The organism is Cupriavidus sp. U2, from assembly GCF_009663685.2.
Lineage (GTDB): Bacteria > Pseudomonadota > Gammaproteobacteria > Burkholderiales > Burkholderiaceae > Cupriavidus > Cupriavidus necator_C.
Map to the genome: position 1 here is coordinate 346,030 of NZ_RCOG02000006.1, position 56,397 is coordinate 402,426.

Annotated in this window: 51 protein-coding genes and 2 pseudogenes (2 of these 53 cut by a window edge); 30 read left to right on the plus strand and 23 right to left on the minus strand. The window is 67.1% G+C overall.

Features of this window, described 5'->3' with window-relative positions:
• From D9X30_RS07360 to D9X30_RS07370, 3 genes and pseudogenes are all read left to right on the plus strand, one after another.
• Nucleotides 1–462, plus strand: the final stretch of a protein-coding gene (locus D9X30_RS07360; protein ID WP_153947157.1) for an amidase. The gene continues 1,014 nt to the left of window position 1, outside the view; 462 of the gene's 1,476 nt are visible here — the last part of the coding sequence; its start codon lies off the left edge, out of view; its stop codon occupies nt 460–462.
• Between the two features lie 2 nt (nt 463–464).
• Nucleotides 465–655: pseudogene (locus tag D9X30_RS07365) on the plus strand (acetate--CoA ligase family protein); the annotation flags it as partial.
• 18 nt (nt 656–673) lie between these two features.
• Entirely contained in the window at nt 674–1,594 is a 921-nt protein-coding gene (locus tag D9X30_RS07370; protein ID WP_153947077.1) for an alpha/beta fold hydrolase, read from the plus strand.
• A gap of 97 nt (nt 1,595–1,691) precedes the next feature.
• Here D9X30_RS07370 and D9X30_RS07375 read toward each other — a convergent pair.
• The 3 genes and pseudogenes from D9X30_RS07375 to D9X30_RS07385 all read right to left on the minus strand — a co-directional run.
• Nucleotides 1,692–2,504, minus strand: a pseudogene (locus D9X30_RS07375) (YoaK family protein); the annotation flags it as partial.
• 117 nt (nt 2,505–2,621) lie between these two features.
• Nucleotides 2,622–3,575, minus strand: a complete 954-nt coding sequence (locus D9X30_RS07380; protein WP_153947079.1) for a tripartite tricarboxylate transporter substrate binding protein — start codon at nt 3,573–3,575, stop codon at nt 2,622–2,624.
• 100 nt (nt 3,576–3,675) lie between these two features.
• Nucleotides 3,676–4,809 (minus strand): TauD/TfdA family dioxygenase, encoded by a 1,134-nt coding sequence (locus tag D9X30_RS07385; RefSeq protein ID WP_153947080.1) that lies wholly within the window; start codon nt 4,807–4,809, stop codon nt 3,676–3,678.
• Between the two features lie 139 nt (nt 4,810–4,948).
• Here D9X30_RS07385 and D9X30_RS07390 point away from each other — a divergent pair, with 139 nt between their 5' ends.
• Nucleotides 4,949–5,842, plus strand: coding sequence for a LysR family transcriptional regulator (locus D9X30_RS07390; RefSeq protein WP_153947081.1), 894 nt, complete (start codon nt 4,949–4,951; stop codon nt 5,840–5,842).
• Nucleotides 5,843–6,005: 163 nt separating this feature from the next.
• Here D9X30_RS07390 and mdcH read toward each other — a convergent pair whose 3' ends face one another.
• From mdcH to mdcA, 7 genes are read right to left on the minus strand one after another with little or no spacing between them, the layout of a single operon-like run.
• Entirely contained in the window at nt 6,006–6,929 is a 924-nt protein-coding gene (mdcH, locus tag D9X30_RS07395) for a malonate decarboxylase subunit epsilon (RefSeq protein WP_153947082.1), read from the minus strand.
• On the minus strand, nt 6,914–7,570 hold the full coding sequence (locus D9X30_RS07400) for a malonate decarboxylase holo-ACP synthase (protein WP_153947083.1): 657 nt from the start codon (nt 7,568–7,570) through the stop codon (nt 6,914–6,916). The genes mdcH and D9X30_RS07400 overlap by 16 nt, the downstream gene beginning before the upstream one ends.
• Before the next feature lies 1 nt (nt 7,571).
• Nucleotides 7,572–8,414 carry a biotin-independent malonate decarboxylase subunit gamma gene (gene mdcE, locus D9X30_RS07405; protein WP_153947084.1) on the minus strand — a complete coding sequence of 281 codons (843 nt, stop codon included), beginning with the start codon at nt 8,412–8,414 and terminating at the stop codon, nt 7,572–7,574.
• Entirely contained in the window at nt 8,411–9,265 is an 855-nt protein-coding gene (locus tag D9X30_RS07410; protein WP_153947085.1) for a biotin-independent malonate decarboxylase subunit beta, read from the minus strand. Before D9X30_RS07410 ends, mdcE begins: the two co-directional genes overlap by 4 nt.
• Nucleotides 9,262–9,570, minus strand: a complete 309-nt coding sequence (locus tag D9X30_RS07415) for a malonate decarboxylase subunit delta (RefSeq protein ID WP_153947086.1) — start codon at nt 9,568–9,570, stop codon at nt 9,262–9,264. Before D9X30_RS07415 ends, D9X30_RS07410 begins: the two co-directional genes overlap by 4 nt.
• Nucleotides 9,570–10,484, minus strand: coding sequence for a triphosphoribosyl-dephospho-CoA synthase (locus D9X30_RS07420; protein ID WP_153947087.1), 915 nt, complete (start codon nt 10,482–10,484; stop codon nt 9,570–9,572). Before D9X30_RS07420 ends, D9X30_RS07415 begins: the two co-directional genes overlap by 1 nt.
• Nucleotides 10,484–12,142, minus strand: a complete 1,659-nt coding sequence (gene mdcA / locus D9X30_RS07425) for a malonate decarboxylase subunit alpha (RefSeq protein ID WP_153947088.1) — start codon at nt 12,140–12,142, stop codon at nt 10,484–10,486. The genes D9X30_RS07420 and mdcA overlap by 1 nt, the downstream gene beginning before the upstream one ends.
• A 249-nt stretch (nt 12,143–12,391) precedes the next feature.
• On the opposite strand from mdcA, the gene madL reads away from it, so the two are divergent.
• Nucleotides 12,392–12,787: a malonate transporter subunit MadL gene (gene madL, locus D9X30_RS07430; protein ID WP_153947089.1), complete on the plus strand. Its 396-nt coding sequence runs from the start codon at nt 12,392–12,394 to the stop codon at nt 12,785–12,787.
• Nucleotides 12,788–12,801: 14 nt separating this feature from the next.
• Nucleotides 12,802–13,584 (plus strand): malonate transporter subunit MadM, encoded by a 783-nt coding sequence (gene madM, locus D9X30_RS07435; protein WP_194946488.1) that lies wholly within the window; start codon nt 12,802–12,804, stop codon nt 13,582–13,584.
• 11 nt (nt 13,585–13,595) lie between these two features.
• Here madM and D9X30_RS07440 read toward each other — a convergent pair whose 3' ends face one another.
• The gene (locus D9X30_RS07440) at nt 13,596–14,522 is read right to left on the minus strand and encodes a LysR family transcriptional regulator (protein ID WP_153947090.1); all 927 of its coding nucleotides are present in this window, start codon (nt 14,520–14,522) and stop codon (nt 13,596–13,598) included.
• A 236-nt stretch (nt 14,523–14,758) separates the two neighbouring features.
• Between D9X30_RS07440 and D9X30_RS07445 the strand changes: the two genes are divergently transcribed.
• From D9X30_RS07445 to D9X30_RS07470, 6 genes are all read left to right on the plus strand, one after another.
• Entirely contained in the window at nt 14,759–15,691 is a 933-nt protein-coding gene (locus tag D9X30_RS07445) for a hypothetical protein (RefSeq protein ID WP_194946489.1), read from the plus strand.
• Nucleotides 15,692–15,773: 82 nt separating this feature from the next.
• Nucleotides 15,774–16,073, plus strand: a complete 300-nt coding sequence (locus tag D9X30_RS07450) for an EF-hand domain-containing protein (protein ID WP_153947092.1) — start codon at nt 15,774–15,776, stop codon at nt 16,071–16,073.
• A 63-nt stretch (nt 16,074–16,136) separates the two neighbouring features.
• Nucleotides 16,137–16,850, plus strand: a complete 714-nt coding sequence (locus D9X30_RS07455; RefSeq protein WP_153947093.1) for a response regulator — start codon at nt 16,137–16,139, stop codon at nt 16,848–16,850.
• Complete coding sequence (locus D9X30_RS07460) at nt 16,850–18,157, plus strand: ATP-binding protein (protein WP_153947159.1); 1,308 nt, start codon at nt 16,850–16,852, stop codon at nt 18,155–18,157. The genes D9X30_RS07455 and D9X30_RS07460 overlap by 1 nt, the downstream gene beginning before the upstream one ends.
• 110 nt (nt 18,158–18,267) lie before the next feature.
• Nucleotides 18,268–19,029: a DUF4410 domain-containing protein gene (locus D9X30_RS07465; protein WP_153947094.1), complete on the plus strand. Its 762-nt coding sequence runs from the start codon at nt 18,268–18,270 to the stop codon at nt 19,027–19,029.
• 105 nt (nt 19,030–19,134) lie between these two features.
• Nucleotides 19,135–19,575 carry a MarR family winged helix-turn-helix transcriptional regulator gene (locus D9X30_RS07470; protein WP_249640907.1) on the plus strand — a complete coding sequence of 147 codons (441 nt, stop codon included), beginning with the start codon at nt 19,135–19,137 and terminating at the stop codon, nt 19,573–19,575.
• A 15-nt stretch (nt 19,576–19,590) separates the two neighbouring features.
• Here D9X30_RS07470 and D9X30_RS07475 read toward each other — a convergent pair whose 3' ends face one another.
• Together D9X30_RS07475 and D9X30_RS07480 are read right to left on the minus strand one after the other, a co-directional pair.
• A complete protein-coding gene (locus D9X30_RS07475; RefSeq protein ID WP_153947095.1) occupies nt 19,591–20,853 on the minus strand; it encodes a YbfB/YjiJ family MFS transporter in 1,263 nt (420 codons plus the stop codon).
• Between the two features lie 93 nt (nt 20,854–20,946).
• A complete protein-coding gene (locus D9X30_RS07480; protein ID WP_153947096.1) occupies nt 20,947–21,555 on the minus strand; it encodes a TetR/AcrR family transcriptional regulator in 609 nt (202 codons plus the stop codon).
• Nucleotides 21,556–21,793: 238 nt separating this feature from the next.
• On the opposite strand from D9X30_RS07480, the gene D9X30_RS07485 reads away from it, so the two are divergent.
• The 7 genes from D9X30_RS07485 to D9X30_RS07515 all read left to right on the plus strand — a co-directional run bounded on the left by D9X30_RS07485 (nt 21,794) and on the right by D9X30_RS07515 (nt 29,130).
• Nucleotides 21,794–22,564 (plus strand): substrate-binding domain-containing protein, encoded by a 771-nt coding sequence (locus D9X30_RS07485; protein ID WP_502799618.1) that lies wholly within the window; start codon nt 21,794–21,796, stop codon nt 22,562–22,564.
• A 300-nt stretch (nt 22,565–22,864) separates the two neighbouring features.
• Nucleotides 22,865–23,437: a hypothetical protein gene (locus tag D9X30_RS07490; protein WP_249640910.1), complete on the plus strand. Its 573-nt coding sequence runs from the start codon at nt 22,865–22,867 to the stop codon at nt 23,435–23,437.
• Nucleotides 23,438–23,540: 103 nt separating this feature from the next.
• A complete protein-coding gene (locus tag D9X30_RS07495) occupies nt 23,541–23,744 on the plus strand; it encodes a CsbD family protein (protein WP_153947099.1) in 204 nt (67 codons plus the stop codon).
• A 415-nt stretch (nt 23,745–24,159) separates the two neighbouring features.
• Nucleotides 24,160–25,101 (plus strand): DUF535 family protein, encoded by a 942-nt coding sequence (locus tag D9X30_RS07500; protein WP_249640908.1) that lies wholly within the window; start codon nt 24,160–24,162, stop codon nt 25,099–25,101.
• A gap of 155 nt (nt 25,102–25,256) precedes the next feature.
• Entirely contained in the window at nt 25,257–26,006 is a 750-nt protein-coding gene (locus D9X30_RS07505; RefSeq protein WP_153947100.1) for a GntR family transcriptional regulator, read from the plus strand.
• Between the two features lie 44 nt (nt 26,007–26,050).
• Nucleotides 26,051–27,592, plus strand: coding sequence for an acetolactate synthase large subunit (locus tag D9X30_RS07510; RefSeq protein WP_153947162.1), 1,542 nt, complete (start codon nt 26,051–26,053; stop codon nt 27,590–27,592).
• Between the two features lie 131 nt (nt 27,593–27,723).
• The gene (locus D9X30_RS07515) at nt 27,724–29,130 is read left to right on the plus strand and encodes a DUF1996 domain-containing protein (RefSeq protein ID WP_153947101.1); all 1,407 of its coding nucleotides are present in this window, start codon (nt 27,724–27,726) and stop codon (nt 29,128–29,130) included.
• Here D9X30_RS07515 and D9X30_RS07520 read toward each other — a convergent pair.
• The 3 genes from D9X30_RS07520 to D9X30_RS07530 are packed head-to-tail and all read right to left on the minus strand — an operon-like array spanning nt 29,127 to nt 32,581.
• Complete coding sequence (locus D9X30_RS07520; RefSeq protein WP_153947102.1) at nt 29,127–29,993, minus strand: HTD2 family dehydratase; 867 nt, start codon at nt 29,991–29,993, stop codon at nt 29,127–29,129. The two genes, D9X30_RS07515 and D9X30_RS07520, sit on opposite strands and share 4 nt — an antisense overlap.
• A 22-nt stretch (nt 29,994–30,015) precedes the next feature.
• The gene (locus D9X30_RS07525) at nt 30,016–31,389 is read right to left on the minus strand and encodes an MmgE/PrpD family protein (RefSeq protein ID WP_153947103.1); all 1,374 of its coding nucleotides are present in this window, start codon (nt 31,387–31,389) and stop codon (nt 30,016–30,018) included.
• A gap of 22 nt (nt 31,390–31,411) precedes the next feature.
• Nucleotides 31,412–32,581 (minus strand): acyl-CoA dehydrogenase family protein, encoded by a 1,170-nt coding sequence (locus tag D9X30_RS07530; protein WP_153947104.1) that lies wholly within the window; start codon nt 32,579–32,581, stop codon nt 31,412–31,414.
• A 265-nt stretch (nt 32,582–32,846) separates the two neighbouring features.
• Between D9X30_RS07530 and D9X30_RS07535 the strand changes: the two genes are divergently transcribed.
• Nucleotides 32,847–33,851: a tripartite tricarboxylate transporter substrate-binding protein gene (locus D9X30_RS07535; protein WP_153947105.1), complete on the plus strand. Its 1,005-nt coding sequence runs from the start codon at nt 32,847–32,849 to the stop codon at nt 33,849–33,851.
• Nucleotides 33,852–33,925: 74 nt separating this feature from the next.
• Here the strand turns inward: D9X30_RS07535 and D9X30_RS07540 are convergent, their stop codons facing one another.
• Nucleotides 33,926–34,828 (minus strand): LysR family transcriptional regulator, encoded by a 903-nt coding sequence (locus tag D9X30_RS07540; RefSeq protein ID WP_153947163.1) that lies wholly within the window; start codon nt 34,826–34,828, stop codon nt 33,926–33,928.
• A gap of 135 nt (nt 34,829–34,963) precedes the next feature.
• On the opposite strand from D9X30_RS07540, the gene D9X30_RS07545 reads away from it, so the two are divergent.
• From D9X30_RS07545 to D9X30_RS07560, 4 genes are all read left to right on the plus strand, one after another.
• On the plus strand, nt 34,964–35,878 hold the full coding sequence (locus tag D9X30_RS07545) for an SDR family NAD(P)-dependent oxidoreductase (protein ID WP_153947106.1): 915 nt from the start codon (nt 34,964–34,966) through the stop codon (nt 35,876–35,878).
• 829 nt (nt 35,879–36,707) lie between these two features.
• The gene (locus D9X30_RS07550; protein ID WP_153947107.1) at nt 36,708–38,630 is read left to right on the plus strand and encodes a PrkA family serine protein kinase; all 1,923 of its coding nucleotides are present in this window, start codon (nt 36,708–36,710) and stop codon (nt 38,628–38,630) included.
• Nucleotides 38,631–38,702: 72 nt separating this feature from the next.
• Nucleotides 38,703–39,980 carry a YeaH/YhbH family protein gene (locus tag D9X30_RS07555; protein ID WP_153947108.1) on the plus strand — a complete coding sequence of 426 codons (1,278 nt, stop codon included), beginning with the start codon at nt 38,703–38,705 and terminating at the stop codon, nt 39,978–39,980.
• A gap of 64 nt (nt 39,981–40,044) precedes the next feature.
• Nucleotides 40,045–41,583: a SpoVR family protein gene (locus D9X30_RS07560; RefSeq protein WP_153947109.1), complete on the plus strand. Its 1,539-nt coding sequence runs from the start codon at nt 40,045–40,047 to the stop codon at nt 41,581–41,583.
• Between the two features lie 51 nt (nt 41,584–41,634).
• Here the strand turns inward: D9X30_RS07560 and D9X30_RS07565 are convergent, their stop codons facing one another.
• Together D9X30_RS07565 and D9X30_RS07570 are read right to left on the minus strand one after the other, a co-directional pair.
• On the minus strand, nt 41,635–42,789 hold the full coding sequence (locus D9X30_RS07565; RefSeq protein ID WP_153947110.1) for a helix-turn-helix transcriptional regulator: 1,155 nt from the start codon (nt 42,787–42,789) through the stop codon (nt 41,635–41,637).
• Between the two features lie 386 nt (nt 42,790–43,175).
• On the minus strand, nt 43,176–45,485 hold the full coding sequence (locus D9X30_RS07570) for a mechanosensitive ion channel family protein (protein WP_153947111.1): 2,310 nt from the start codon (nt 45,483–45,485) through the stop codon (nt 43,176–43,178).
• Nucleotides 45,486–45,783: 298 nt separating this feature from the next.
• On the opposite strand from D9X30_RS07570, the gene D9X30_RS07575 reads away from it, so the two are divergent.
• Nucleotides 45,784–46,194, plus strand: a complete 411-nt coding sequence (locus D9X30_RS07575; protein WP_153947112.1) for a hypothetical protein — start codon at nt 45,784–45,786, stop codon at nt 46,192–46,194.
• Between the two features lie 277 nt (nt 46,195–46,471).
• Nucleotides 46,472–46,765: a DUF7696 family protein gene (locus tag D9X30_RS07580; RefSeq protein ID WP_228770849.1), complete on the plus strand. Its 294-nt coding sequence runs from the start codon at nt 46,472–46,474 to the stop codon at nt 46,763–46,765.
• 26 nt (nt 46,766–46,791) lie between these two features.
• Here the strand turns inward: D9X30_RS07580 and D9X30_RS07585 are convergent, their stop codons facing one another.
• Nucleotides 46,792–48,960, minus strand: a complete 2,169-nt coding sequence (locus D9X30_RS07585) for an alpha/beta hydrolase domain-containing protein (protein ID WP_153947113.1) — start codon at nt 48,958–48,960, stop codon at nt 46,792–46,794.
• A gap of 192 nt (nt 48,961–49,152) precedes the next feature.
• On the opposite strand from D9X30_RS07585, the gene D9X30_RS07590 reads away from it, so the two are divergent.
• Entirely contained in the window at nt 49,153–49,779 is a 627-nt protein-coding gene (locus D9X30_RS07590; protein WP_153947114.1) for a LysE family translocator, read from the plus strand.
• Between the two features lie 11 nt (nt 49,780–49,790).
• Here the strand turns inward: D9X30_RS07590 and D9X30_RS07595 are convergent, their stop codons facing one another.
• The 3 genes from D9X30_RS07595 to D9X30_RS07605 all read right to left on the minus strand — a co-directional run bounded on the left by D9X30_RS07595 (nt 49,791) and on the right by D9X30_RS07605 (nt 52,410).
• Complete coding sequence (locus D9X30_RS07595; RefSeq protein WP_153947115.1) at nt 49,791–50,465, minus strand: histidine phosphatase family protein; 675 nt, start codon at nt 50,463–50,465, stop codon at nt 49,791–49,793.
• A 144-nt stretch (nt 50,466–50,609) separates the two neighbouring features.
• On the minus strand, nt 50,610–51,608 hold the full coding sequence (locus D9X30_RS07600) for a Bug family tripartite tricarboxylate transporter substrate binding protein (RefSeq protein ID WP_153947116.1): 999 nt from the start codon (nt 51,606–51,608) through the stop codon (nt 50,610–50,612).
• Nucleotides 51,609–51,726: 118 nt separating this feature from the next.
• Entirely contained in the window at nt 51,727–52,410 is a 684-nt protein-coding gene (locus D9X30_RS07605; RefSeq protein WP_153947117.1) for a TetR/AcrR family transcriptional regulator, read from the minus strand.
• Nucleotides 52,411–52,580: 170 nt separating this feature from the next.
• Here D9X30_RS07605 and D9X30_RS07610 point away from each other — a divergent pair, with 170 nt between their 5' ends.
• From D9X30_RS07610 to D9X30_RS07620, 3 genes are all read left to right on the plus strand, one after another.
• Complete coding sequence (locus D9X30_RS07610) at nt 52,581–53,387, plus strand: IclR family transcriptional regulator (protein ID WP_153947165.1); 807 nt, start codon at nt 52,581–52,583, stop codon at nt 53,385–53,387.
• A 76-nt stretch (nt 53,388–53,463) separates the two neighbouring features.
• The gene (locus D9X30_RS07615; RefSeq protein ID WP_153947118.1) at nt 53,464–55,605 is read left to right on the plus strand and encodes an acetate--CoA ligase family protein; all 2,142 of its coding nucleotides are present in this window, start codon (nt 53,464–53,466) and stop codon (nt 55,603–55,605) included.
• A gap of 36 nt (nt 55,606–55,641) precedes the next feature.
• Nucleotides 55,642–56,397: the 5' portion of a Bug family tripartite tricarboxylate transporter substrate binding protein gene (locus tag D9X30_RS07620; protein WP_153947119.1), read on the plus strand. Its footprint extends 240 nt past the window's final position; only the first 756 of its 996 coding nucleotides appear in the window; the start codon lies at nt 55,642–55,644; its stop codon lies beyond the right edge, outside the window.

Sequence of the window (56,397 nt, forward strand, 5' to 3'; positions counted from 1 at the left end):
TGGGCGCAGGCCGAACAGACGCGCATCCTGCAGCGGTTCCAGCCGTTGTATCGCGACTACGACGTGATCCTGTCGCCGACCACGCCGGTGTCGCCGTTCCCGTGGACATCGCTCTACGCCGAATCGATCAATGGCGTGCGCCAGGAGAACTACTACCGCTGGCTGTCGCTGACGTATGTGGTCACGCTGACCACGCATCCGGCGCTGTCGCTGCCGTGCGGCCGCGATCACGCGGGCATGCCGTTCGGCCTGCAGATCGTGGGGGGTTTCCGCAAGGACCACGAGACGCTGGGCGTGTCCCACGCGATGGAGCAGGCATTCGCCGCCATTCCGTCGCTGCGCCGCCCGCTGCCGGACCTGGCCGCGCTCAAGCCGGCCGAGCCCGCGCTGACGTCGATCGTTACCGCGCCGCCGGTGCTCGACGCCAGGGTGAAGCAGGGCAAGGAAGCGTCGGCGGTCTAAGCCCGCTGCGCGATGGCTATCGCGGAAGGCCGAAAGCCGACGTCGATGCGCTAGTCGATGCTATCGTGGCGTTTTCGCGGATGGCGGTCGCCTTGGGGCCACGTCCGTGGAAGCCGGGATCAACCCGGTGTTTGTGCTGCCGGCGTCCCCGGGCGTTCGCGCGGCGGACGGCGTGGCGGTGCTCGGCGCGTAACGGACAGGAGAGCGCAGGATGACGGATGTGGCCGCCAGTGAAGCGGAATCGATCGACACCATTGCAGCCGCAGGCGCGGCGGATGTGCGCCAGGCGGCCGGCTTCGTGCACCGGCTGACGCAGCACGGGCATATCCATTCCACCGATGTCGACGGCTGCCGCATCGTCTGGCGCCGCTTTGGCGCGGGGCCGCATGTGCTGCTGGTGCATGGCGGGCACGGCAGCTGGCTGCACTGGGCGCGCAATATCGAGGCGCTGTCCGCGCGGCATACGGTCTGGGTGCCCGACCTGCCCGGCTTTGGCGCCTCGGGCGATCCGGCCGACGGCGAGATGGCGACGCTGGTGGCCACCGTGGCGGCCGGCTTCGCGCAACTGCCGGTGGAAGGGCCGGTCGATCTGGTGGGCTTTTCGTTCGGCGGGTTGACGGCGTCCTACCTGGCCAGCGCACTGCCCAACGTGCGTGGCCTGGCGCTGATGGGGCCCGGCGGCCACGGCGGCGTGCGGCGCCAGACCATCGACCTGGTGGACTGGCGGCGCGCTGGCGATGCCGCCGCGCTGACCGGGGCGATGCGTCACAACGTGGCGGCGTTCATGATCGCGGACCCCGACAAGATCGATGCGCTGGCGCTGCTGGCCTACACCGAGTCTTGCCGGCACACGCGTTTTGGCAGCAAGCAGATTTCTCGCGCGGGCGGCCTGGCTGCCGCGCTGGACCGCTTTCAGGCCCAGTCCCAGGCCCAGGCCGGTGGCGCCGTACTGATCGCCTACGGCGAACACGATGTGACCGCCGACCCGTCGGCCGTGCTGGCGGCATTGGTCGATGGCCGGCCACACCGGCAGGGCGTGGTGATCGATGGCGCCGGGCACTGGGTCCAGTACGAGGCCCACGACGCGATCAACACCTTGCTGCTGGACTGGCTGGCACGCCAGGCAGCCTGAATCCGTGGACGCCACCGATGCGCAGCGCCGGGCGCGGGACCAAACCTGATCAGTCTCGAGGTGGTGGCGGTGGCCCGATGAACTGGCGTCGCGCGCCCCAGCGGCGCGCGCGCCTGACCAGGTGGTGCCGGTGCGCGCGCAGCAGCGCACGCGTCAGCACGTCGTCGGCCACCGGCATGATGGCAACGACCAGCAGCAATGCCGCCAGCGGCAAGGTGGCCGAATAGCCGATGGCGCTGAAGGCCTGCGCGCCGACCACTCCGCCCAGGAAGAACAGTCCCACCAGCACGGCCAGCAGCCGCAGCTTCTGCCGGTCGGCCATCACCGGCTGCGGTCCGGAGCGCGCTCCAGCGGGCGCGCCGGATCGCGCCAGGCCGTTCCAGTAGCACAGCTTGCCGAGTTCGATGCCGATGTCGGTGACCATGCCGGTCACGTGGGTGGTGCGGATTTCCGCATTCGACAGCTTGGTGATCAGCGCATTCTGCAGCCCCATCATGAAGCACAGCAGCATCACCGTGGCGGGCACGAACAGCCATTCCATGTCGTCCAGGTGCGTGCCGAGCAGGCCGAAGCCCACCAGCAGCAAGGCTTCGAGCAGCAGCGGAATGGCGTATTCGCTGCGCAGCCGCGCGCGGCGCGCCCAGTGGATCAGCATGGCGGAACAGGCCGCGCCGCCGATGAACGACGCCAGCGCGCCGATGCCGTTGAGCACCATGCCATAGCGATGGAGCACCAGCTCGTCGGCAATGGAGGACACCACCCCTGACATGTGCGAGGTGTATTGATGGACCGCCAGGAAGCCGCCCGCGTTGGCGGCGCCGGCCACGAAACACAGCACCCTGGCCAGCCGGCGGTTTGACACCGGGTTGCGGCGGTGGGCGGTCAGACTGCGCAGATACCCGAGTGGCATGGCGGTAAGGGCGGGGGCGACGGAAGCCCCCATCATACGACCGCGAGGGCAGCGTGTGCATCCCGCTCGAGCACGGGCAGTTGCGCGCCGCATACAGGCCTGCGGCCAGCGGAGGCTTCAGGTCAGGCGCGTGTGTGTCACCGCCACCACCCTGGCCCATCGCGTGATCTCGCCCTGCAGGAACTGCGTGAACTGTGCGGCGCTGTTGCCAACCGGGTCGAGCCCCTCGCCGGTCAGCCGCTTGCGCATGGCCGGCGATGCCACTGCCGCTGCGGCGGCGGCTTCCAGTTCCCTGACCGTTTCGGGCGCCATGCCGGCCGGCCCGAGCAGGCCATACCACGACCGGTAATCGAAATTCGGGATCACATCGGCAATTGGCGGCAGGTTCGGAAACGCCGGCAGCCGCTGCGGGCAGCTGACCCCCAGCCCCTTGATCTTGCCGGCCTGCAGCAGCGGCTGCACGGTGGCCACGTTGCCCAGCAGCAGGTCGGCCTGGCTGCCCACGACGTCGGCCACGGCCGGGCCGGCACCCTTGTACGGGACGCTGACGATATCGACGCCGGCCTCGTGCTTGAGCATCTCGCCGGCCAGGTGGTTGGCGCTGCCCACGCCGGCCACGGCCAGGCTGATCTTGCCGGGCTTGGCCTTGGCCAGCGCGATCAGCTCGCGCACATTGTTCGCCTCCAGGCCGGGGCGGGCCACCAGGATCAGCGGGGAACTGGCAATCAGCGAAATCGGCGTGAAGTCCTTGATCGGATCGAACGGCTTCTTTTCGAACAGGGCCGGGTTGATGGCATGGCTGGTGTAGCTGAGCAGCAGCGTGCCGCCATCGGGCTCGGCCTTGGCCACCGCCACGGCGGCGATATTGCCGGCCGCGCCGCCACGGTTCTCGACGATGAACGGGTGCTTGAGGCGCTGTTCCAGGTCGGCCGCCAGCGAGCGGGCGACGATGTCGGTGCCGCCGCCCGGCGTGGCCCCGACCAGCAGCCTGGTCACGGACGCGGCGGCGTGAAGGTCGGGGGGCAACACCAGCGCCGCCGAGAGCAGCGCCAGAAAGTCGCGTCGTTGCATGGGTTGTCTCCGTTTCTCTTTATGAAGCCGGCGCCTCGTCAGTCGGGCGCCGTGAGGGGTACGTCACGGCAGCAGGCCGCCGGCCGCCTTCTCTGCGATATCAGGCGGTGGTCGCCGCCGTGCTGGCGGCGGCGCGGTCCGCAGGACTTGCCGGCCAGGGCATCAACGGCATGCCCATCGTGGCGGCCTGGCGTTGCTCGAAGGCATCGAATGCCGCGCTGCGGGCGCTGCCACGCAGGCCGCCACGCACGGCGCCGGCGCGCACGTCGGTGAAGTAGACGGCCCAGTCGTCAGGCAGCGGCTGCGAACCGGGCACGGCCAGCCACAGGCGCAGCAGGTGACGCTTGCGGTCGAATTCCTCGTAGTCCTCGAAATTGGTGCGCGAATGCACGGTCACGTAGTTGTTCAGCAGCTGCATGTCACCCTGTTCGAGCTGCATGGCAAAGCAGAGCTCGGGATCGGTCAGCAAGGTGTCGAGCAGGTCCAGTGCCTCGATCTGCGCCGGGGTCAGGCGCGGCACGTCGTCGAAGTCGCGCTGCGCGGCCACCACGTTCTTGCGGTTGATGCGGAACGCGAAGGCCGTCGGGTGGCTGCCCAGGATCGGCAACGGGTAGTAGGGCGGCTGGGACGGGTCCTGCGCGCCCTGGTAGCTGTAGTAGAACGGCTGCTGCAGTACCGGGATCAGGTCGGGGCGGCGCTGGGCCACCGCGTCACGCAGGGCGATCGAGCTGACCACCTTGCTTTCGCCGCCCGATTTGGCGGCGCGGCGGCAGATCAGGCCCACGATATCGCCCGAATCGGTATGGAAGTCGAGCCCGGCGTTGGTGTTGTAGCCGCGGCCGTTGGTGGTCTTGTAGGCCGCACCCACGTCGCGCACATCGTTCATGAAATCGCTGGCGCGGTTCTGCGTGCGGGCCACGCCCATATGCAGGCCCATGCCCCAGTAGGCCAGACGGGTGTCGTCCTCGCTCCATCGATCCACCGGAAAGCCCTTGACCAGGCACATGCCCCAGCGGCCCTGCGTCATGTCCACCGCGCGCGCCAGCGTCTGGCGTGCGCCGTCGTCGAGCGGGAAGTCGTCACGGGTCATGTCCAGCGGCGCCTTGCCGACGGCCTTGGCGTGGGCCAGGGCGTGATCGAAGCTGGCCACGTCGGCGGCCGTCAGGCGCAGGATCCAGGAGGTGTCGCGCTGGGCATCGGCAGCGCGCCAGGCTTGGGGGCGTTGTGCAGGCATCGGTATCGTCTTCTTTATCGGTTCAGGCCAGGGGTTGAGTGGGGCTGTGACAGCCTTGCGCGATGTCGTGAAGCCAGTCTATGCTTGGCTGGTACCAAGAAAAAGTGATGTTGTTTGACGTCCTTGATAAGGAATCTTGATGAAGCTGGAGACCTTCGCCACGCTGGCGGCGGTGATCGAGGAAGGGTCGTTCGCGGCGGCGGCCGCCACCATGCATCTGACGCCGAGCGCGGTCAGCATGCAGATGAAGCAGCTGGAGCAATACCTGGGACAGCCGCTGTTCGATCGCTCCGGGCTGCAGGTGCGCCCCAATGCGCTGGCGCGCGAGGTATCGGCGTCGATGGAAGGGGGGCTGCGGCACCTGAACACGCTGCGCCGGCGGGCCAGCGTGGCGGTGGAAGGCGCGGTGCGGCTCGGCGTGATCGAATCGATGCAGCCGGTGCTGCTGCCGGGTACGTTGCGCTACGTGCGCGAACGCTATCCGCGCCTGACGGTCAAGCCGCTGCGGGGCCGCAGCACGGGCCTGATGGAGATGGTCAAGGCCGGCCAGCTCGACGCGGCGGTGGTGGCGCGCCCCGAATCGGGCCGCGTGGCCAGCCTGCGCTGGTATCCGGTGGCGACCCGCGAACTGATGCTGATTGCGCCGCCCGACGCCGGCAGCCGCAACGAATCGCCGGCCGAACTGCTGGCGCGCTACGACTGGATCCGTTATGACCGTGCCACCGTGTCGGGTGCGATGGCGGCGCGCCACGTCCACGGACTGCTGCCGGACAAGCGCAGCGCGATGGAATTCGACAGCGTGACGGCCATCGTGGCGATGGTCAGCGCGGGCCTGGGGGTGTCGGTGGTGCAACTGATGGACCCCACCGTCGTGGACCGCTACCCGGTGCGCCGCATCCGCCTGGGGCCGGACGCGCCGGTGCTGCAGATGTCGCTGGTGCTGCGCAAGGCGGACGAGGACAGCCGGCTGTTGCAGGCGCTGCGCGAGGCGGTCGAGGCCACGTTGAAAACGCCGCGCGACCAGATGCTGTGATTTCTTGGCCCTTCTGGGCGGGCAGGGGTGGAGGGGGCGTTGCGCGTCGACATGCGATATGTCGGCAAGCAGGGCGTCGTTGCCCTCTCCCCCAGCCCCTCTCCCACGAGTGGGAGAGGGGAGCCGCAATCGATGGGCCGCAGGTGGGAGTGGAAAGCCGCGATCAGGCCGCTGCCTCGCGTGCCATCAGCAGCCGCACGCTGTCCGCGCGGGTTTCCGCCAGTGCCAGTGCTTGCGGAAACAGCGGCTGGCACAGGCGGGTCAGCACATTGCCGGGCGGCATTTCCACCGCCAGCCGCATGTCGCAGGCGCGTGCCAGCAGCATCGTTTCATGCCAGCGCACCGGCAGCGCCATGTTGCGCGCCAGGTCTTCGGCAATGCGCGCCGGGTCGCGCAGTTCGCGCGCCGCGCTGGCGCTGAAGTAGCGTAGCGTCGGGCGGCGGCACGCGATGTCCGCAAAGGCGCGCTGCAGCGTCGCGGCGGCATCGTCCAGCAACGCGCAATGCGACGGCACCGCAATCGCCACCCGCTGCACCGAGCGCGCGCCTGCCGCCAATGCCAGCGCCGCCACGCGCGCCATGGCCGCGTCCGATCCGGCGACGACCAACTGGGTGTCGGCGTTGTAGTTGGCGATATAGACCGGCATGCCGGGCCGATGCACATCGGCGACCACGGCTTCCAGCGGCCCTTGTTCCAGCCCCAGGATCGCAGTCATGCCAAAGCCCGACGGATAGGCGGCCTCCATCAGCCTGCCACGCTGTGCAACCAGCCGTACGGCATCGGCAAACGGCAGCACGCCGGCCGTGACCGCTGCCGCATAGGCGCCAATCGACAGCCCGGCCACGGCATGGGCCTCGGCGCCATCGTCGAGCAGGGCGCGGGCGCTGGCCACGCCCGCCACCAGCAGGCAGAGCTGTACCGATACCGTGGGCGCCAGATACGTGGCATTGTCGTGCAGCAGGATGTCCGCGCCCAGCACGTCGCTGGCTTCGGCCAGCGTACGCGCCGCGGCGGGATGATCGGGCAGCGCATGGAGCATGCCGGGGCGCTGGGCGCCCTGGCCGGGAAAGGTCAGCAGGGTTGGCATGGCGCGCGCCAGGGGTCGTCGCAGAGCACGGGGCCGGTGTCGGTCTTCAGCAGCACGCGCCCCCCGGTACGCAACCGTTCGCGCAGCGCAAAGGCGCCGTACGGGGTGGCCACCTGGATGTCGAGCCGCACGGTATCGGTATGGGTATCGATCACCGATTGCAGTGTTGCCAGCGTGGCGGGCGATAGCGGCTCGGACGCGTCCAGCAGCAAGTCGATATCGCTTCCGGTGTGCAGCACGTCGATGCCGGAAGCCAGCGTAAAGCCGACGGCGCCCGTCACGCCCCACGGTTGCGGCAATGCGCCCAGCTGCCGGGCGAGTGCATCCAGCGCGTGCAGCGCCGGAATCTCGTCACGGCGCGGATGCAGGCGCCAGAAGCCTTCACGGGCGATGTCGAATGGCGAGACCACCGTCGCGCACTGGTTGGCGTCGATCCAGCCGGCGTACCGCTGCGCGCGAGTGCGGCCCCGGACCCCTACCGGGATACGCGCCGGAAGGCGCCCGGCCGTGTCGCGGTCGCGGCGCACCACCAGCGGCGCCTGCGCCAGCCAATCCGCATCGGCCCATTCCGGCAGCGATCCCTCGGCGATGAACGCCGCGGGATCGCGCAGCCAGATCAGGTCGTGCGGCCGGACGTGCATGTCAGTCCCGGCCCTGCCACTGGCTGGCCAGCAATGCGCGGGCCTGACGCGTGGCGCTGCGGTTTTCGCCGTGAAGGCGGCTGCGCAGGTTGCGCTGCGGATCGGCGTCGATGTCGGCCAGTGCCTCGGCAAGCTGGCCCTGCACGGCGGCCAGGTCCTGCGCGGTGGGGGCGGCGGCGTCCTGCACGGCGACGGTGCGCCACAGCAGCCCCAGCGTGGCGTAGTTGTCGAGGTCGTAGGCCATCGGCGGCACGGTGGCGGCAAACGCCTCCAGGTCTTCGACACTGCGCAGCGTGATGCGCGCGGCGGCTTCCTTGCCCATCGCGTGGACCTGTACGCCCGGGTCGCGCAGCGCCAGGATGCGGTTGGCCTGGTAGCCGTGCGCCAGGAACGCCCCCGACATTGCCTTGCCCACCAGCAGCGCAATCACGGGATGCCCTTGCAGCCGCGCCGTGGCATAGGCAGCGGCCGCGCTGGCCAGGGCCTGATGGATGCCGAATGCTTCCTCGCGGCGGCCATAGGCCTGGCTGGGTGTGTCGACAATGGCGACGATGGCGCGCTTGACCGGGAGATCGCGGTCGGCGACCACGGCGTCATGCACGGCGCGCGCCAGCGACCAGCCTTCGAGCAGTCCTACCTCGCCCTGGCGGGCGCGCGGGAACGGGCTGGCGGCATCGGGTACCACGGCGATCAGGCGCGCGGTGCGGCCGGCGGCCTCCACGTCAGCCACCTGGACTGATGCCGGATAGCCGGGCAGTCGCGCGGCGTTGCCGCTCAGGGCGGCCAGCCAGGTGTCGCCCCGGCTCGGGGCGTGTGGTGCCGATTGTGTGGGCGTGGCGCTCATTGACGGTCTCCATAGAGGCGGCGCACGGTGGCCGGGTCCGGTTGATGGACGGCGTCGCCAGCGATGTAGGCGGCGATGCGTTGCAGATAGTCGGCGTAGCGTTCGCTGCGCGCGGTGTCCTGCACGGGCGCGGATGCCAGTTCGGCCACCACGTCGCGGATCGCAGCGGCGTCGTCGTCGACATAGCGGTCGGCCAGGCCCGTGGCATGGCGTTGCTCGCCGCCGGTCAGGCCCCAGATGAACGGGCGGTCGCGCGAATCGTATTCGCCCACGCCGGCCTCCTGTTCGATCACGGCCGGACCGTTCAGGCCCAGGCGCGCCTCGCGCGTGACCACCAGCGCGCTGCACAGGCCGGCGGCAATCGACATGCCCCCGAAACAGCCCACCTGGCCGGCGATCACGCCGATCACGGGCTGGTAGCGGCGCAGGTCCACGATGCCGGCATGGATCTCGGCAATCGCGGCCAGCCCCAGGTTGGCCTCCTGCAGGCGCACGCCGCCGGTTTCGAACAGGATGACGGCACGCGTGGGCACGCCGTGGCGGTTGTCGTCGGCGGCCAGTTCCAGCGCGCCGGCAATCTTGGCGCCACCCACTTCGCCCAGGCTGCCGCCCTGGAACGAACCTTCGATGGCCAGCACCACGGCGGGCTGCCCGTCGATCCGGCCCTTGGCGACGATCACGCCGTCGTCGCCTTGCGGCACGACGCCCTGGCGTTCCAGCCACGGCGAGGTCAGGCCATCGAACGGCCCGGCCAGTTCGCGGAAGGTGCCGGGGTCCAGCAGGGCGCGGGCGCGTTCGCGTGCGCCAAGTTCGACAAAGCTTTCGCGGGAGAGCAGGGCGGCGCGGGTCATGTCGGCTCCTTGTCGTCGAGGGCTTCGAACGCCTCGGCCAGGCGCATGCCCACCACGCCGGGCGTGGCGCCGAAGTCGTGGATGCGGATCTTCATCGCGGGGCGCGGCCCGGCGCCGAACACGCGGTTGAGCTGGGCATCCCAGACGCGGCCGTATCCGTTGATCGACGTGGTCACATCGATCAGCGTCTTGCCGGCCTCACCGGGCTCGATGATGACTTCCAGGTCGCCAGAGCCGACCACGCCCACCAGTACGCGGTGCGGGGCCGGGGCGCCTGCGGCGTATTCGAAACGGAGCTGTTCCATCAGTGTTCTCCAGATGGCGCGGCCCAAAGCCTGCCAAGCCGATCAAGAAAGAGGGTGGCGGCCAGCAGGTCGGCGCTGCCGCCCGGCGATGCACGGCGCGCGTGCATCGTGGCTTCGAGGTCGTGCAGGCGCCGGCGTCCGGCCAGCGTGCCGATGCCGCCGGCGTCCAGCACGGCCTCGGCGCCGGCCTGTACGTCGGCCAGCCCGGCACGGCCGGCACGCGCCAGCACGCAGGTGTCGTCGAGCCGCGCCATGATGGCCAGCAGCGCGTTGACCTGCGCCGTGGGTTCGGCGTCGCCGCGCGCGCGGGCCTCTCGCAACATTGGCAGGCCGATGCCCATCACGTGCGGAAAGCCGGCCTCGGCCTGTTCGCGCGCGCCGCCCACACCGTAGGCCGCACGGGCCAGCTCGCCCTTGTTGCCGGTGTGGGCCGGACGATGGCGATCGGGCATGCGGGCGATGACCGCCGCCATCTGGGCGATGGCCTTCGCGTGGGGCACGGCGCCGCGCGTCTTGCCAAGCCAGCCCGCCGCACCGGCCAGCAGGCCCAGTGCCCAGATGGCGCCGCGATGCGTGTTCACGCCGCCTGTGGCGCGCAGCATGGCCGTTTCGGCCTCACGACCCAGTGCGCCCAGCCGCTCGCGCAGCGCCACGTCGATGCGGCGCGCGTGCTGCCCGGCCAGGGCCATGGCCGCGAAGCTGTCGCCCAGACTGTGCGCCGAAGCAATCATCAGCGTCAGCGACATGTCCGCATGGGTGCCGTTGCCGCGGGCGTCCACCAGGCCGGGCTTGGGCGCCAGCCGGGCTTCGTCGACCAGCACGGCGACGGCCAGGCCGCCAATGGCGCCGGCCAGGCCGGACGGCGCGACATCGCCATGGGCGGCCAGTGGGAGAGGGGCAAGCGCAGCAGTCATCACCAGCTCCTGAAGCGGGCCGGCGGGTTGTAGAGGCCGCCCGACCATTCCACCAGGTCGGCCATGCTGCGCGCGGCCAGCAGCGATCGCGTGGCCTGCGCGCGATGCACGCCCAGGTCTTCGGGCAGCGCGATCAGGCCGTCGCTGCGCATCTGGCGCGTGGTGGCCGGATCGTGCCGCATGCCGATCGGCGTGACGCCGGCCACGGCGGCGATCATGCGGCGCCGCTCTTCCAGCGAACGCGCCTTGTACAGGTAGGCGATGCCCTCCTCGGTCAGCACGTGCGTGACGTCGTCGCCGTAGATCATGACCGGCGCCAGCGGCATGCCGCTGTCCCTGGCCACCTGCACGGCATCCATCGATTCCACGAAGGTCGGCTTGCCGCCGGCCTGGAACGTCTCCACCATCTGCACCACGAGCTTGCGGCCCCGGGCCAGCGGGTCGTCGGTTTCGATCAGGTCCAGCCAGGCGGGCGTGGCGTGGCGGCGGCCGCCCGGGTTGTGGCCCATGTTCGGCGCGCCGCCGAAGCCGGACAGCCGGCCGCGCGTGACCGTGGACGAATGGCCGTCGCCGTCGATCTGCAGCGTGGAGCCGATGAACAGGTCCACGGCGTACTGGCCCGCCAGCTGGCACAGCGCGCGGTTCGAGCGCATGCTGCCGTCGCGGCCGGTGAAGAACACGTCGGGGCGCGCGGCCACGTAGTCTTCCATGCCCAGTTCGCTGCCGAAGCTGTGCACGCTTTCCACCCAGCCCGATTCGATGGCCGGGATCAGTGTCGGATGCGGGTTCAGCGTCCAGTACTTGCAGATCTTGCCCTTCAGGCCCAGCTGCTCGCCGTAGGTGGGCAGGATCAGTTCGATGGCGGCGGTGTTGAAACCGATGCCGTGGTTCAGCGACTGGACGTTGTGGCGCTCGTAGATGCCGCGAATCGCCATCATCGCCATCAGGATGTGCACCGGCTTGATCAGCCGCGGATCGCGCGTGAACAGCGGCTCGCAGAAGAACGGCTTGTCGGACTGCACCACGTAGTCGATCCAGGAGCCCGGGATGTCCACGCGCGGCAGGTCGGCCGGGTCATCGACGATCTCGTTGACCTGGGCGATCACGATGCCGTCGCGGAACGCCGCGGCTTCCACCAGGGCCGGCGAATCCTCGGTGCTGGGGCCGGTGTACAGGTTGCCCTCGCGGTCGGCCTTGTAGCCGGCCGTGAGCACGATCTGCGGCGTCAGGTCGACATAGAGCCGCGAATACAACTCGATATAGGTGTGGATGGCACCCACTTCGAGCAGGCCGTCTTCCAGGAACTGCGAGATTCGCACGCTCTGTGCGCCCGCGTAGGCGAAGTCGAGCTTGCGGGCGATGCCGCGCTCGAACAGGTCCAGGTGTTCCACCCGGCTCACGCTCGGGATGATCATGTGCAGGTCATGCACGCGCGACGGATCGGCCTCGGCCAGCGAACGCGACAGGAAATCGGCCTGCTTCTGGTTGTTGCCCTCCAGCACCACGCGGTCGCCGGGGGCCGTGATGGTTTCGAGAAAGCGCACGATGTCGCCGGTGGGCACCACCTTGCCCGTGGCGATCTTCGCGCCCAGGTCCTGGCGGCGCCGCTTTTCGGTGCGGCGCGTGTCCCATTGTCGTTCCGGTATCGGATTCAGCATGACGTCTCCGGTGTGCTGCGGTCGTTACGGCAAAGATAGGCCACGCGGCGGCGGGCGAACAATCAACGTCGGCGACGGACCGTTACGGCGGGCGTAACTAAACCCCCCCACGGTAACGGGACGATTAACCGGACCGTAACGATCGTGCGCCGCTGGTTGATTGATGCGGCGCGCCGCCGTTCCTAGAGTTGTCTGCAAATGTCCGCCCCACCGAGGATGCGGCGCCCGCCCTACCAACTGGAGACAACCATGATCATCTACGGAACCGCTTTACTGGCCATCTGCCACCTGGTGGGCCTGTACCTGGGCGACCTGCTCGGCGCCGCCATCGGCGTCAAGTCGAATGTGGGCGGGGTGGGCATTGCCATGCTGCTGCTGATCTTCATCCGGCTCTACCTGCATGACCGGGGTCTGATGCCCAGGGAGACCGAGGCCGGCGTGGGCTTCTGGGGGGCGATGTACATCCCCGTGGTGGTGGCCATGGCGGCCCAGCAGAATGTGGTGGCCGCGCTGCGCGGCGGACCGGTGGCCGTGCTGGCGGCCATCCTGGCCGTGGCGGCCTGCGCGTGCCTGATCGCGCTGCTCAGCCGCACCGGCGATCACGAGCCGCTGCCGCCGCTGCCGGCCGAAGCCGTTTCGCAATAAGCCGGGAGATCGCCATGACTATCGCTGCTCCGGCCATGATGTTCGACAACGTCCTGCTCCACAACGGCCTGGTGACCGCCTTTGCCACGGTTGGCATCGTGATGTGGGTGTCTTCGCAGATTTCAAGGCGGCTGACGAAAGGGCGCCTGCATGCGTCGGCCATCGCCATCATGATTGGCCTGGGGGTGGCCTATTACGGTGGCGTGGTCACCGGCAAGGAAAAAGGCCTAGCCGATTTTGCGCTGTTCTCAGGCATCGGCCTGATGGGCGGCGCCATGCTGCGCGACTTCGCCATCGTTGCCACGGCCTTCGAGGTGCAGGTGCGCGAGGCGCGCAAGGCGGGGATGGTGGGCGCCGTGTCGCTGCTGCTGGGCACCGTGGTGCCGTTCATCGTCGGCGCGCTGGTGGCGCGGGCGTTCGGCTACAGCGACGCCGTCAGCATGACGACCATCGGCGCGGGTGCGGTGACCTATATCGTGGGCCCTGTCACCGGCGCGGCGCTTGGCGCCAGTTCGGACGTGATTGCGCTGTCGATCGCCACCGGACTGATCAAGGCCATCATCGTGATGGTCGGCACGCCATTCGCCGCGGGCTTCCTGGGCCTGAACAACCCGCGCGCCGCCATGGTGTTCGGCGGGCTGGCCGGCACGGTCAGCGGGGTCTCGGCCGGACTGGCCGCCACGGACCGCCGGCTGGTGCCCTATGGCGCGCTGGTGGCCACGTTCCACACCGGGCTGGGCTGCCTGCTCGGGCCGTCGGTGCTGTACCTGGCCACCAAGGCGATCGTGGGCGGCTGATTCCGGGGGGATCAGCAGGGCGGGCGGCCGCCGGACTGCGTCAGCATGCGACAGACGGCGGCCAGCGCCAGCAGGTTCGGGTCGCGCTCGCGGCGGCGCAGGAAGCTGAGCCCGATGGTCTGCTTCATGCCGTAGTCGGCCGTCAGCGGCACGAAGGCCACGTTGCGCGCGAACACGTCGCGCACGCGGCCCGGCAGCAGCGAGTAGCCGATGCCGCCGCCCACGAGGTTCATCAGCGAGAAAATGTCGCCCACCTTCATCACCACGTTGGGCGTGAAGTCGGCAATGCGGAAGGCCTCGGCAAACCCACTCGAAGTCACGAACCCGTCACCGAGCGACACGAATGGCTCGTCGCGGCACAGGCGCAAGTCCACGGCGGGCAGCTTCGCGTAGTGCGAGTCGGCCGGCGTGGCAAAGAAGATGTCGTCCTCGAACATCGGGATCGACTCGATCTCGGCACTCGGCTCGGGCAGCCCCATCAAGGTGGCATCGATGGTGCCCTGGCGCAGCTTGTCGAGCAGGTCGGCGTTGGAACCGAGCACCAGCTCGGTCTGCAGTTCGGGGCGGCGCATCTTGATGCCGATCACCACCTGCGGCACCGTCCGGATCGTCAGCGAATAGAGCGAGCCGATCTTGAGCTGGTCGGCCGAATAGCCGGCGGCCTCGCGCGTCACGCGTACGCCATCGGCCATGGTCTTAAGCACGTCGCGCGCCACATCGGCAAGCACGTGGGCCGCTTCGGTGGGCAGCAGGTTGCGGCCCTCGTGGCGGAACAGTGCACAGCGCAACCCTTCCTCCAGCGAATGCAGGGCCCGGTGCACGCTGACGGTGCTGACCTCCAGCACCTCGGCGGCCTTGGCCAGGTTGCCCGTGTCCATGAACGCGAGCAACGCTTCGAGCTTGCGGAACGTGATGTCTTCGCTGATGCGTTCGGGCATGGTCTGGGGGCGGCGGGACGGAAGTCGGGACAGGCCCCGATGATCGCACACCGGGCCGGCGATGTGCATGGCGCACGCGGCGGGACAGCGTCCGCCGGCCAATCATGTCGCCCGGTTACACCAGGCCGGCGTGACATATCCCGACATGAATGCCAGGGCGACAGCCAGCGCTCCGCCTCCTAGAGTTCAGCCCGTCGACGCAACACCACGCGTCAATCGAACCGAGAGGACACACCATGGCCAACCGCCTCCTGATTGCCGCAGCCGGATCGCTGATGCTGCTTGCCAATGCTTCGGCCTTCGCCTGGAGCGGCGGTCACTTCAATGCCTATACGCCGCGCGGCGAGTTCAGCGGCGGCCATGCGATGTCCTGCGGCGGTGGCAGTTGCTCGCATGCCGGCGGTGCTGTGGGCCCCTGGGGGCGGACGGCCACCAACACCGGCACGGTGACGCGCAACGCACCGGGCCAGTTCTCGAATGCCGGTACGGCGGTCGGGCCGAACGGTCGTTCGGTGCAGCACGACGGCAGCACCAGCTGCGCGGGCGGCACCTGTGACCATACGGGCGACATGACCGGTTCGAACGGCCGCACAGCCAGGACCAGCGGCAGCGTCACGCGCGACGGCCCCGGGCAGTACAGCTCGTCGGGCACCGTGACCGGCGGCAATGGCAACAGCTGGAACCATTCGGCCGGGACGAATTGCGCCGGCAACACCTGCGATCGGTCCGGCACCGTCAGCAACAGCGATGGCGGTAGCGTCACCCATTCCGGCAGCGCCACCCGCGTGGCGCCTGGCGTGGTGACGACCGGCGGCGGCAGCACCGTCTACCACGGGGCGACGGTCAGCACCGGCGGCACGGTGGTAGTGGGTGCGGCGCCGATCTATGTGCCGCCCCCTGCGCCGGTGGTCGTGGCGCCGGTGCCGGTGCCGGTGATAGTGCCGCCGCCCGCACCCATGGCAGTCGTGGCTCCGGCCGCTCCCGTCCTGCCGCCGCCTCCGCCGCCCGTGGTGGTGCCTGCGCCGGTGGTCGTCACACCGCCCCCGCCGGTGCGCGTGGCGCCCGTCGTGGTGGCCCCGCCGCCGGTCTATGTGGCGCCGGCCCGGGTGGCCGTGCTGGTGCCGGGCCACTGGGTGGGCCGCGTCTGGGTGCCGGCGCATTACGCCTGAGCGGCGGCGTTCGCCGCAACGATTTCAACCTCGCCGGCCAGGGCAAGCACGCCAGATGCCGGCAAACCAGCGGAGTTGCATCATGAAGAAGATGATCACGGTAATGATCTTGTGTATTGTTTCTGCAGGAGCCGGTGCGCAAGGCCTGGCGGGCAGCGGCGGTGAAAACCGCATGGCACGAACCGAGCAGGTGCTGTCCGAACTGCAGACCCGCTTTGCCAACGCCAACACCACGCGGGACGGCAAGCTGACGCGCGCACAGGCGCAGGCGGGGATGCCGATGGTGGCGCGGCACTTCGACGAGATGGACACGCACCATGCGGGTTATCTGACGCTGCCGCAGATCGAGGCGTTCATGGCCCAGCGCATGCGGTCGCGTTGAGGGGGCATTGCCGGGGTCGGCAGGTCAGTCCAGGATCAGAAGCACAAGAACCGGAGGGACGGCATGGACCAGGGACACCGCATCATCGTGCTCGACGACGAGGCCGAGCTGCGCAACATGCTGCAGCGTTTTCTGACCGGCCATGGCTTTCAGGTGCGGGCCGTGGCCGATGGCAAGCAACTCAACCGCTACCTGCAGCGCGAGCCCTACGACCTGCTGGTGCTGGACCTGATGATGGAACCCGAGGACGGGCTTTCGATCTGCCGCCGGCTACGGGCCGAAGGCCAGACGCTGCCCATCCTGATGCTGACGGCCAAGGGCGACCCGGCCGACCGCGTGGTCGGCCTGGATACCGGCGCCGACGACTACCTGGCCAAGCCGTTTCTGCCCGATGAACTGGTGGCGCGTATCCGCGCGCTGCTGCGGCGCCAGAAGATCGCCGCGGGCGACCCGACGGTGACCCGCCAGACCCTGAGCTTCGGGGAATTCCGCTTCGATGTCGGCAAGCAGACGCTGACGCGCGGCGGGGCGCCCGTGGAAGTTCACTCGGCCCAGATGCTGTTGCTGCACGCGCTGGGGTCCTCGCCGAACCGCGCGGTCAGCCGCGAGAACCTGCTGGCGCGCGCCCGGGGCCGCGACCACGACGCGCTGGACCGCAGCATCGACGTGCAGATCCTGCGGCTGCGCCAGATCGTCGAGGAAGATCCGTCCCGGCCACGCTTCATCAAGACCGTCTGGGGCGTCGGCTACATGCTGGTGGCGGGCGTGGACGCATGATGCGTCGCATGCTGCCGCGATCGCTGCTGGCGCGCAACATCGTCCTGCTGGTGATCCTGGTCTTCCTGACGCAGGCCTGTTCGCTGTTCGTGCTGCTGCACTACGTGCAGCGTCCGCGCGTGGAGCGGGCCGCCGCCGTGTTTTCGCAATACGTCATGCTGATGGACCGCGCGCTCGGCACCATGCCCGCCGGCGAGGCCCACGCGGCCGTGGCGCGCATGGGCGGCCAGGCCGATCCGCCGCCCGACGATCCACCCGGCGCCGACACGGCCCACCCGTTCCGCACGTGGCAGCGCGACGTGTTCATGCGCGCGTTGCGGCGCGACCTGGCGCGTGACACCGATGTGCGCTGGCAGGGCGGCGGCGATGACGAAAAGCTGTGGATCCAGGTGCATGCCGCCGGATCGCCCACGTGGATTGCGCTGCCGATGACGGCCGACGCACAGGCCAGCGGCATCACGGCCGCCATTGCGCTGTCGGCGGCGCTCGCGCTGCTGGCGGCGTTGACCGGCTACCTGCTGCAGCGCCATCTCAACCGGCCGCTGCAGGACCTGGCGCAGGCAGCCAACCGCATCCATGCGGGCGAGATACCCGAGGCCTTGCCGACCAACGGCCCCACCGAAATCGCCGAGGTCAGCCGTGCCTTCAACGACATGACCGAGGCATTGCGCCAGGCCGAGAAGACGCGCGCGCTGATGCTGGCGGGCGTCTCGCACGACATTCGCACGCCGCTGACCAAGCTGCGCCTGGCCATGGCGATGACGCTGCCGCGCGGCACGGACGACGCATTCGTGGCGTCGGTGGAAGGGTATCTCGATCACATCGACATGATCCTGCAGCAGTTCATGGACTACGCCGGCAGCGGCGAGAAAGAGACGCCGCAGCCAGGTGATCTCAATGCGCTGGTGCGCCAGCTGGCGGCCGATTTCGCAGGGCTGGGGCACGAATTCGAGCTCGACCTGGGGCCGCTACCCCCGGTGGTGTATCGGCCCACGAGCATGCTGCGCATGCTGATGAACCTGATGCAGAACGCGATCAAGTACGGCAAGACGGGCCTTTTGGTGCGCACCTGGCAGGACGGCCGGCAGGCCCATGTGGCGATCTGCGACCGCGGCACGGGCCTGGGCGCGGCGGATCTGGAGCTGTTGCGCGCACCGTTCAGCCGGGGCAGCAATACCCATGGCGAAGGCGGCACGGGCCTGGGGCTGGCCATCGTCGATCGCATCGCGCGGCTGCACGGCGGCGCGCTGTCATTCCGCGAGCGCGAAGGCGGTGGGCTGGAGGTTGTGGTGTCGCTGCCCGCGTGACATGGGATGAAATAGTTATCGCCTGGCCTGTTGCGCGGCTTCGTCCAATACTGGGTCTGCCGGCGCCGATGTCCGGTGCCAACCAAAACTACCAGCAAGGACTCCTTATCATGACGACCACTTTCAAGACCCTCTCGCGCACCGCCAGGCAACTGACCATCGCCGCCGTGGCTGCGGCATCGATGATGATGGCTGGCGGCGCGTCGGCCACGACGATGATCTCGGAAGCGTCGGTGCCGGCGTCGCTGTCGCACGTGCAGGCCGACGTGGTCTATGTGCGTGGCTTCGACGTGAGTGCCAGCCAGGTCAAGGTCGACAACACGATGATGCACCGGATCAAGGCGATGGCTTCTGGCGACGCCGGCGGCGGTGCCCAGGACCAGGCCGCGCTGGCCGCGCGCAATGCCACGGCCGACGAGATCGTCCGCCAGCTTCAGGCCAAGGGGCTGCATGCCGTGCGTCTCGACGGCCCGGTGCCAGCCGATGCCAACGCCCTGATCGTGGAAGGCCGCTTCGACAGGATCGACGAAGGCAATCAGCGCCGTCGCACAATGATCGGTCTGGGCGCGGGCAAGAGCGATGTGTCGGCATCGGTCCAGGTGCTGTACCAGCCGGCACATGCCCAGCCGATTCCGCTGGCGCTGTTCGATACCAGCGCCGACAGCGGCCATATGCCCGGCGTGGCCGAGATGGCCGGCGTGGGCGCGGCGGCCAGCCACGTGGCCACGTCGGCGGCGGCCAGCGCCGGCTTGCACGGGGCGACCGAAGCCCGGCGCGACAGCGTTGCCGGCGAAGCGCAGCGCGTGGGCGATGCCGTGGTCAAGCAGGTGATGGCCGTGCTGGACCAGCCGGGCGGGGCCGCACGTATCTGAATCGTCCGCTCTGAAACGGATCGAAACGGAAGACGCCCCCGTGGCGTCCTTTTCTTTTTCTGACGCCTCAGATACATTGGCATTTCCTGATTTGCCTGAAATGCCGTGAAACACTACACACGCGAAAACTTCCAGCTAACGCAAAGTGTCGGCTTTCACCTGAACCGGGCACGCAACAGCCTGCTCATGGAGATGGATGCCGCGCTGCGCCCGCTGGACATTACCGCCCAGCAGATGGGCATCCTGCTGTCGCTGATGCGTGGGATGGCCAGCACGCCGCTGGAGGTCAGCCGGCTGCTGGGCATCGACACCGGCCTGATGACGCGCATGCTGGACAAGCTCGAAAACAAGGGCTTGCTCCAGCGCCAGCGCAGCGACGAGGACCGCCGCGTCATCCACCTGATCCTGACCGACAAGGGCAGGGACGTGGCGGCGCAACTGCCGCATATCGCGCCCGAAGTGCTCAATCATCGCCTGCGCAATTTCTCCGAGGCCGAATTTGGCGAGTTCATGCGCCTGCTGCAGAAGTTTGCCGACGGCAGCTGAGGCCGCCGTCCGGATTCATGCCTGGCCTCGCTCCGGGGCCGTCCGCCGCACGGTGAAGTCTGCCGCGAACGCGACGGCCATGGCCACGGCGCCGCACGCGAAGATCAGCGTGTAGTTCTCGTGGGTATGCGAGAACAGCCACGCATAGCCGTAGCCGCCCAGTGCCTGGAACAGCGCGAACGATGCCGTGGCACGGCTCCACGCGGCGCGCTGCGCCGTGGGGTCATTCGGCAGCAGTTCCTGCACGCGGCCCAGCACCATCGGCACGATGCCAGGGGTGAAGGCGCCGAGTACGATGGTGGCTGCCCACAGCGCCGCCGTGTGGTGCGACAGCGCCAGCAGGCTCACCGCCAGCCCCTGCAGCACCATGGCAATGCGGTAGCCGTTGCCGAAGCCCATCCGGCCGCCCAGCCAGCTGCTGACCACCGGACCCGCAATCGCGGCGATGCCGTACAGCACCCAGTATCCCGCACCGACAGAAGCGCCCTGGCCCAGCCCGCGCGCCACGTAATCCACCAGCAGCACCATCGCCGGCACGAGTCCCAGGGCATTGGCCGCGTACTGGATATAGATCACGCGCAATGCGCGACGATGCGACGCCAGCGCGCCGTCGGCCGCATGGTGGCCGGCCGAGGTGGCCGCCGGCATGCCCGGCGGCGTGTCGGTGGCGGGCCAGCCCGTCCAGCTCAGCGCGGTCAGCAGCAGCGACACGGCGCCAAGGCCGAACCACGTGGTACGCAGGCCGAGCTTGAGCAGTTCCGGCACCAGCGTGCCCGATGCGGCGATGCCGATACCGAGCCCGAGGAAGATCATGCCGCTGACAAAGGCGCGCCGGGCCGGCGCGATATGCGGCAGGATGGCCGTGGCCACCAGCACCATGATGGCGCCGCCCGACAGGCCAGACAGGAAGCGCCAGACAAAGAACCAGCCAACCGACAGCGGAAACGCGCACGCAAAGAACGCTGTGGTGACGGCCACCATCAGCCAGCGCAGTGCATGACGGTTGGACATCCGCGCGGCCAGCGGCCGCCCCAGCAGCGCGCCGGCCAGGTAGCCGGCAAAGTTGGCGGCGCCGAGCGTGACCGTATCGGCCGCGCTGAACCAGTGGGCCTGGATCAGCGCCGGAATCAGCGGCGTGTAGGCAAAGCGGGCCAGACCGATGGCCACGAGGCTGGCGGACAGGCCGGCAAATGCGGCATGGAGGGCGCGCGTGTCGAGCGATCGGCTGTCGGATGGGGCGCCCGGAACGGGAACGGCGGCGGGTGCATCTTGTGACATGGTTTTTCCTTCACGAAGGTCGGGGCGAACGTCTCCGCCACGCGGCGCCGGGCCGCGTGGGAGCGTGTCGAAAATCGGGGGAGTGGGGCGGTTCTAGGCCGGCGGGCCGTCTGCCGCCTGCAGGCCCAGCGACGCCAGTGCGGGGCGCACCGAGGCCTCCAGCAGCGCGCGTTCCGGCATGACGCGCGACAGCACGCGCATGCCGACCTGCAGCGACAGCAGCATGGCTGCGGCGTCGTCGGGGTCATGGACGTCCGCGATGGTGCCTTCTGCCTGCGCCGCGCGGATCACGCGCCCGAAGAACGCGCGCAGCAGCGACAGTTCCAGCGCCACGGCGGCCTTCAGTTCGGGGTCTTCGTTCGAGGCCTCCAGCGCCGTGTTGATCAGCATGCAGCCACGGTGCGGCAGCTCGTTGGCGCCGCGTTCGACGCTTTCGGCAAAGAACTGCACCAGCGCCTGCGCCGGCGGATAGCTGGCCTCGATGCGGTCGATGCGTTCGCGCAGCGTGCGGTTCAGGTAGTCGTCCAGCGCCTGCATGAACAGTTGCCGCTTGTCGCCGAATGCGTTGTACAGGCTTGGCTGGGTCAGCCCCATGGCCTGGGTCAGCTCACGCGTGGACGTGGCGTGATAGCCCTTGGCCCAGAACGTGGCCTGGGCTGCGGACAGCGCCGCGTCCGCATCGAATTGTCGGGGTCGTGCCATGGAGGATCTCGTTTTGTATCGATCTGTATGAAACGTAGCGCTGATTATAGATCGATCGATACAAAACGCAAGTTCGTTCGGGCTCATCCCCTTCAGTATTCGTGAAGTGGTCGTCTTGGAATGTGACTTTGCGGCGCGGCCCCGCCATCCCTTATAGTCTGCGGGTACCGCCTGACCCATAAGGAGAGAAAAGTACATGATCAAGACCAACTGGATGGCGGCGGGCGCTGCGGCGGCAATGCTGCTGGCGCCGGGCGTCCATGCGCAGTCCACTGCCCAACTACCCGCGCAGGCCACGGCACAGGCGCCCGATCTGCACGTGATGATTTCTGGCGGATTTACGGCCGCCTACCAGAAGCTGGCGCCGGGCTTCACGGCGCAGCACGGTGCCCGGCTAAAGACCGAGCACGGGCCGTCGATGGGCAAGTCGCCCGAGGCCATTCCGAACCGGCTGGCGCGCGGCGAGCATGCCGACGTGGTCATCATGGTGGGCTATGCGCTGGACGACCTGATCAAGAAGGGCATGGTCGATCCGCAGTCGCGCGTGGAACTGGCGGACTCTCGCATCGGCATGGTGGTGCGCCAGGGTGCGACCGTGCCCGATATCCGTACCGTGGACGCCTTGCGCCAGACACTGACGCAGGCGAAGTCGATCGCGTATTCGGACAGCGCAAGCGGAGTCTATGTGGAGCGCGAGCTGTTCACGAAGCTTGGGGTTCCGGCGCTGGCGGCCAAGGCAAAGAAGGTGGAAAAGATTCCGGTGGCGTCGACGGTGGCCAATGGCCAGTACGAGATCGGCTTCCAGCAGGTGGCCGAACTGCTGCCCGTACCCGGTGTGACGTTTGTGGGCCGCATTCCCGAGGAAGTGCAGTCCGTCACGCGTTTCGCGGGCGGCGTGCCGGTCAAGGCAGAGCACCCCGCCGAGGCGAAGGCCCTGCTGGAATTCCTGGCGGCGCCTGCCGCGCAGGCTGTGGTGAAGGAAACGGGTCTCGACTCCGTGCCTCACTGAACGCGACGCCGTTTTTCAAGGGCTGCAGTCATTGCCCGGGGCCGGCTAATGCCGGCCCTTTTTCATTGGCCGCCACATCATGCCGCATGGCGTGCACGCCGGCCCGCTTTGACGCTTGCATTAAGCAAATGTGATGCTGTGGGAATTGTCTTACGAATGTTTCAGCAGCGGCCTTCTGCTTCGACGGGGTGGCAAAACATAACCTGCAACTACAGCGGGGCCACAACGCAATCCAGCAGCTTGCAACGCGGAGATTGCCGGGCCCGATAAGTATCCACCTCGAGAAAGGAGCACGACATGATCGCAAAGAAGTGGCTGAGTGCAGCAGTATGTTCGTTGATGGTGGCCGCGCCGATGGGCATGGCCTATGCGCAGGCGGGTTCGAAGGCGGACTATGACGCCGCCGTGAAGCAGGCCGATGCCGACTACAAGACCGCCAAGAGCAAATGTGACGGGATGTCCGGCAATGCCAAGGACGTCTGCAAGGCCGAAGCCAAGCGCGACCACGATGTGGCCAAGGCCAACGCCGAAGCCAAGCGCGACGGCACCGAGAAGGCGCACGCCAAGGCTTTGAAGACCAAGGCCGACCGCGACTATGACGTGGCCAAGGAAATGTGCGACGACAAGAAGGGCAACGACAAGGACGTGTGCGTGAAGGAAGCCAAGGCATCGCACGAACGCGCCCTGGGTGAAGCCAAGGTCGACAAGGCCGCCGCCACGGGTACCAGCACTGACGTTGCCGAGGCCCGCGCCGATGCCCGCAAGGACACGACCAACGCCGCCTACAAGGCCGACAAGGAAAAGTGCGACGCGATGTCCGGCGACGCCAAGGACAAGTGCCAGGCCAACGTGAAGGCCAAGTACGCCAAGTAAGACCAACGCAAGCCAGCCCGCTATGGGCAGACGCGCGAACCGGCACGTATGTGACGCCGCAACGCAATGATCCACAGTCCACTGACACACGAAGGAGCCAGATATGAACTGGGACCAGATCGAAGGCAAATGGGATCAGGCCAAGGGCAAGATCAAGGAAAAGTGGGGCAAGCTGACCGACGACGACATCACCGTCATCAACGGCAAGCGTGACCAGCTGGCCGGCCGGATCCAGGAACGCTACGGCTATACGAAGGAACGGGCGGAAGAGGAAATGAAGGCCTGGGAGCGGGACGTTCGCTGGTAAGCCAGCACGTCCCGGCCCACATGGCCGGACCACGCGTCATGCGCGGACACGTGTGACGATCAACAGGCGGGGCCCTCGGGCTCCGCCTTTTTTCGTTGATCGGGCAACGGTTGCCTGCCGGGATTGTTACGGGCTTGTCGATGATTTGTAACAGTGTCAACCGACAATATTTCAACGCGTTACGGATTATTACGAGCCGGGCCGCCTTCCCCACGAACAAATCCAACAAAGGCGGTCGGCCGCGTTGCGGCGGATACCGGCCGCGAATGCGAGGGTCGTCACTGCGTGATCAGGTCTCGAAGAAAGACCGGCATGCCAACCAGGGGAGCAGTTAGTCGTGCATGGACCAGTTTCATGTCTGCAGGGCCTTCAGGGCCACGCAGGGGGATTTCTTCATCTTTTTCCGGCCGATTATGTGCGCTATCTCGGCGCCGTCGCGTCAGTTTCAACGTTTTGCTATCCGACCGGCAGCCGCAAATGGCTGTCGCGGCGCATCAAGCTTGTGGCGCTGTCGGCCATCCGGCGCAGTACGGCACAGTCCTGGCTGAGTGCGGCGTCTTCATGCGCCCTGCTGGAGCGGGTGATTGCGGCACGTCCGGTGGTGCTGGAAAAGCCGTTTCGGCCGCTTGGGGCCTACGGCCTGTGCTTTGGTGAGCGCGCCCGGCTGGTGCTGGAGCATTTTTCGCTCATGGACGATGCGCTACCGGCTGGCGTCTGCGACCGTATCTATCTGGGCGGCGGACTGGACTGGGCTTTCGGCGATGGCCGCTACACGCTGCGGCTGACCGACTCCGGGCCGAATCCCAAGGAAGGCGAACTCGGGCTTTACTGGATCGACAACGAAACGGGGGCCAGCCTGGCGCAACTGAGCTTTTACCTGCGACGTGCCGCCGATGGCGTTGAACTCTATATAGGCGGGCTGCAGGGCCCGATGCACGACGCCAGCCGGGACTGGATCCGCGCCGCCACCAAGGCGTGCGAAGGTCTTCGGCCGAAGGACGCGCTCATGCAGGCGCTGCTGGCCCTGGCCGGCCAGATCGGCGCGCGCCGGATCGTGGCGGTGTCGCGCGCCAATCACGTCGGACGCCAGCGCCACCGTCCCCGCGAAATCCAGGCGGACTACGAAAGCTTCTGGGCTGAATACCACGGCACGGTGCTGTCCAGCGGCAACTTCGAACTGCCGGTGCAGCAACCCGAGCGCGACATTGCGGAGGTGGCGTCGAAGAAGCGTTCGGCGTGGCGGCGCAAGCAGGCGCTGGCGGCATCGATCCGCCACGCGGTCGCGCTTGGCCTGTGTCCGCAGGCCGATGCGGCCAGCAACGATGGGTCTGCGCTGGCGGTCATTCCGGCAGCCTGAACGCTGGCCGCCAATCTGGGTGTGCTGGGCCCGCATGGCAGAACGGCCGGGGCGTAAACCCTAGTAGTCTAGCCAGCTAGACTTTTAATAGAGTCCGGTATCGGCCGGAAGCGCCGGTGCAGTCATGCGCCGGCCGGCCGCGCCATGTACCCCCGATGCCGGACGCCACCGACCTTCTTTCCCGCAGCCGCGAGCCCGTCTACCTGCAGCTCGCCACGATATTCCGCCGCCAGATCGAGAGCGGCGCTTGGCGTCAGGGCGAGCAGTTGCCATCGCTCGATGCCCTGTGCCGCCAGTACGGCGTGGCGCGCATGACAATGCATCACGCCATTTCCCAGCTCGATGCCGAAGGGCTCGTGGCGCGCTCGCGCGGCCGCGGCACCTTCGTCAAGACGGCCGGCCGTTCGCGCCGCCCGCTGGCGCTGCCGATCAGCTGGGACCAGGCGGTGGCGGTGGGTGACCAGCTATCCACCGAGGCCATGGTGGAATCCACTGCCGATGTGCATCTGCCCGACGATCTGGGCATGCCTTGCGCCGCCCGGCGCGCCGACGCCTACCATTTCCTGCGCCGCGCGCATCGCCTGGAAGGCCGGCCGTTCGCCGTGGGCGAGGTCTATATCGCCGCCGATGTGTTCGCGCGCGAGCCCGAGGCGTTCCGCCAGGGCGCGTCGGTGCCCGTGCTGGACCGCTTTCCCGGCCTCAAGGTCAATGCCGCCCGGCAGCGCCTGTCCATCGTGCCGGCTGGCGCGGAATGCGCCGGGGCGCTGGCGCTGGCCGTGGGCGCGCCCGTGGCCGAACTGCGCCGCTTTGCCTGCGTCGACGATGTGATCGTCTATTACGCGCGTATCGAATTTCCCACCGAGTACGTCTGCCTGGATTTCGACCTGCTCGCCAATCGTTGCTGACCACCGCCAACCGCATGGAACCCAAGATGGAGACACAAGACAAGATGAACGGCGCAGAGAGCCTGGTGAAGACGCTGCTGGCCTGCGGCGTGGATACCTGCTTTGCCAACCCCGGCACGAGCGAGATGCATTTCGTGGCCGCTCTGGACCGCATCCCGGGCATGCGCTGCGTGCTGGGCCTGTTCGAGGGCGTGGTGACCGGCGCCGCCGACGGCTACGCGCGGATGGCGGACAAGCCCGCCGCCACGCTGCTGCATTGCGGTCCCGGCCTGGCCAACGGCCTGGCGAACCTGCACAACGCCCGCCGCGCACAGACGCCGATCGTCAACATCATTGGTGACCAGGCCACTTACCATCGCCCGCTGGATGCGCCGCTGACCGCCGATACCGAAGGCTGGGCGCGACCCGTGTCCGTGTGGACGCGCACCGCCACGCATGCCGCGTCGGTGGGTGCCGACGCCGCCGTGGCCGTACAGGCTGCATGCAGCGCGCCCGGTGGCGTGGCCAGCCTGATCCTGCCGTCCGACGTGTGCTGGGACGAGGGCGGCCAGGTGGCCGCGCCGTTGCCCCCGCTGGCCGTGCCGAAGGTGTCCCCGGACGCCGTGCAAAATGCCGCGCGCATCCTGCGCAGCGGGCAGCCGACGCTGATCGTGCTGGCCGGCAGCGCGCTGCGCGAAGGCGCGCTGGCCGACGCCCACCGCATCGCTGCTGCCACCGATGCCCGCCTGATCACGCCGATGTCGAACGCGCGCGTGACGCGCGGTCGCGGCCGGCTGGCGATCGACCGGATTCCGTACTCGGGCGATGCCGCGCGCCAGAAGCTGGCCGGCATCCGCAACGTGATCCTGGTGGGTGCGCCGCCTCCGGTCACGTTCTTCGCCTACCCCGGCAAGTCACCGCGCCCGTATCCGGAAGACGCCACGATCCATGTGCTGGCCCGCGCCGAGGAAGACCTCGGCGAAGCCCTGGCGCGCCTGGCCGACGAACTGGGTGCGCGCCAGGCACAGCTGCCTGCGTCGGCCGCGATGCCAGTGGCGGCCGCAAAGGGCGCGATCACGTCCGAGGCGGTGGCCCAGTCGCTGACCGCGCTGCTGCCCGAGCAGGCCGTGGTGGTGGAAGAAAGCGTGAGCTTCGGCCGTGCGTTCTATCCGGGTACCGTCCACGCCGCGCCGCATGACTGGCTGCAGCTGACCGGCGGCGCGATCGGTGCCGGCCTGCCGCTGGCCACGGGCGCGGCCATCGCGGCGCCGGACCGCCGCGTGGTGGCGCTGCAGGCCGATGGATCGGGCATGTACACGCTGCAATCGCTGTGGACCATGGCCCGCGAAAAGCTCGACGTGACCATCGTGCTGCTGGCCAACCGCAAGTACGCCATCCTGCTGGGCGAACTGGCTGGCGTGGGCGCCAACCCAGGCAAGACGGCGATGGACATGCTGGACATCGGCAATCCGGACCTCGACTGGGTCAAGATGGCCAACGGGATGGGCGTCGAAGCGGCACGCGCCGACAACATGGACGCGTTCAACGACCTGTTCCAGCAGGCCAACCAGCGCAAGGGGCCGTTCCTGATCGAACTGGTGATCTGAGCGGGCCGTCACCGGCAGCCCGGCCCCCGCATGGGCCGCGGCTGACCCATGATGTTCCATGATGTTCCATTGCCCCCGGGCCGGGCACGCAGCAGCATGACCCTGCGTACTTCGTCCAAAGGGGGCACATCATGAAGAACTCGGGAATGCAGTGGGCCGCAGTGTGCTGCGGCCTGGCGATGACGGGCGGCGTGTCCGCGCAAACGGTGGCCAACGCCGATGCCACGGTCATCTGCGAGTATTCGCACACGCTGGCGGACGACCCGATCGTCTACCCGGGCAAGCCCGGCATCGCCATGATCCACGACTTCCTCGGCAACACGACGGCCAACGCCTTGTCGACGCCTGAGACGCTGCGCGCCGAACATGGCACGACCTGCGAGAACGCGGCCGACACCACGGCGTACTGGGCGCCCGCGCTGAAGTTGCCCGATGGCAGGATCGTGCCGCCCACGTACCAGAAGACCTACTACACGAACGTGGCGGTGCCGTCGGGGCGCCGCGTGCGCGTGGAGCCGCTGCCGGCAGGACTACGGATGCTGGCCGGCGACCACCACGGCGCGCTGCCCAATCCAAGGATATCGTTCCTGTGTAACGGACACAGCTATACCAACACGATTCCCACAGACTGCGTGCCCGATCCCGAGAAAGGCACCCAGTTCAATATCGGCGTGAACTTCCCGACGTGCTGGGACGGCCGGAACCTGGCGCCCATCAAGGGCGTGATCGAAAACGTGGTGTATCCCGACAACCAGGGCGTCTGCCCGGCGACCCATCCCATCCACATTCCGGAGGTGAACCTGAACCTGGCCTACATGATCGGCCAGGTGACCGACCTGACCGAGGCCCGGCTGTCGATGGACCCCACGTTGGACGCGTTTGGCAGGGTGGTGGAGCATAACTGGGGCACGCTCTATACCGCACACGCCGACTTCTTCAACGGATGGCGCGACGAATCGCTGCGCTACATGGCCGACTACTGCCTGAACGCAGGCCGGCTCTGCAACAAGCAGGTGCCCTACGCGTACAGCGAGCCGCTTGGCGATGCGACGGTACGCGGCGGCGACACGGCGGAAAAGAATTACGGGAACGACCTTTCGCTGTACGCGCAGCGGGCCAGCGGCACCACGCCGGAGTCGATGATCTACATGAAGTTCCGCATCCCGCAGGGAGCGGTCAACGTGCCGCCACGCTTCACGCCCGACTATCAGCTGCGGATCTACGGCGGCAATACCACCGACAAGACGGCCGCCATCATCCGCCTGTACCGTGTGTCGACGGACTGGACGGAAGACACCATCACGGCCAGCAACGCGCCGCCCTGCCAGGGCACCATGACGGACATGTACCTGGACAATGTGATCCAGTACCGCACCTTCAACGTCAGCAGGGCCATGAACGAAGCCATTGCGGAAGGCAAGGACACCATCGCGTTCTGCCTGCGCGGCAGCGGCGACCGCCTCTACACGTTCGCCAGCCGCGACGCCGACAACCCGCCGCTGCAGTTGATGATGACCCTCAACCCGGTCAAGCACTAGGCGCGGCGTTCGGTCAGGGCCCAGCCCGCCATGGCCTGGCCGCCGGCGTTGTCGCCGGTCCACAGCAGCACGCGGCCCGGCGTGCCGGCATCGTCGGCACCGCCCACGGCCACGGTGTCCTGGTGGAACAACGGCGCCAAGCCGCGGAAGCCGAAGCGCGTCACGCGCGCGTCGGGGCGCTCGTGGCGCAGCAGTTCCAGCATCAGCATGGCCTGCAGCGGCCCATGCACGATCAGGCCGGGATAGCCTTCCACGTCGCGCACGTAGTCCAGGTCGTAGTGGATGCGGTGGGCGTTGAACGTCAGCGCCGAGAAGCGGAACAGCAGCGTGGGGTCGGCCTGCAGCGTGCGACCGAACCGAGCGGTCTGCTCAAGTGCCGGGCGCGGCGGCTGGGGCTGTCCCTTCGGTGGCATGGCGCGGTAGACGATGTCGTGCCGCTCGGTCAGGGCAGTTTCGCCGCCAGCCGTGAACACGTGATCGACGGACACGAAATACAGCTCGCCGGTGCGGCCGGCCTTGTGCTGCACGTCGGTGATGGTCGACGTACGGATGACCGTCTCACCGACGCGCAGGCCACGGTGGAAGGACAGCTCGCTGCCGGCCCACATGCGGCGCGGCAACGGCACCGGCGGCAGGAATCCGCCCAGCGTGGGATGGCCGTCCTGCCCGAGCGTATGCTGCGGCGCGCGGGGCAGGAAGTACAGCCAGTGCCACAGCGGCGGCAGCGGCTGGCTGGCGATGGCTGCGCCATCGAGATCGAAGGTGGCCGCGAGCGCGTGGACCGGCTCGGCCGCCAGGGTCTCGGTGCGCGACTCCGAACGGCCGATCCATTCGCGCAGGTGTTCGAGTGTAGGGATGGTCATGGCAATGGTAGTCGGTGGGCGGTTACCGGCTGGCGGGCAGCCAGTCGTTGACGTTGGCCTGCTGGTCCAGGCGCCAGACACGGTCGATGATGGCGCGCATTTCGGCCTCGCTGGCACCGTGGCGGAACGCGCCCAGCTGGACCGCCTTGGCTTCGAGTTCCGGGCGCGACAGCGTGTTGTCCGGATCGCCCTTGGGCACATCGACCCTGGCCTCCAGCGCGCGGCCGTCGGTGGTACGCACCGTCACCCGGCCGATCCACTGGCGCGGGTAGGCCGCGTTGATTTCGTCGTCCAGCGCCATCGTCACCTTATTGCAGAAGGCCGCGATGCGCGGGTCCTGCAGCGCGTGCTGCTCGAACTCTCCCAGGCCGGCATGCGTGTGCACGGCCACTAGTCCCAGCACGGTGCCCATCGAGAACTTGGCCTGATGGATCGTCACCGGATTGACCACCGGGCCCAGCACGTCGATGGCGCCCTGGTGCACGTGCGCGGTCACGGCGTCGATCTGTTCGGCCCGCAGGCCTTCGCGCTGCATCAGTGCCTTCAGCGCATCGGCCGCCGGGTGCGTGTGGCGGCACGAGGCAAAGAACTTGAACGACGTCTCGGCCGTGGCCCAGCGCGTGCCCAGCCCGTCGGTCAGCGCGGCGGGGTTGGCGTCGCTCGACATGCCGGCCGCCATGCCCTGCGCGCCTTCGAGAATCTGCTTCGCGCCGGTAAAGCCCGCGCGGGCCAGCCACGCCGACTGCAGGCCATCGGCGGCGGCCTTGGCGGTATGCAGTTGCTTGGAGTCCGCCGCATCGCGCAGGAATTCCCACAGCCCGGCGGCCTGCGTGCCGGCGGAGCCCAGCGCCTGGTTGATGCCTTCGGCGTCCAGCCCGTACAGCTTGGCAACGCCAGCGGCGGCGGCCAGCGTGCCAACCGTGCCGGTGGTGTGGAACACGCGGTAGTGCGAGCGGCCCATGAATTCGCCGATGCGGATGCCGGCCTCGTAGCCGGCGATCGATGCCAGCAGCACCTCGGCGCCGGTCTTGCCCTCGGCCTGCGCGGCGGCCACCACGGCCGGGAATACCACGGCGGCCGGGTGCAGCACCGAACCGTTGTGGACGTCATCCTGCTCCACCACGTGCGACGACGCCCCGTTGATCAGCGCGGCGAAGTAGGGCGACGTGCGGCGGCGGTCGACAAAGACCTCCGCATCGCCCGACTGCGGCCCCATGGCCGCGGCGAATTCCTGGATGCGGCGGATGGCCGGCGCGTCCTTGCCGGCGATGGCGGAGGCGATCCAGTCGAGAAACAGGTCCTTGGTGCGTTCGACCACCGGAGCGGGCACGTCGGTGAGCTTCAGTTGCGCCAGGAAATCACAGAGCTGGCGCGTCGGATAGGTGTCGTTGGGCATGTTCGGCGTTGGAGTCGGGCGGTCAGAACGAACGCGGCAGTTCGAGCACGTGCTCGGCCACGTAGGACAGGATCAGGTTCGTGGAGATCGGCGCCACCTGGTACAGGCGCGTTTCGCGGAACTTGCGCTCGATGTCGTATTCGGCGGCGAAGCCGAAGCCGCCGTGCGTCTGCAGGCACACGTTGGCGGCTTCCCACGACGCGTCAGCCGCCAGCAGCTTGGCCATGTTGGCTTCCTTGCCGCACGGCTTGCCGGCGTCGAACAGCTGCGCCGCCTTGTAGCGCATCAGGCTGGCCGCTTCCACGTTGACGTAGGCACGCGCGATCGGGAACTGCACGCCCTGGTTCTGGCCGATGGGGCGGTCGAACACGATGCGCTCACGTGCATAGCCGCTGGCGCGCTCGACGAACCAGTAGCCGTCGCCGATGCATTCGGCGGCAATCAGGATGCGCTCGGCGTTCAGGCCGTCGAGGATGTACTTGAGGCCGCGGCCTTCCTCGCCGATCAGGTTTTCGGCGGGGATTTCCAGGTTGTCGAAGAACAGCTCGTTGGTTTCGTGGTTGACCATGTTGCGGATCGGCTGGACGGTCAGGCCGTTGCCGATGGCCTCGCGCAGGTCCACCACGAAGACCGACAGGCCTTCGGACTTCTTTTTCACCTGGTCCAGTGGCGTGGTGCGCGCCAGCAGCAGCATCAGGTCGGAGTGCTGCACGCGCGAGATCCACACCTTCTGGCCGTTGATCACGTACTTGTCGCCCCGGCGCACGGCGGTGGTCTTGAGCTTGGTGGTGTCGGTGCCGGTGGTGGGCTCGGTCACGGCCATCGATTGCATGCGCAGTTCGCCCGAGGCGATGCCGGGCAGCCAGCGTTGTTTCTGCGCGTCGGAGCCGTGGCGGAGCAGGCAGCCCATCACATACATCTGGCCGTGGCAGGCGCCGGAATTGCCGCCGTTGCGGTTGATCTCTTCCATGATGACCGACGCGGCGGTCAGCGGCAGGCCCGAGCCGCCATAGGCCTCCGGGATCAACGCGGACAGCCAGCCTGCCTGGGTCAGCGCCTGGACGAATTCCTCCGGAAAGCCGTTGTGTTCCTCGATGCGCTGCCAGTACGCGGAGTCGAACTGCTGGCAGAGGTCGCGTACGGCCTCGCGGATTTCGGGGTAAATCTGGTCTTGGTCCTGTGCAGCTTGCATGGCAATGTCCGTCTATGTCGGGGGTGAGGCCATTATTCCCGAGCTGCCGTGGCAGCAACATTCGCATTTGCTGAAGCGCGGCTTCTGTCCGGCTTAGGGATGGGGGCAGGGATCGGCTCAGGGTAATCCCGTGGCTTTTCCGGGGCCGTGTCCTCCCTTCGGCAAATCGGAATTGTGTGCCACGCCCATTGCTTGCACCCTGCGGCTCACGATTCCAGAACAACCAGACGCGTGCCATACGCGCAGACCAGACAGGAGACAGTGAATGACGTTCTACCGGCAACTTTCAGCATCCGTGACCTGGGCCGCACTGGCGGTAGCCGCCGCGGCCGTTGCGGCGCCAGGCATCGCACGGGCGGCGGACGCCTATCCGTCGCGGCCGATCACGATGGTCGTGCCGTTCGCGGCTGGTGGGCCGACCGATGTGGTGGCGCGCTCGGTGGCGGCGGCCATGTCGAAATCGCTCGGCCAGAGCGTGGTGGTGGAAAACCGGCTTGGCGCCGGTGGCACCGTATCGGCCGCCTACGTGGCCAAGTCCGCACCGGATGGCTATACGATCCTGATCCACCACAACGGCATGGCCACGGCCCCGGCGCTGTACTCGAAGCTGCCATACAAGCCGCTGACCGATTTCTCGTTCGTTGGGCAGGTGGCCGATGTGCCGATGACGCTGCTGGGCCGCCACGACCTGCCGGCCAATACGCTGCCGGAGCTGGTCAGCTACATCAAGCAGAACCAGAGCAAGGTGAATCTGGCCAATGCGGGCCTGGGCGCCGTGTCACAGCTGTGCGGCATGCTGTTCCAGAAGGCGATCGGCGTGGACCTGCAGACGATTCCGTATCAGGGCACGGCCCCTGCGCTGACCGCGCTGCTGGGTGGCCAGGTGGACATCCTCTGCGACCAGACCACGCAGACGCTGCCCCATATCAAGTCGGGCAAGGTCAAGCTGTACGGTGTGACCACGGCCGAGCGCATCCCGGCGCTGCCCGATACGCCCACGCTGCGCGAGGGCGGGCTGAAGGGTTTCGAGGTCAAGGTCTGGCATGGCGTCTATGCGCCGAAGAACACCCCGCCGGCCGTGATCGACAAGCTCAATGGCGCGCTGCGCACGGCGCTCAAGGACCCGGCCGTGATGGCCCGCATGAAGGATCTGGGCGCGGTGATCGTGCCGGCGGACAAGCAGACGCCGGAAGGCCTGCATAGCTGGCTGGCGTCGGAAATCGACAAATGGTCGCCGATCATCAAGGCAGCGGGAGTCCGCGCTGATTGAGCAGTCCGGATGGTTGTCTCGCCTCCCCCGGCGTGTACGGACCCACGTCGCGGGAGAGGGGAGCCCCCCAAAAGCTACACCGGCTCTCGCGCCGCGTCTGCCAGATAGCGGATCAGGGTTTCCGCGAACTGCGGCAGCTCGCGGCCGGGACGGCGCACCAGGCGCAGTTCGCGCCGGGCCCAGTCGTCTTCCAGCCGGATAAAGCGCAGCACCTTGCGACTGGCGTAGCGCCGTGCGCAGCTGTTGGGCACGATGGCGATACCCGCGCCGGCCTCGACCATGCGGCACACGGCATCGAAACTGCCTACCTGGATGCGCAGGCTGATGCGCTTGCCCATGCCGCTGGCAATACGGTCCAGGAACGTCTGGATGGCCGACGACTGGTTTAGCCCCACAAAGCGGCACGTGTCGAGCAGATCGGCGAAATGAAGCGCCTTGAAGGCCGGCAGCGGATGGTTGACCGGGGCGATCACGATCAGCTCGTCGCTGCAGAGCTGCATGGTGTCCAGGTCGGCCGTGGCCACCTCGCCGGCCACGATGCCCAGGTCCGCGGCGCCGTTGCCGACCGCCGAGACGATATCGGCGGACAGGTGTTCCTCCAGTTCGACGTCGACATCGGGGTTCTCCGACAGGAAGCGCGACAGGCCGTTGGCCAGGAAAGAATTGGTGGCCGTGGTGTTGGCCAGCAGCCGTACGCGGCCCTTGACGCCCTTGGCGTAGGGCCGCAGGTCCGCATGCAGGCATTCCAGCTGGCGGAACACCTCGCGGGCGTGGCGCAGCAGTTCGTCGCCGGCCGGCGTCAGGCGCACGCCCTTGACCTGGCGGATCAGCAGCTGGGTCTGGAAGGCCTCTTCCAGCTGCTTGATGCGCGAGCTGGCGGCCGGCAGCGACAGGAAGCTGCGTTCTGCAGCGCGGGTCAGGTTCTCGGTTTCGCCGACGTTGAGGAAGAGGCGCAGGTCGGTCAGGTCGTAGTGCATGGGTTCAGCGAGCGTGAAGCCCACTTTTGTCATTCGTGAATTCCAGAAACTCCGCCGACAATTTATCGTATCCGCGTTGGCAATAGAACGGGTGACGTTCCGGAACCCGGCAATCTCGCACGCAAGGAGTCGAAGATGAGTGGAATGATGGCAGGCAAGGTCGTGGTGGTGACGGGCGCAGGCGGCGGCATCGGCCGGGGCATCGCGCTGGGCATGGCCGCGGCCGGTGCGCGCGTGGTGGCGAACGACCTGGGTGTGTCGATGAGCGGGGAAGGCGGCGATGCCGGGCCGGCGCAGCGCGTGGTGGAGGAAATCCGCGCGGCCGGCGGCGAGGCCGTGGCCAATACCGACAGCGTGTCCTCGTGGGCGAGGGCCAATGCCATCGTCCAGTGCGCGCTCGACAATTTCGGCCGCATCGACGCCGTGGTCAACAACGCTGGCAACCTGCGCGACCGCATGTTCTTCAAGATGAACGAGGAGGAATGGCGCTCGGTGATCGACGTGCATCTGCACGGCACGTTCTTCGTGAGCCGCGCTGCGGCCAACTATTTCAAGGATCAGGAAAGCGGCGCCTTCGTCCACATGACGTCGACGTCGGGCCTGATCGGCAACCTGGGCCAGGCCAACTACTCGGCCGCCAAGCTCGGCATTGCCGCTTTGTCCAAATCCATTGCGCTGGATATGGCGCGCTTCAACGTGCGTTCGAACTGCATCGCCCCCTTTGCCTGGAGCCGCATGACCAGCTCGATCCCGGCCGAGACCCCCGAGGAAAAGGCCCGCGTGCAGCGCCTGCAGAAGATGGAGGCCGGCAAGATCGCACCGGTGGCGGTGTTCCTGGCCAGCGATGCGGCCAGCGAGGTCAATGGCCAGATTTTTGCCGTACGCGCCAACGAGATCATGCTGATGAGCCAGCCGCGTCCGGTGCGCTCGGTGCATACCAGCGAGGGCTGGACCCCAGAGACCGTCGCCGAGATCGCCATGCCGGCCATGCGTTCGAGCTTCTTCAAGCTGGATCGGTCGCCCGACGTCATCAACTGGGACCCCATCTGATCCGGACCCCTGCGGTCGGCCTTCCAGCAGGGCGTTTCTCGACGTCGGCCCCTCTTCGCCGCGCGTTGCGGTGCAGCAATTCGCCCGCGCGTGGCACGCATTCTGCTCATCCCCCGTTCATGGGGGCCTCACGCACTCGGACTGTGCGACGTGGACCGGGCGCCAACGCTAAATCGGTGCATGCACGCGTCTGCCCACTGGCACTCCCGGTCGGACAGTGCTGATGGGTGCGACGCGTGGTCGCAGCGGATGACGCGCGGGGCAGCCATGATGCGCGCAGGGGCATATCGCACAGGCAGCTTGAGGAAGGCACGCCGTCAGCAGTTGGCGGCGTGGGCCAATGCACGGCACCGTGAAGCGGGTATTGCGCAGGTCGATATGCGAAAAGCGGTGCATATCGTGCATTTGGACGAGCAGGGCGGAAATGTCATCCATCCACAGCAGCGACATGGGTGTAGGACCATTGCCGACAGCGCCTGTCAGATGTTTCTGGATTTGATTTGTCGTTACACAACACGCTGTGCAGGACGCACTCGAAAGGTGTAATGTGTGTCACAAGCATGGTCGATGGCCCGTCGCGGCGGGGTGATGAAACGAGTGTGCAGTCGCAATGCGTGCATGGCATCAGCGTGCATCGGAGCGACTGAACCGACAGGCAACTGAAGTCAACTCGGGATTCACGTTCACCGTTATTTGACTATGATGAAGTAAAGACTTCGCAACTTGGCAACTCCACCAAGCCGGGGTGGCGGAAAGCAAAGTTGCCGCGAAGTCTTAAGGGAGTAGAACTACCTTCGCCTCGGACGTGGGACTCTGACGGGAGTGAGGTATGGACATTTTTGGCCACTACGCCACGCGCTTCGAAGCTCGCAAGGAAGAGGAATACAGCATCCAGGAATACCTGGAGATCTGCAAGAAGGATCCTTCTGCCTACGCGACTGCCGCCGAACGCATGCTCGCCGCTATCGGACAGCCTGAACTGGTGGATACCCACCACGATCCGCGCCTGTCCCGACTGTTTTTCAACAAGGTTATCCGGGTCTACCCGGCGTTCCGCGACTTCTACGGGATGGAAGACACGATCGAGCAGATCGTCTCCTTCTTCAAGCACGCGGCGCAGGGCCTGGAAGAGCGCAAACAGATCCTGTACCTGCTTGGGCCCCCCGGAGGCGGCAAGTCGTCGCTGGCCGAGAAGCTCAAGGCGCTGATGGAAGAGATTCCGATCTACGCGCTCAAGGGTTCGCCCATCCATGAATCGCCGCTCGGCCTCTTCTCGCCCGAAGAGGACGGCAAGATCATGGAGGAAGACTATGGCATTCCGGTGCGCTACCTGAATACCATTCCGTCGCCATGGGCCGTCAAGCGGCTGCACGAGTTCAACGGGGACATCACCAAGTTCCGTGTGGTGAAGCTGCGCCCGTCGGTGCTGGCGCAGATTGCCATCTCGAAGACGGAACCGGGTGACGAGAACAACCAGGACATTTCGTCGCTGGTGGGCAAGGTCGACATCCGCAAGCTCGAAGACTTCCCGCAGGACGATCCGGATGCCTATTCGTATTCCGGCGGCCTGTGCCTGGCCAATCGTGGCCTGCTCGAGTTCGTGGAAATGTTCAAGGCGCCGATCAAGGTGCTGCACCCGCTGCTGACCGCCACGCAGGAAGGCAACTACAAGGGCACGGAAGGCTTTGGCGCGATTCCGTTCGATGGCGTCATCCTCGCGCACTCGAACGAGGCCGAGTGGCAGACGTTCAAGGCCGACAAGAACAACGAGGCGTTCCTTGACCGGATCTATATCGTCAAGGTGCCTTACTGCCTGCGCGTGTCCGATGAGGTGAAGATCTACGACAAGCTGCTGCGCAGCAGTTCGCTGTCGGCGGCGCCCAACGCGCCCAACACGCTGAAGATGATGGCGCAGTTCGCCGTGCTCACGCGGATCAAGGAGCCGGAGAACTCGAACGTGTTCTCGAAGATGCGCGTCTATGACGGCGAGAGCCTCAAGGACGTGGATCCGAAGGCAAAGTCGTATCAGGAGTATCGCGACTACGCCGGCATCGACGAAGGCATGAACGGCTTGTCCACCCGCTTCGCATTCAAGGTGCTGTCGAAGGTATTCAACTTCGACAATACCGAGGTGGCGGCCAATCCGGTGCATCTGCTGTACGTGCTCGAACAGCAGATCGAGCGCGAGCAGTTCCCGCCGGAGCAGGAAGCCAAGTTGATGTCGTACATCAAGGAGTACCTGACCACCCCGTACGTGGAGTTCATCGGCAAGGAGATCCAGACCGCGTACCTGGAGTCGTATTCCGAATACGGCCAGAACATCTTCGACCGCTACGTGGTGTTTGCGGACCTGTGGATCCAGGACCAGGAGTATCGCGATCCGAATACCGGCGAGATCCTGGACCGCAATGCGCTGAACGACGAACTGGAGAAGGTGGAAAAGCCGGCCGGTATCTCGAACCCGAAGGACTTCCGCAACGAGATCGTCAACTTCGTGCTGCGGGCCCGTGCCAACAACGGGGGCAAGAACCCGGTCTGGACCAGCTACGAGAAGCTGCGGATGGTGATCGAAAAGCGCATGTTCTCCACCACGGAAGACCTGCTGCCGGTCATCTCGTTCAATGCCAAGTCGTCGCGCGAGGATCAGGAAAAGCACGAAAACTTCATCAACCGCATGGTTGAGAAAGGCTATACACCCAAGCAGGTTCGGCTTTTGGTGGAGTGGTATCTGCGCGTCAGGAAATCATCGTAACCGGTTCCGGACGCGGTCTTTATCCACGGCGCGCTTTTTCTGGCGTCTCTTACCACGGCGGACAGACGGCATATGGGTACGGTCATCGATCGGCGCGAGAACGGCGGCAACAAGAGCGCCGTCAACAAGCAACGCTTCATCAAGCGTTACCGCGAGCAGATCCGGCAGGCGGTGGCGAAGGCGGTGTCCGGCCGGAAGATCATGGACATCGAGCAGAGCGGGCAGGTGTCCATTCCGGTCAAGGACATCTCCGAGCCGATCTTCCACCACGGCCAGGGCGGCAAGCGGGAGTGGATTCATCCCGGCAACAAGAAATTTGTCCGGGGTGACAGCTTCGACCGCCAGCAGCAGGGCAGTGGCGGCACCGGGTCACGTGCCAGCGACAGCGGCGAAGGCGAGGACGATTTCGTCTTCACGCTGTCGCGCGAGGACTTTCTCAATTTCTTCTTCGAGGACATGGCGCTGCCGGACCTGGCCAAGCGCCACCTTGCCAAGATTGCCGAGGTGCGCAAGGTGCGCGCCGGCTTCTCGATCGACGGCACGCCATCGAACCTGTCGATCCTGCGCACCATGCGCAGTTCGCTCGGGCGGCGCATTGCGCTGTCCAGCCCCTACTTGAAGCGCTTGCACGAACTGGAGATCGAGTACAACGAGGTGCTCGAGAAGGAAGGGCCATACTCGGAACAGGCCGAGGCGCTGATGGAGAAGATGCGCCACCTGCGTGCCCAGGTGGACCGCGTGCCGTTCATCGAAAAGCTCGACCTGCGCTACAACAACCGCGTGCTCAAGAAGCGGCCGCAGGCGCAGGCGGTGATGTTCTGCCTGATGGACGTGTCAGGCTCGATGGACGAAAGCCGCAAGGACCTGGCCAAACGCTTTTTCATGCTGCTGTACCTGTTCCTGAAGCGGAACTACGAGCGCATCGACGTGGTGTTCATCCGCCATCACACGGTGGCCAAGGAGGTGGAGGAGGAGGATTTCTTCCATTCCCGGGAATCCGGTGGTACCGTGGTTTCGAGCGCGCTGAAGCTGATGGTGGATGTGATTCATGATCGCTATCCGCCGAGCCAGTGGAACATCTATTGCGCCCAGGCGTCGGATGGCGATAACTGGGCGGGGGATTCCGAACTGTGCGGCCGCCTGCTGCGCGAGTCGATCCTGCCGCTGGTGCAGTACTACGCATATGTGGAGGTGGCATCGGAAGAGCCGCAGAACCTCTGGGAAGAGTACCTCACGGTAAAGAACCAGTTCGAGCACTTTGCGATGCAGCGCATCATCGGTGCGGACGAGATCTACCCCGTGTTGCACGACCTGTTCCAGAAACGCGCGGCCTGGCCGGCCGCCAGATAGCAGGGCATTCGGCAGCAAACCGGCGCTGCGCGCGGCGCGGGCCGGCATGTCACTGGGGAAGTCTATGGCCTATCTTTCTACGGGCTCGGAGTGGACCTTCGAGCTGATCCAGCGGTATGACCGCGAAATCGCCCGCATCGCCGGCGAGTTCGGGCTGGACACCTATCCGAACCAGATCGAGATCATCACGGCCGAGCAGATGCTTGACGCATATGCGTCGGCGGGGCTGCCGGTCGGCTACAGCCACTGGTCGTATGGCAAGCACTTCCTGGCGTCCGAACGCGGCTACCAGCGCGGCTACATGGGGCTGGCCTACGAGATCGTGATCAACTCCAATCCTTGCATCGCGTACCTGATGGAGGAGAACACGATGCCGATGCAGGCGTTGACCATCGCGCACGCCTGCTACGGCCATAACTCGTTCTTCAAGGGCAACTATCTGTTCCGCACCTGGACCAACGCGGACGCGATCATCGACTACCTGCTGTTTGCCAAGAACTACGTGGCCGAGTGCGAGCAGCGATACGGCGAGCAGGAAGTCGAAATGCTGCTCGACTCCTGCCACGCGCTGCAGAACTACGGGGTGGACCGCTACAAGCGGCCCAAGAAGCTGTCGATCACCGAAGAGCAGGCGCGGCAGGCGGAACGCGAAAACTATCTGCAGATGCAGGTCAACGACCTGTGGCGTACGCTGCCCAAGCACCGGCCCCACGCCCTGCGGGAGGAAGAGGAGACTGCCGAGTTCGAGGTAACCTTCCCGCCGGAGCCGCAGGAGAACCTGCTCTACTTCATCGAGAAGAACGCGCCGAAGCTGCAGCCGTGGCAGCGCGAGATCGTGCGCATCGTGCGCAAGGTCGCCCAGTATTTCTATCCGCAGCGGCAGACCAAGGTCATGAACGAAGGCTGGGCCACGTTCTGGCACTACACCATCATCAACCAGCTGTACGAGGAAAAGCTGGTCAACGATGCGTTCATGCTCGAACTGCTGCAGGCGCATACCAACGTCATCTACCAGCCGCCGTACCACAGCCCGTACTACAGCGGCCTGAATCCGTACACGGTGGGGTTCCTGATGTTCCAGGACCTGCGCCGCATGTGCGAGAACCCGACGGAGGAAGACCGGCGCTGGGCGCCCGAGATTGCCGGCAGCGACTGGCGCCAGACGCTCGACTTTGCGATGCGCAACTTCAAGGACGAAAGCTTCTTGCTGCAGTTCCTGTCGCCGCGCGTGATTCGCGAGCTGAAGCTGTTTTCGGTGCTGGACGACGATCGCGAGGGCAAGCTGCGCGTGACGGCCATCCACGACGACGAAGGCTATCGTGAGATCCGCCGGCTGCTGGCGACCCAGTACGATCTGTCGAACATGGAGCCGAATATCCAGGTGACCAATGTCGATATCGGCGGCGACCGCTCGCTGACGCTGCGCCATCTGCAGCAGGATCGCCGTCCGCTGGCGCAGAACTTTGACGAGGTGATCCGCCACGTCACACGGCTATGGGGCTTCACGGTGCGGCTGGAAGTGGTCTACGAGGACGGCCGGCGCGAGCTCAAGTACGAGTGCAAGCCGGAGCGCCGCCACCAGCAGCATCGCAAGGCTGCCTAGCGTTCATGGCTGGGTCCCCGCCGGAAGGGCGGGGACTATCCCGGGGAAATGTTATCGGGACCGTGCCTGGCCACGCGGCCGGGCCGGCGAGCAGGCGCCCGCGCGCTCCAGGTCCACGCCCGGCAGCAGATGCAGCAGGCGCACCAGTTCCGACTGGCGGTGCGTGCCGGTCTTGCGCAGCGTATCGCGGATGTGCACGCGCACCGTATGCGGTGACAGGAATTCGCGCTCGGCGATCTCGTTGAGCGTTTCGCCGGCCGCCAGTCGGATGGCGATGATGCTCTCCTTGCGCGACAGGCCGAACAGCGACGTCAGCACGCCGGCGTCCAGCACCGAGCGCGATTCGGAGTTGCCAAGCAGCATCATGGCCATCGGCAGCTGCCACGGCCCTTCGACCGGCTGGCGCGATACCAGGGGCATGACGATGATCGGCACGGGCTGGCCGCCCGAGGTGATATGCATCCACGAGCCCGCCGCGGCATCGCCATGGCGGCCGCCGTGCACGGCGCCGTCAAGCAGCCTGGTCAGTACCGATTGCAACGATTCCGGGTGCGCGCTCAGCACGCCGTTGTCGAGCGCCAGGTTGGAATCCGCCTGCACCAGGGCTTCGGCCCAGCTGTTGGCGTAGCGCACCCGCATGTCGGCCTGCAGCACCATCACGCCGAAATCCAGCGTGTCCAGCCCCGCAAGTCCCATCGATGCCAGGCCGCTCAGCTCGAAATTGCGATGCTGCATGCGGGCCGCCCGTGCCCAGTGCGGCATCACCTGCGCCACGCGCTGGTTGCAATCGACCGTACGGCAGCTGTTGCAGCCGGGGGTTGCACTCATCCAGACGCAGACATCGTGCGTGTCGAAGAGGCGGATGCCATTGGCCAGGCCGTTGCAGTCGAACGGCGTCGGGCCTTCGGGATCCCGGCCCGGCAGCATGCCGGCGTCGGCGGTGGCGGCCGCCAGCGCGGCATGCGACGGCAGCGCCCGCATGCTTTCGGGCATGGTGCTGGTGCTGGTAAAGCAGCCGTGTGGTGTGACCCCCAGACGCGCCTTGCCGGCAAGCTTGTCCCATATCAGGTAGCTAGGGCTGGCGGAACAGGTGTAATCGGAAAACAGGTCGAGCGCCGCCGGCATGGCCGCCACGTCCATGGCAGATTCATAGATGCAATCAACCAGACGATAGAAGACGTCGTCGGCAGACAAGTGTTCGCCCATTTCTTTTTTCCCCGGTGGCAAACGCCTTTTTCCTCAAGACCGCTGCGTCGAGGCGCGGTCATTCTTTTGTATGTCATCACAGTGCCGGGCCGGATTGACTGCAAGCGCGTGAACTCGGCATTGTGTACGGCGATGATCCTGCAAAAACACGGTGCGGGAATATCCCGCAAAGGGAGGGGTGTGCTTGCCGTTTTCCGGCGCCCCGCTTGCGTTTCCGGCATCCGGGCACGCGGCAGTGGCCGCGGCGGATGACTGAAGTTCGCGAGATAGTAATGCCGTGACATGCGTATTTCAAACGATTCACGGCGAAGTTCGCGCGCCGCCATGGCGCAAATGCGACAACGTCCGGTCAAGGCGCCCGGGTCTTCACATTTCGGTCGCGCAACTCAGGCTTTGCCTTTTGCCGAGGTGACTAATTCAGCGCCTGCGCCCGCTGCAGCCGTCAAGGCGGCTTCGCCGGTGGCGCCGTTGCCGCCGCCGTCGACCTGCACCGTCACATAGGGGGCGGCCATGCGAATGCCTTCCGCGTCGAAGTTGCGCTTGAGCCGCACATTGAAGGCGCGTGAGATCTCGGCCTGGGTCAGCGGGCGCGTCTTGAACTGCGCAAGCACCACCTGGCCGTTCTGATCGAAGCGGTCCAGGCCCAGGATATCCAGTCCGGACAACAGGTTGCGGGAGTAGCGGTGGTCGCGGGCCACCTCGGCTCCGGTCTCGCGAATGATCTCCAGCGCGCGGTCGAAGTCGCTCTGGTACGCGATGGAAACGCTGAATACCGCGAACGCGTAGTCGCGCGACAGGTTCTTGACCGCCTTGATCTGGCTATAGGGCAGCGTATGTAGCGCACCCTTGCCATCACGCAGCCGCAGCGTGCGGATCGTCATGCCTTCCACAACCCCGGCGTGGTCGGGCAGTTCGATGGAATCGCCAATGGCGATCGAATCCTCGATCACGATAAAGAGCCCCGTGATCAGATCCTGCACCAGGCTTTGGGCGCCAAAGCCGATGGCCAGGCCCACCACGCCGGCACCCGCCAGCAGCGGCGTGACGTTGACGCCCAGGTTGGCCAGCACCGCAATCATCGCTACCACCAGCAGGGCCACGAAGGACGCGTTGCGCACGAGCGGCAGGATGGTTTTGGCCCGCAGGCTGGGCTGGGCGGCGCGGTTGTTGGTGGGAGACAGCGACTGGGTGATTGCCGTATCGATCAGCAGCCAGACCAGCCAGGCCAGCAGCACCACGCCGATCACGCTGAGCACGGATCGCGTGATATGGCGCCCCAGCACGGTCGAGTCGGCGAGCATCATCAGCGACGTCCCCCAGATGCGCGCATTGAGCTCCAGGAATGCCAGCCAGATGATCACGCGCACCAGCGCCACTCCGAAGCGGCCAAAGCGCCGCAGGTAGGCCGAGCGCCGGCGGTCGCGCAGCCGCGGTGCCCGTACCGACGCCTTGGGCGAGCGTCCGGCCACCAGCGTGAGCAGCATGGCGCCCACGAACAGCGCCACGGTGATCACGGCCCGGCGCAGGAATTCGTCGGCACGCCCGGTGGCCATGATGGTCCCAATGACCGACGCCGCCACCACCGCCAGCATGGGCAGGTACCAGGCCTGGCCGGCCATGCGCAGCAACTCCATCAGGGCCGGATGCTCCTGGCGGAATGCAAACGGGCGGAAGGCGATCAGTTGCCCGATGGCCCGGCGGAACCGCACCGTGAAGACACCGATCAGCACGGCAGCCAGGATATTGGCGAAGGTACTGACCAGCGCGGACAGGTTCACGCCCAGCGCGGCAATGACCCTGGCGTCGGTATTGGCTTCGCCCAGCGCGGCCAGGGCGCCCGTGACGAACAGCAGGATCGGCGAATGCCTGAGCAGGTCGCGCACTGCGTGGGAGCGGTGGCCCGACTGGAACAGCGCGAAGATGACCTGGCAGACCGCCGACATCAGCGCGCCGGCCACGATGGCATAGGCCACCAGCACCGCCCCCATGCTTGCGGGCGTCCGGCCGAAGACCTTGTAGGCCAGCAGCACCGTCAGCGCGAAGGCCACGATCCATGGCCCGATCCGGCGCAGGAAATAGATGCCGACATCGACCCACGAAGGCACCACCGGCAACTGGGTGGAGCGTGCCGGACGCAGCCTGTTGCGGTGCAGCCGGCGCGACAGCTCGAACAGCAGCCAGCCCGTCAGCGCCCAGCCAGCCAGCACGATGCCGAATTCGCGCCACGATTCCAGGGCCGCCCGCGTATGGCCAATCGTGATTGCCTCGCGCATTTCCTCGCCGGCAAAGCGGATACGCCAGCGCCAGTATTGCCAGGGGCCACGATCGCGGTGCGGGGTGCTGTCGATGTCCTGCAACGCTTGCGCCACCGCGCCAATCAGTCCGGGAGCCGGGGCGCTCGCGGCCGCGGCCGGGGCAGAGGCATCCAGGCCCTGGCGCAGGGTCTGCAGCTGCGTGACCAGCGCGCGCCGTTCGGCATCGTTCTGCAGCGTGTCGATGACCTCGTCGAGCGACCTGGCCAGCGCCGCGCTGGCGGCCGGCGCCGACGCGGGCTTGTCGGCCGGGGCCTTGATGGCATCGAGCAGCGGCGAACCCGCGCCGAAGGCGGGGCTGCTCAGAAGCAGCATCAGCAGAAGGGCACGGAACCAGGCCACGGCCGGGGTCAGGGCGGTCAAAAGGGGGCGCGAGCTGTGCATGTAAGGGACGCGGGCGGTAAGGGTCGCCGTCAGATGGCCAGCATGCGCGTCACTGTAGCGCATTGCAGCAGGCGGCCGGCCACGCGTCGGCCCGGCGGCGCTTCATGGCAAATTTCCTGAATTCAAAAAAACTGAATAACTTATCCGCGAATGCATCACTTTTAGCATGAGCGACAGGCCTATAGTTCTGTTCATGGACGGCGCGCAACGCAACGCAGGCAGAAATAGCGACGGCATAGCGCACCCGGACCATTCATACAAACTGAATAAATCTGCAAAATTTTTACGGAGAGAAATCATGACCAAGACCACCGCCCTCAAGATCGCATCGACCCTGGTTCTGTCGCTGGCCGCCCTCGGCGCCGCTCAGGCAGAAACGGTATCGGCGGACAAGTATGGCTACACGTTCCGCACGACGGTTTCGGCCGACAAGTACGGTTATGAATTCCGCACGCACGACGTCTTCACCGACGGCGCCCGTGTCGGCAAGCCCGATACGTTCACTGACGGCGCCCGCACGGTAGCCGGTCTGGACAAGGCAGGCGTTTCGGCTGCCCCCGGACGCACCGCCGACCCGTACCTGGACGGCGCCCGCAATGCCGACCCGTACACCAACGGCGCGCGCTTCGTCGACGGCCTCGATAACGTGGGAGTCTCCGCTGCCCCGGCCCGCACCTTCGATCCGTACCTCGACGGCGCGCGTGCATGATGGCTGTTACCCGAAACGAACAAGGCGTTACGTAACCCGTAACGCCTTTTTTGTTTGTGGAACGTCGGGCGGAAGCCGCTGCGAGGGGCCGCAAACGCCCGTCTGAAGTGGGGTAACGATTCCAGGAACGCCCGTGCGGCGCGGCCTGGCGGGGCGCCGATTGAAACGCGGGTATGGAAACCGCGCCGGCCCGGCAATATTGGCATGTCGTTTGCAGATCCTGGCCGGACAACACGATTTGAAACGCAGTGCCAGACTTGCCGACCGGGAGACCATCATGTTCCAGACCGTTGCCGCCCACCCCAATGCCGTGATCGTGCGCGATGCCGCCATCGTCGCCGCCATCGTCGCCGCCATCGATGCCGCCATGCTGAGCCGCCGCGACGAATACAGCGGTCAGCCGATGGCATGGAAGATGTTCTGCGAAGCCTCGCACGTGGCCACGCTGAACGACGTGCTGCGTTCCGCCTTTATCGAACGCGTGGCCAACGAGCGCGGCGCCGATGTGGCGCTGCGCCTGAAGGCCAAGGCCGAGTCGATCCGGGCGGAGGTGATCGCGCGCCTGATGTAGGCACCGCCACCGCCGCCCGATCCGCCTTACGGCAACACCGGGTTCGCCACCGCGCGGGCGATGATCGCGTCGGCATCGCGTTGCAGCAGGAAGCGTTGCGCCACCAGATCGTTGGCCGCAGCGGTCACCGCGGCCACATAGCCGGCCTGATTGGTATAGAGCGACTCCAGCGACGGGCGCCCATCGCCGGCGGCGATGCGTGCGGCTTCGGTCTTGTGGAACGGAATGAACGATCCGGTCAGGTTGGACAGGTCGACAATGCCCGCCGTGGCCACGTAGTTGAACTCCAGGCTCGTGCCGATCGGTGCGCGGGCTTCCACGCTATGGATGCCTGCACGCGGAATGCCGGTGGACGGGTCGGTCTGCGGCACCAGGATCGCGTAGTCGCGGTTCAGGTAGGCGGGCGGCAGGATCGTGGCGATGCCCGATTCATCCTCGCGCCGGTACTGCGGCCCGAAGTCCAGCAGCGGATAGCCGTTGTAGCGCGCCAGGTACTGGAAGTCTGGAATCGTCGTCGATACGCCAGATACCGGCCAGCTTGTGCCCTTCATTGCCGGCAGCGTCAGGCTGGCGGGACGCACCAGCGTGCCGTCGGCCAGTGCCGGCACCTGGCTTGCCGGCGGCGTCGTGCCCTTGACCACCCAGTCCTCCAGGTCGATGAACAGCGCGCGGAACGTGTCGTTGTGGTGGATCACCGTGCCAGCCGGATAGACATTGCGCGTGGGGGCGAACGCGATGCTGCTGGCACCCCCCGCGCCGCCGTGCTGGGTGCCCGTGTAGTAATAGATGCGGACGTTGTCGGGCTGCTTCAGGTCACGGAAGCCGTTGGCATCGGTCAGCACCGGCGAGCCCTGCAGCTGCCAGAACTCCGTGCCCGACAAGCCGAGGAAGAACTTCGGGCAGGTGTTGCTGGCCGAGCATCGTGCCATCACACCGCCGGTCTTGCCGGAGACGTCGTCCACGTAGTTGGCATCGAGCCCGCGCGGCGCGGTCTGGCCGAATGCCGTGTGGTCGGTGCGCAGGCCGCCGCCGCCGCCCGGCACCGCAAAGCGCGTGTTGATGTTGGTCTGCCGCGCGGCCACATGGGCGTAGATGCCGTCGAACACCTTCGAGCCGTCCAGCGCCTGGTTGAAGCCCAGGTGCAGGAACGTCTTCATGGCATTGCCCGACTGCGACGTGCCTTGTCCGATGGCGTACCGGATGCGGCCGGCCAGCGGATTCGGCGTGCCGGTGCTATCCACGGTCCTGGTGCGGAAGAAGCTGACCGTATCGCGCAGGGCGGCCAAGCCCACGCCCATGACCTTGGGGTCCTTGGCCACGTAGACCAGTTCGTACAGGTATTGCGGATCGAAGCCGCCCCGCAGGCAGACGTTGGCGGGGTCGGCGGTGCCCGGGAACGGGTTGCCCGCATCGCACTTGGCGAATTTCCAGTCGCTGGCCGGGATGGCCACGCGTGGATCGGTCTCGTTGATGCGCCGGGTCAGCGAATAGCCGGGCTGCGTGTTGTCGAGGCTGGCGGGGGCGTAGGGCAGCATCGTGCCGTTGAACACGCCGCCCGGCAGCGACATCATCGGCGTGGCAGCGGTGGGGACCAGTTCCGAGCGATAGGTGCCGGTGATCGACGTGCCGTCGGCATTCTTCGCCACGGGTACCGTCACGGTCAGGCGCGCCGCGGTGGACTTGGGTACGTCGCCCTGCCAGGCCGAATAGAGCAGCACGTAGCCGCGCTCCAGGTACACCGCGTCGCTGGGCGAGGCGGTCGGGTTGGGCATCGTCAGGATGTTGCCGCGGTTCGGCGCGTCGTAACGCAGCACGCCGCTGGCCTTGCTCATGTCCTTCGGCTTGAGCATGACGAAGTCAGCCGAGTATTCGACCATGCCGTTGGCGTTGACCGGTGCCAGCGCCAGGTCCTGGATGACCGCGTTTCTGGGGTCCTTCGGATCGACTTCGCCGCTCACGGTGCCGGTGACCTGCTCGTACTGCCCCACGCTGCCGTAGGTGCCGGCGAAATCCTGCGTGCCGGTGATCTTCAGCGTCACGCCCGGCGTGCGGGCGGCCGGTGTACTGGTGCCGGCAGAGCTGCCGCCATTGCCGCCATTGCCACTGTCGTCGCTGCCGCCGCAGCCCCCCAGCAGCGTTACCGTTGCCGCAAGGGCGAGCGCCGCCGCGTGCCGCCCATGTGCACGTGCATCCATCGATGTCTCCTCGTCTTTGTTTTCGAATGGCCGTCCCGTCCTGCGCGGGAGGGCGACTCGAATATAGGCCGGCAGCATTGTGCTGATAAATTGATTGTTTGAATGGATTGATCGATCCAGTCGAAAAGCGGTGGCTCGCCCGCCGTGCGGCCATCGGCTACCATGGCGTCTCACATATTGCGGAGCGCCCGCATGCCACCGTTAGAAACGCTGCTGCCTTTCCTGGGGATCGCCGTGCTGCTCAGCCTGGCGCCCGGCCCCGACAATATCTTCGTCCTGTTGCAATCGGCGATGCACGGCACGCGCGCCGGGCTGACCGTGGTGCTGGGTCTGTGTACGGGGTTGCTGGTGCATACGGCCGTGGTGGCCGTGGGCCTGGCCGCGCTGCTGGCGGCATCGGTGGTGGCGTTCACCGTGCTGAAGATCGTTGGCGCGCTCTATCTGGTCTATCTGGCTTGGCAGGCCTTTCGTGCGCCGGTGGGCGACATCGGCAAGGACGCCGCCGCCGCGCGCCCGGTCAGGAACATGTATCTGCGCGGCGTGGTCATGAACCTGACCAATCCCAAGGTGGTGATCTTTTTCCTGGCGTTCCTGCCGCAGTTCGTCAACGCAAAACAGGGGCATGTGGCCCTGCAGATCATGGTGCTGGGCTTTGCCTTCATCGCGGCCACGCTGCTGGTGTTTGGATCCATCGCGTGGTTCTCGGGCCTGTTCGGTCGCGTGCTGATGCGTTCGGCGCGGGTGCAGCGCGCCGTCAACTGGTTTGCGGGAACGGTATTCCTGGCGTTGGCTGGCAAGCTGGCGCTGTCGCAACGCTGACGCGGTGCCGGTCAGGCGAACGTGATGGCGCGGCGCCGCTCGGGGTGTTCCAGATGCGGCACGTTGTTGAAGCTCAGCAGGCGCTGCGTGCCGCGCCCGACGATCAGTTCGCAGAAGCCGGTGTTGCGGAACTGCAGGTTCAGTTCGATGGCGGTCTGCGTGGGTGCGCCGAGCAGGTCGGCGATGGCCCGGCCAATGGCGCCCCCGGAGCTGACCACCAGTAGCGCATCCTCGCGCGCCGCGCCTTCCGTGGCCGTCGACAGCGCGGCCTGCATGCGCGCCCCGAACGCTTCCCAGCTTTCGGGCATGCCGGTCAGTTGGTCCTGCGTCCAGGCCGCGAATGCCGCGCGGAACGTGCGCCAGTAATCCTGGTAGTCGCCGTTCTGGTGGGCCCGGTGATCGGCGCCCTTGGTGAAGCTGCGGTAGAGCGATTCGCCGTCGTATTCGTTCAGGCCCGTGTGTGTGTCCACGGTCGTCCCGGCGGCGCCCATGCCGTTCAGGATTTCGGCGGCGGTGTCCTGCTGGCGCACCAGCGATCCGGCCACCACGCGCTTGAACGTGATATCCCGCCCCTTGAAATATTCGCCAAGCCAGCGCGCCTGCTGGCGGCCGACGTCCGACAGGCAATCGTAGTTGGCGGCGCCAAACGAGGCTTGGCCGTGACGGACCAGGAAGAGCGTGGCCATGATGTGGGCATCTGCAAAGAGGATATGGCGCGATTCTAGTCGCGCGATGCCGGCGGGCCCAGCATGACCCGCAGGAATTCATGACGGCCATGGTTTCGCTGCATGCCGCGCACCGGCGGCATGCAGCAGGCAAAGGGCGCGAAGTCAGTCGAGCGTCACGCCGGTATCGGCGGTCAGCTTCAGCACCACCGGCAGATACGCCTTGTAGGCGCGTTCGGCCTCGCCCGGCGTGTTGCCAATCGGCTCGGCGCCCATTTCGTCGATCTTTGCCTGCATCTCGGGCGTCTTGACCAGCGACGCCACTTCGCGGCCCAGCCGCTCGACGATGGCCTCAGGTGTCTTGGCCGGCGCCAGCAGGGTAGTCGGGCCGACGATCTTGTAGGCCGCATCGCCATAGCCGGCCTCGGCGAACGTCGGCACGTCGGGCAAGGCCCGGGCGCGCGTGGTGCCGGCCACGGCCAGCGGCCGCAGCTTGCCGGTGGCGATGTGCTGGCGCAGCGTAGTGACCGAACCGATCGTCACGTTGACCTGGCCGGCCAGCAGGTCGGTCACCATCGGCCCTTCGCCGCGATACGGCACATGCAGGATGTCAACGCCGTAGGTCTTGTCCATGTAGGCCTGGATGGTGTGGGGCTGCGTGCCCGGCCCCCACGATCCCATGCGCAGCTTGCCCGGCTCTTTCTTCGCGTAGGTGATCAGCTCGTTGACGGTCTTGACCGGCACGCCGCTGTTGACCGCCAGCACCGTGCGGGCCATCGCCACGTCCGAGACCGGGCGCAGGTCGGTGCGCGGGTCGTAGGGCAGCTTCTTGTAGAGCGCCAGGTTGGCGGTGATCGGCCCCGGAATGGTCATCAGCAGCGTATAGCCGTCGGGCGCCGCCTTGGCGACGAAATCGGTGCCGATAATGCCGCCCGCGCCGCTCTTGTTTTCCACCACCACCGGCTGGCCCAGCCGTTTGGACAGCCCGTCGGCCAGCTGGCGCGCCAGCGTGTCGGTCAGGCCGCCGGCCGGGTAGGGCACCACCAGGCGGACCGGCTTGGTCGGATAGTCGCCCTGCGCAAGCGCGGCCAGCGGCAGCAACGACATCGCCGCGCAGGCGACGCGAGCCGCCCACCGCCGGCGCGGCAGCGTGGTTTGCTTCATGGTGTGTCTCCTCTTTTTGTGCCCGGTCTGCTTCCCAGACATGCCGCTATGGTTGCGGCTGATGCGGGCGGTTGGACGGATGAAGCGAGGGAAAGCGGTGCGGGGGTGGCCCGGCCCGTCAGGCTTCGATGCCCAGGTAGCGGCCCACCATGCGCGCCATTTCGCCGGGCAGGCGCTCGTCATCGAGTTGCAGCGGCCCCGGATTGTTCAGCACGGCATTGACGAGCATCCCGAACACCATCTGCATGGCAAACCGCACGCGCAGCTCGGCTTCGTCCGCCGGTCCGGACAGACGCGGCACCAGCAGGATCACGAGCCGCTCGATCAGCGCCTGCCCGTTCTTTTGGTGCGGCAGCCACTGCTCGGGATGCGTGGTTGCGTGCTTGAGCGATGCGCGAATCACGCCACGGTTATTGCGGCAGCCATTGACCATGAAGCGCATGGTCTTGTCGAGAATCTGGGCCGCCGGGGCTTCCTGCCAGCGATGCTCGGCCATGTAGCGCGCCACCGACGCATCGGATTCCTCCATCACCGACGCGCGCAGCGCATCGAAGAACGCCATCTTGTCGCGGAACCGGCCGTAGAACGCACCCACCGACACCTGACAGGCGGCTGCGATCTGCGCGACCGACACGGCCGCGAAGTCGCGTTCGGCCAGCAACTGGCGCCCCGCTGTCAGCAGGGCCTGCTCGGTCTCCCGCGCCCGGCGCTGGCGCGGCGGTTGCAGGATCGACGACGTATCGACCTGGGGAAAGGCCGATACGGAAGTGGCGGTTTCGTTACTTGGGGAAGTGGCTTGCATGACGATTTTCCGTATGCGAATTCGGATTCGGTTTTGCACCTTACGATTCGGTCCCGCGCACCGTCAAGTCGGGGTTTACGCTCCTAATTTCCAATATATGGAAATACGTTCCGCTTTTTGACACGATGCCGAATCGACGCCCACACTGGAATCCAGGAGACGACATGCCCATGAACACCCCGGTCGAACAATTCATTGCCGAACGCCGCCGCGAAGACCCTTCGTTCGGCGGGCTGCTGGCCAAGGGGTTTGCGCTGCTGCGCTGCTTCATCGACGATCCGCGCCCGCTGGGCAATGGCGAACTGTCGCAGCGGCTGCAACTGCCCCGCGCCACGGTGTCGCGCATCTGCCGCACGCTGTTCGAACTGGGCTATCTCGACTGGGACCCCAAGCTCGACAAGTATTTCGTCGGGGCGCAGGTGCTGGCGCTGGGCTATCCCTACCTGGCCGGCCTGCAGGTGCGCCACCTGGCGCGCCCGCTGATGCAGGCGCTGGCCAACCAGGTGGAGGGCGCGGTGTCGATGGGCGTGGCGCACCGGCTGGACGTGACGTACCTGGAGTCGTGCACGCACATGGAGGGCACGTCGGCGCGGCCGGCCGTGGGCGCGGTACGTTCGGTGCTGACCACGGCGATGGGGCGGGCCTTCCTGTGCACGCTGTCGAAGGGCGAGTTCGAGAAGCTCATGATGCAGGCGCGCACCGAGCGTGCGCAGGAATTCGGCGTCTGCTACGAGACCGTCTGCCACAACGTGGCGCACTACCCCAAGCGCGGCTTCACGCTCAATGAAGGCGATGCCGGCGAGGACATCCATGGCGTGGGCGTGTATTCGCGCATCACGTACCTGAACCGGCCGCTGCTGTTCAACTGCGCGCTGCCGGGTCTGCGCGTCAGGCGCGGCATGATGGAAAAGCGCGTGGCGCCGCTGCTGCGCGAGATGGTGCGCGCCATCGAGAACATGGCCGGCGTGGGACGCTAGCCGCCGGACGCGGGCCCGGATCGCCCGCACCACAGAACGCCGTGGCACGTACCGCGGTGTCATCAACGGAGACACCATGCTTGACCTGCAGCCCTTGTTGTGCCCGCGATCGATCGCAGTGATCGGCGCATCGACGCAGCCCGAAAAGGTGGGTGGCGTGCCGATTCGCCTGCTTGGCGAACTTGGCTACGGCGGCCGCGTGTTTCCGGTCAACCCGGGCGCCGATACCGTGCAGGGGCTGCGCGCCTATGCGACCGTGGCCGACATCGGCGAGCCCGTCGATCTGGCCATCGTCGCCGTGCCGGCACCCGCCGCGCCCGACGTGATGGCGCAACTGGGCCAGGCCGGCACGCGGGCGGCCGTGGTGTTCACCTCCGGCTTTGCCGAAGTCGGCGGCGGCGATGCCCTGCAGCACGCGCTGGCCACGCAGGCCCATGCGCACGGCGTGCAGTTGCTGGGCCCTAACTGCCTGGGCGCGATGAACTTGCGCGAGCGCATGTTCGCCACCTTCTCGCCGATTCCGCTCAGTGGCGTGCCGCCGGTCGGCCACGTGGGGCTGGTCAGCCAGAGCGGCGCATTTGGCGCGTACGCGTTTGCGCTGGCGCGCGAAGCGGGGTTGGGCCTGAGCCATTGGGTGACCACGGGCAACGAGGCCGGGCTGCAGGTGGCCGACGTGATCGAATGGCTGGCCAACGATCCGCAGACGCAGGTGATCCTGGCCTATGTCGAGGGCGCGCGCGATGGCATGCGCTTGCGCCGCGCGCTTGCCGCCGCCCGCGCCGCCGGCAAGCCGGTGGTGATCGCCAAGGTGGGCACCACGGCGGCGGGCGCCAGCGCCGCGCAATCGCATACCGCCAGTCTGGCTGGCGAGGACGCCGTGTACCAGGCGGTGTTTGACGAATACGGCGTGCATCGCGCGCATACGCTCGAAGCATTCTTCCGGCTCGGCTATACGCTGGCGCGTGGCCGGCGACCGGCGAAATGGCAATCGGCAACGGGCCTGGCCGCCGATGCGGTGGCGCCCGTGGCCATCGTCACGGTATCGGGCGGGGTCGGCATCATGATGGCCGACAGCGCGGAGACGCTGGGCCTGCCGTTGCCGCACATGCCGGATACCGCCGCGCAGGCGCTGCGCGCGGCCATCCCGTTTGCCAGTACCGCCAACCCGATCGACGTCACCGGCCAGGTGGTGGCGCAGCCGCAGGTGTTCGTCGATGCGCTGGCCAACGTGGCGCGCTGCGGCCAGTACGGCGCGGTGGCGGCGTTTCTGGCCGGCGGTGTCAATGCGCCGCGCCTCTGGCCCGTGCTCCAGGATACCGTGTCCGCGCTTGAAGCCGACCGGCACGCCGCGCCGTTGCTGATCTCGGGCGTGATGGACGACGACAAGCGCGCCTGGCTCGAGGCGCGTGGCTGCCTGGTGTTCCGCGAACCCGCGCATACCATGGAGGCCGTGGCCGCGCTGGCGAAGGCGGCCGCGATGGAGGCGGCAGCAGACGCGCCTGTTGGCGCCGACAACAGCGCGCCTCTTCATCCCCCAGCCCTGCCGCCTGACGCCACCGCGCTGTCGGAAGCCGAGGCCATGGCATGGCTGGCCGCTGCCGGCGTGCCGGTGGTGCCGCACGGCGTGGCCCAGCATGCCGAAGCGGCGGTGGACCTTGCCGAATCGATCGGCTACCCGGTGGCCGTCAAGATCTGCTCGCGCCATATCCTGCACAAGAGCGATATCGGCGGCGTGGCGCTGAACCTGCGCGATGCCGACGCCGTGCGCGCCGCGTTCGCCCAGGTGCGCCGGGCCGCAGCGCAGGCACGCGATGCCGGCGGCAATGCGGTGCCGTTCGAAGGCGCCATCGTCGCGGGGATGGCGCGCGGCTGGGGCGAGATCATGGTGGGCGTGCGGCGCGATCCGGTGTTCGGCCTGGTGGCGCTGGCCGGCATCGGCGGAACGGCCGTGGAGATATTCCGGCAGATGGCGTTCGGGCTGGCGCCGCTGTCGCGCCAGCGGGCTCGCGCCATGCTGACGCAGAGCCGCGCTGCCGCGCTGTGCAGCGGGCACCGTGGCCATCCCGCCATCGACCTCGATGCGGTGGCCGACGTGCTGGTCAACGTATCGCGTGCGGCAGCCGCGATTGGCGACCGGCTCGACACGCTCGAAATCAACCCGTTCATCGTCGGCCCCGATGGGCTGGTGGCGGCGGATGCCGTGATCACGCTGCGCTGACGCAGCGACCCATCCTGGACAATACGGAGACAGACCATGCGATCAGCAATTCGCAGGATGCGGCACGCCCTGGCCTTGTGCCTGGCGGCAGGTGTGACGGGCGGGATGACGTTGCCCGCGGCGGTGGCTGCCGACGCGTACCCCGGCAAGCCCATCCGGCTGGTGGTGCCGTTCCCGCCCGGGGGCGGCACCGATGTGGTGGGGCGCATGGTGGCCGCGCGCCTGTCGACGGTGCTCAAAGGCACGGTGGTCGTCGAGAACGTGGCGGGCGCCACCGGCACCATCGGTGCGGCACAGGTGGCGCGTGCCGCGCCCGACGGCTATACGCTCCTGCTGGGCATCTCGGCCACGCACGCGATTGCCCCGGCGATCTTTCCGAAGCTGACTTACGACCCGCTGCGCGACTTCGTACCCATCGGCCGCATTGCCTACGGCGGCAATGTGCTGGTGGCCAATCCGGCCTTTCCGGCCCAGGACGTGCGCGCGCTGATTGCCATGGCGAAGCAGCCGGGCGCGGACCTGGCCTATGGTTCCTGGGGTCAGGGCTCGGGCGGCCATCTGGCCGGCGAGAGCCTGAACGTGTCTGCCGGCATCCACCTGCGGCACGTGCCGTACAAGGGCGTGGCGCCGATGCTGAACGACGTGATGGGCGGCACGGTGCCCATCGCCATGTCCGATCTGGCCGGCACCTTGCCGCTGATCCGCAGCGGCAAGGTGCGTGCGTTGGCGGTGTCGGGCTCGGAGCGGTCGGCCGCGCTGCCCGATGTGCCGACGTTCGCCGAGTCCGGCATC

Excerpts from the sequence above, each read along its gene's own strand:
- D9X30_RS07440 (WP_153947090.1), bottom strand. The coding sequence starts at position 14,522 with ATGCCCGAACGCATCAGCGAAGACATCACGTTCCGCAAGCTCGAAGCG.
- D9X30_RS07450 (WP_153947092.1), top strand. The coding sequence starts at position 15,774 with ATGAAGAAGATGATCACGGTAATGATCTTGTGTATTGTTTCTGCAGGA.
- D9X30_RS07380 (WP_153947079.1), bottom strand. The coding sequence starts at position 3,575 with ATGCAACGACGCGACTTTCTGGCGCTGCTCTCGGCGGCGCTGGTGTTG.
- D9X30_RS07560 (WP_153947109.1), top strand. The coding sequence starts at position 40,045 with ATGGCCTATCTTTCTACGGGCTCGGAGTGGACCTTCGAGCTGATCCAG.
- D9X30_RS07485 (WP_502799618.1), top strand. The coding sequence starts at position 21,794 with ATGCTGCTGGCGCCGGGCGTCCATGCGCAGTCCACTGCCCAACTACCC.
- D9X30_RS07480 (WP_153947096.1), bottom strand. The coding sequence starts at position 21,555 with ATGGCACGACCCCGACAATTCGATGCGGACGCGGCGCTGTCCGCAGCC.
- D9X30_RS07415 (WP_153947086.1), bottom strand. The coding sequence starts at position 9,570 with ATGGAACAGCTCCGTTTCGAATACGCCGCAGGCGCCCCGGCCCCGCAC.
- D9X30_RS07460 (WP_153947159.1), top strand. The coding sequence starts at position 16,850 with ATGCGTCGCATGCTGCCGCGATCGCTGCTGGCGCGCAACATCGTCCTG.
- D9X30_RS07505 (WP_153947100.1), top strand. The coding sequence starts at position 25,257 with ATGCCGGACGCCACCGACCTTCTTTCCCGCAGCCGCGAGCCCGTCTAC.
- D9X30_RS07445 (WP_194946489.1), top strand. The coding sequence starts at position 14,759 with ATGGCCAACCGCCTCCTGATTGCCGCAGCCGGATCGCTGATGCTGCTT.
- D9X30_RS07475 (WP_153947095.1), bottom strand. The coding sequence starts at position 20,853 with ATGTCACAAGATGCACCCGCCGCCGTTCCCGTTCCGGGCGCCCCATCC.
- mdcH (WP_153947082.1), bottom strand. The coding sequence starts at position 6,929 with ATGCCAACCCTGCTGACCTTTCCCGGCCAGGGCGCCCAGCGCCCCGGC.
- D9X30_RS07615 (WP_153947118.1), top strand. The coding sequence starts at position 53,464 with ATGCTTGACCTGCAGCCCTTGTTGTGCCCGCGATCGATCGCAGTGATC.
- D9X30_RS07525 (WP_153947103.1), bottom strand. The coding sequence starts at position 31,389 with ATGCCCAACGACACCTATCCGACGCGCCAGCTCTGTGATTTCCTGGCG.
- mdcA (WP_153947088.1), bottom strand. The coding sequence starts at position 12,142 with ATGCTGAATCCGATACCGGAACGACAATGGGACACGCGCCGCACCGAA.
- D9X30_RS07605 (WP_153947117.1), bottom strand. The coding sequence starts at position 52,410 with ATGCAAGCCACTTCCCCAAGTAACGAAACCGCCACTTCCGTATCGGCC.
- madL (WP_153947089.1), top strand. The coding sequence starts at position 12,392 with ATGATCATCTACGGAACCGCTTTACTGGCCATCTGCCACCTGGTGGGC.
- D9X30_RS07540 (WP_153947163.1), bottom strand. The coding sequence starts at position 34,828 with ATGCACTACGACCTGACCGACCTGCGCCTCTTCCTCAACGTCGGCGAA.
- D9X30_RS07575 (WP_153947112.1), top strand. The coding sequence starts at position 45,784 with ATGACCAAGACCACCGCCCTCAAGATCGCATCGACCCTGGTTCTGTCG.
- D9X30_RS07400 (WP_153947083.1), bottom strand. The coding sequence starts at position 7,570 with ATGCACGTCCGGCCGCACGACCTGATCTGGCTGCGCGATCCCGCGGCG.
- D9X30_RS07555 (WP_153947108.1), top strand. The coding sequence starts at position 38,703 with ATGGGTACGGTCATCGATCGGCGCGAGAACGGCGGCAACAAGAGCGCC.
- D9X30_RS07610 (WP_153947165.1), top strand. The coding sequence starts at position 52,581 with ATGAACACCCCGGTCGAACAATTCATTGCCGAACGCCGCCGCGAAGAC.
- D9X30_RS07565 (WP_153947110.1), bottom strand. The coding sequence starts at position 42,789 with ATGGGCGAACACTTGTCTGCCGACGACGTCTTCTATCGTCTGGTTGAT.
- D9X30_RS07410 (WP_153947085.1), bottom strand. The coding sequence starts at position 9,265 with ATGACCCGCGCCGCCCTGCTCTCCCGCGAAAGCTTTGTCGAACTTGGC.
- D9X30_RS07495 (WP_153947099.1), top strand. The coding sequence starts at position 23,541 with ATGAACTGGGACCAGATCGAAGGCAAATGGGATCAGGCCAAGGGCAAG.
- D9X30_RS07545 (WP_153947106.1), top strand. The coding sequence starts at position 34,964 with ATGAGTGGAATGATGGCAGGCAAGGTCGTGGTGGTGACGGGCGCAGGC.
- D9X30_RS07455 (WP_153947093.1), top strand. The coding sequence starts at position 16,137 with ATGGACCAGGGACACCGCATCATCGTGCTCGACGACGAGGCCGAGCTG.
- mdcE (WP_153947084.1), bottom strand. The coding sequence starts at position 8,414 with ATGAGCGCCACGCCCACACAATCGGCACCACACGCCCCGAGCCGGGGC.
- D9X30_RS07535 (WP_153947105.1), top strand. The coding sequence starts at position 32,847 with ATGACGTTCTACCGGCAACTTTCAGCATCCGTGACCTGGGCCGCACTG.
- D9X30_RS07570 (WP_153947111.1), bottom strand. The coding sequence starts at position 45,485 with ATGCACAGCTCGCGCCCCCTTTTGACCGCCCTGACCCCGGCCGTGGCC.
- D9X30_RS07550 (WP_153947107.1), top strand. The coding sequence starts at position 36,708 with ATGGACATTTTTGGCCACTACGCCACGCGCTTCGAAGCTCGCAAGGAA.
- D9X30_RS07510 (WP_153947162.1), top strand. The coding sequence starts at position 26,051 with ATGAACGGCGCAGAGAGCCTGGTGAAGACGCTGCTGGCCTGCGGCGTG.
- D9X30_RS07370 (WP_153947077.1), top strand. The coding sequence starts at position 674 with ATGACGGATGTGGCCGCCAGTGAAGCGGAATCGATCGACACCATTGCA.
- D9X30_RS07520 (WP_153947102.1), bottom strand. The coding sequence starts at position 29,993 with ATGACCATCCCTACACTCGAACACCTGCGCGAATGGATCGGCCGTTCG.
- D9X30_RS07385 (WP_153947080.1), bottom strand. The coding sequence starts at position 4,809 with ATGCCTGCACAACGCCCCCAAGCCTGGCGCGCTGCCGATGCCCAGCGC.
- D9X30_RS07580 (WP_228770849.1), top strand. The coding sequence starts at position 46,472 with ATGTTCCAGACCGTTGCCGCCCACCCCAATGCCGTGATCGTGCGCGAT.
- D9X30_RS07465 (WP_153947094.1), top strand. The coding sequence starts at position 18,268 with ATGACGACCACTTTCAAGACCCTCTCGCGCACCGCCAGGCAACTGACC.
- D9X30_RS07590 (WP_153947114.1), top strand. The coding sequence starts at position 49,153 with ATGCCACCGTTAGAAACGCTGCTGCCTTTCCTGGGGATCGCCGTGCTG.
- D9X30_RS07390 (WP_153947081.1), top strand. The coding sequence starts at position 4,949 with ATGAAGCTGGAGACCTTCGCCACGCTGGCGGCGGTGATCGAGGAAGGG.
- D9X30_RS07585 (WP_153947113.1), bottom strand. The coding sequence starts at position 48,960 with ATGGATGCACGTGCACATGGGCGGCACGCGGCGGCGCTCGCCCTTGCG.
- D9X30_RS07530 (WP_153947104.1), bottom strand. The coding sequence starts at position 32,581 with ATGCAAGCTGCACAGGACCAAGACCAGATTTACCCCGAAATCCGCGAG.
- D9X30_RS07515 (WP_153947101.1), top strand. The coding sequence starts at position 27,724 with ATGAAGAACTCGGGAATGCAGTGGGCCGCAGTGTGCTGCGGCCTGGCG.
- madM (WP_194946488.1), top strand. The coding sequence starts at position 12,802 with ATGACTATCGCTGCTCCGGCCATGATGTTCGACAACGTCCTGCTCCAC.
- D9X30_RS07600 (WP_153947116.1), bottom strand. The coding sequence starts at position 51,608 with ATGAAGCAAACCACGCTGCCGCGCCGGCGGTGGGCGGCTCGCGTCGCC.
- D9X30_RS07420 (WP_153947087.1), bottom strand. The coding sequence starts at position 10,484 with ATGACTGCTGCGCTTGCCCCTCTCCCACTGGCCGCCCATGGCGATGTC.
- D9X30_RS07595 (WP_153947115.1), bottom strand. The coding sequence starts at position 50,465 with ATGGCCACGCTCTTCCTGGTCCGTCACGGCCAAGCCTCGTTTGGCGCC.